Here is a 57,671-nt window from a genome sequence, read left to right on the forward strand (position 1 = left end):
CCACCCCCCAGGTCATGCTTTCGACAGGGGGACACAGTCATGCCGGGCCCGGAGGCCAGCGGTCCCGTTGCGGAACCGCGAAGAAGATAACGGGGACGGCTCCGGGCTCCGGGACGGGAACCGGCACCGGTACCGGCACCGGCACCGGCACCGGTACCAGGCTCCGGGGGCTGTCCCGGCGCGGAGGGCGCGTTCCCGGCCGCGGGTGCGTGGGGGCTGGTCGCGCAGTTCCCCGCGCCCCTGCCCCTGTCACCTGGACCGGCGCCAGGAGTCCAGCCCCTCCGGATATCAGCGGGCTCGGACGTCAGCCGTCCGCCGTTTGATGACCGGCGGCAGGGCACAGCCGGAAATCAGTCCCTCCGACGCCTGAGGAGCAGGTGCAGGGCACAGTGCAGATCCAGCCCCCGGCGTTTGGAGCGGGGTCTGGGCACAGCCCGGAACCAGCCCCTCCGGCGTTCGAGGAACGGGGGCAGGGCACAGCCCGGAACCAGCCCCTCCGGCGTTCGAGGAACGGGGGCAGGGCACAGCCCGGATCCAGCCCCTCCGGCGTTTGAGGAGCGGGGTCTGGGGCAGAGCCCCAGGAAGGCCGGTTCAAGAGGGGGCCACCCCCTCACCAAGCCCCCGTGCAACGGCCCCACCGCAAAAGGCGCCCCCGCCAGAGAAAAGCAAGCGCTTAGAAAAGTGCGTCCGGTGTCACACACCAAGACCGGTGACCTCGACGGTACGTACGGGTAACTTCCCAACCAGCCCTGCACACTTCCCGTACGCCAATGGAGCCGTGATGCCCGAAGCCGTGATCGTCTCAGCCACCCGCTCCCCGATCGGCCGCGCCTTCAAGGGCTCCCTGAAGGACGTGCGCCCCGACGACCTGACCGCCACGATCATCGAGGCGGCCCTCGCCAAGGTCCCCGAGCTCGACCCGAAGCTCATCGACGACCTGATGCTCGGCTGTGGCCTCCCCGGCGGCGAGCAGGGCCACAACCTCGGCCGCATCGTGGCCGTGCAGATGGGAATGGACCACCTCCCGGGCTGCACCATCACCCGTTACTGCTCCTCTTCCCTGCAGACCTCCCGCATGGCCCTGCACGCCATCAAGGCGGGCGAGGGCGACGTCTTCATCTCGGCGGGCGTCGAGATGGTGTCGCGTTCGATCAAGGGCACCTCCGACGGCATGCCCGACACCCACAACCCCCTCTTCGCCGACGCCGAGGCCCGCACGCTCGAGGTCGCGCAGTCGGAGGGTTCGACGTGGCACGACCCGCGCGAGGACGGCCTGATCCCGGACGCGTACATCGCGATGGGCCAGACCGCCGAGAACCTGGCCCGCCTCAAGGGCGTCACCCGCCAGGACATGGACGAGTTCGGCGTGCGCTCGCAGAACCTCGCCGAGGAAGCCGTCAAGAACGGCTTCTGGGAGCGCGAGATCACCCCGATCACGACCCCGGACGGAACGGTCGTCAGCAAGGACGACGGCCCGCGCGCGGGTGTGACGCTGGAGGGCGTCCAGGGCCTCAAGCCGGTCTTCCGCCCCGACGGCATGGTCACCGCGGCCAACTGCTGCCCGCTGAACGACGGCGCCGCGGCCCTCGTGATCATGTCCGACACGAAGGCCCGCGAGCTCGGCCTGACCCCGCTCGCCCGCATCGTCTCGACCGGCGTCACCGGCCTCTCCCCCGAGATCATGGGCCTCGGCCCGGTGGAGGCCAGCAAGCAGGCGCTGCGCCGCGCCGGTCTCACCGTCGACGACATCGACCTGTTCGAGATCAACGAGGCCTTCGCCGCCCAGGTGATCCCGAGCTACCGCGACCTGAACATCCCGCTGGACAAGCTGAACGTGAACGGCGGCGCCATCGCCGTCGGCCACCCCTTCGGCATGACCGGCGCCCGCATCACCGGCACGCTGATCAACAGCCTCCAGTTCCACGACAAGCAGTTCGGCCTGGAGACCATGTGCGTCGGTGGCGGCCAGGGCATGGCGATGGTCATCGAGCGTCTCAGCTGACAACGACCACCCGTTTCCGTGACGGGAGTTGAACCCAGCGTGAACGAATCGGCCCAGAAGCCCGTATCCACCGGGCCTCTGGGCCGATTTGTGATCCAATCCCACCCAAGATGTGACCTATGTCCCTACGAATGGGCATTACCGCAGGTCAGAGGCGTTGCGCGGCTAAACCCGAGGCCCAAAGTCCTGTCCTATTCGTGACGTTACGCACTGACAGTTTGATGGTTCGCCCTTCAAGCTGATGTAGGAAGTCGGGGGCCGACTTTGAACCGGGAGTACGTCAGTGAGCGCCATGCCGATTGCTTTGCTGCTCACCACCGCCGCCACCGCGGCCGTGGGCGTCGCCGTTCTGCACACTCTGCAGAGCCTGCGTCGGCAGGTCGCAGCCCTGCACGATGAACTCGCCGAGAGCCGCGCCGGTGCCGCGCGAGGTCTCGTACCCGCCGCGCGCGCAGCCGCCGACGCGGACGAGATACGGATGGCCGTGGCCGAGGCGCTCGCCGACGAGCGGGAGCGGGAGCTCGCCGAGGCGCGGGCCTTCTGGGCCGCTCAGGAAGCGCGTGACGCGTCCGACGCGCCCTCGCTGCTCGGCCTGCCCGACAGCGAACTGTTCCTGCCGCGCCACTCGGACTTCGTCGGCCTCGAGCACCTGGAGCCGGTGACCGAGACGGGCACGGACCTCGAGGAGTTCCTCCAGACCGGCACCGCCGGCGACTCCCCCGAACTCGCCGCGGCCCGCCGCCGCCACCCCTCGCACCCCGACTTCGTCCCCGTCCAGTCACCCGTGGTCAACGACCACGAACGCACGGTGGCCTGCCTGGAGGAGCTCGCCGAGTCCCGTACGGAGCTGGCGGACGTCCGCCCCGGCCCGCTCGGCACCCTCGACGTCTACGTCTTCGCCGACGGTACGACCCTGTGCATGACCCCGGGCCACCGCGAGACCGCGCAGCAGCTCGCCTCGGCCCTGGAGGCCGGCGAGACCCCGGTCCTGCTCGGCGGCTCCGGTGTCTCGGGCGCGTACGCCCTGACCTTCGCCTTCGGCGAGGAGAACGTCTACATCCTGGCGGACCGCGTCATAGCGTCACTGTGACCCGCACGGCCCCGCTGTGAACCCGCCCCCCGAAGCGGGGGCCGGCACAGCGGGAGAGCCGGGCAACCGCGCCGGAGTCGGTCGGCGGATCAGACCCCGGCGCGTTTCTGTGCCTCCGCCACGAGCGTGACCGCTACCGCCAGTTCCTCCTCGTTCTTCAGTACGAGGGCCAAGTCGTGCGCGGCGACCGTGATTTGGTCGGCGGCGGCGAACATCCCGGCGTCGGGCATCTCCCTGGGCTCCCCCGACGGGTCCTCGACCCGCTGGGTGCGCAGCGCGAACTCCCTGGCCAGCCCTAGTGCCTCAGCGGCGGCGCCTCGTTGCAGGCGGCTCTGCGGCGCGGCCCGCAACCGGTCGGCGAAGTGGTCCACGGCACGGGTCAACGGCGTCGTATCCAGCACGCCGCGAGACTACGCGCAGCTGCGGGACTGTTGCCAACAACCCGACCCTCAGGCACGGTGGCGTGAAGGACCGGCTTACATCCCCTTTGCGTTCGGAGGCGCCGATGTCCCAAGTCTTCTCCGAGGAGACCCACCGCAACCTGCTCGCCCGCATCCCCCATTGCACCGGTCGTGAGATCTCCGACTGGCTTCGCACCGTCGACGAAGGACCCGCTCTCTTCCGCTTCGAGGAGAAGGTCAGCTGGCTCCGCGCCGAGCACGACCTCGCGTACGGCCACGCCAAGGCGATCATTCACGAGTACGACCTGAGGAGGGCCGCGCGCAAACTGCTGTGAGCGCGCACCACCGACACGACAGGGCACCCGACGACGAGGGGCCCGCGAACCGGTGGTTCGCGGGCCCCTCAGGTCACCTGACGGCCTGTCCGGCCGTCGGTTCCGCTAGTCGTCGCCGCTGAAGATGGCGACCAGCCGCAGCATCTCCAGGTAGATCCACACGAGGGTCATGGTCAGGCCGAACGCGGCCAGCCAAGCCTCCTCCTTCGGCGCACCGTAGGTGATGCCGTCCTCGATCTGCTTGAAGTCGAGGGTGAGGAAGAACGCGCCGATCAGGATCGCCAGGATGCCGACGATCGCGCCGAGCGGGCCGCTGCTGCGCAGTCCGCCGTCCGGGGCGACACCGAAGGCGACCAGCAGCAGGTTGACCGCCATGACGACGACGAAGGCGATGGCGATGGTCATGCCGATGCGCGCGTACCGCGCGGTCACCCGGATCCAGCCCGCCTTGTAGACGAGCAGGGTGGCGCCGGTGACCGCCATGGTGCCGAGCACGGCCTGGAAGGGCGCGCCGTGCCACACCGAGTTGTACATCTCGCTGACGACCCCGAGGAAGACGCCTTCGAAAGCGGCGTACCCGATGATCAGCGCGGGCGAGGGGGTGCGCTTGAAGGACTGCACCATCGCGAGCACGAAGGCGACCAGCGCGGAGCCGATGGCCAGGCCGTAGCTCGTGCTGGAGACCGGCAGCAGCGCCCAGGCGAGGACGGCGCCCACCACGACGGTGCCGAGCGTCATGGCCGAACGCATGACGACGTCGTCCATCGTCATCCGGCCGGTGGTGACCGGGGCCTGCGGCGGAGCGCCGGGCTGAAGGCCCTGCTGCGCGTAAGGGTTCTGCGCGTACGGGTTCTGCGCGTAGGGGTTGCCGCCCTGCTGGGCGTACGGGTTCCCCTGCGTGCCGACAGCGGGTCCCCCGGCCTGCGGCGCCGCGTTGAAGCCCGCGTAACCGTTGTCGCGGCTGAACCCCCGTCGCGAGAAGACCGGGTTACTGCTCCTCATTTCGCTCCTCCATGGCCACCCTCGTGACCTTGGCTCAAGAGTAATAGGTAGGCAAAGGACTGACCCTAGTGCTTGGGGAGGATCTTTCCCTCGTTGTGCCACGGTACGCGTGCGCCCCCCGCCACGCCCGCACTGGTACGAAGCCGTGACACCGGCCTCGTGGCGCACCGGTGCCCTCTCAAGCGACCTTGATCCCGTCTTGTTCCCGCGGCCCCGCCCCTGCCTTCTCCCGTTCACCGAGAGGGAACCCCGTGTAACCCTCCGCGAGGTCCGCAGCGGCGGCGCGTGAGCTCGTGATCCGCTCCAGGCGGGCCAGCTGGACGCGGTCCTCGAAGGGGCTCGCGGCGGGATCGCGGTGCAGCAGGGACGTCATGTCGTACGAGAAGCGCTCGGCCTGCCAGACCCGGCGCAGACAGGTCTCGGAGTAGGCGTCGAGCCGGTCGGCCGAACCGGTGTCCCTGAGGTGGATCAGGGCGCGGACGAAGGTGACGACGTCGCCGACGGCGAGATTGAGGCCCTTGGCTCCGGTGGGCGGCACGATGTGGGCCGCGTCGCCGGCCAGGAAGAGCCGGCCGTGCCGCATCGGCTCGTGGACGTAACTCCTCATGGGGGTGACGGACTTGGAGGTGATGGGGCCCCGCCGCAACCGCCAGTCGTCGGCGGTCTCCAGACGCCGTTCCAGCTCGTCCCAGATCTCCCTCTCGCTCCACGCCTCGGCGTCCGTCCCCTCGGGCACCTGGAGGTAGAGGCGGGACACCGTGGGTGAACGCATGCTGAGCAGGGCGAAGCCGCGGTCGTGGCGGGCGTAGACGAGCTCGTCGTGCGAAGGCGGGACGTCGGCGAGGATGCCGAGCCAGCCGAAGGGGTACGAGCGTTCGAAGGTGCGGGAGAGCGCGGCGGGCACGGCCTTGCGGGCGACACCCCAGAAGCCGTCACACCCGACGACGTAGTCGCACTCCAGTACGCCCTCGCGCCCCTCGTGCCTGAACCGCACGCGAGCCCGGTCGCCCTCGGCTCCCTCGACGGCCAGCGCCTCCGCCTCGAAGATCAGCGGCCCGCCCTCCTCGAGCTGCAGCGCGATGAGGTCCTTGCACACCTCCGTCTGCGCGTACACCATCACGGACCGCCCGCCGGTGAGCGCCGGGAAGTCGATCCGGTGCCGCTCCCCCCGGTACCGCAGCTCGATCCCGTCGTGCCGCAGCCCCTCCCGGTCCATCCGCTCCCCGGCCCCGGCGGCCCTCAGCACGTCCACGGTCCCCTGCTCCAGAATCCCGGCCCGCTGCCGCCGCTCCACATAGGCCCGGTCCCGGCTCTCCAGGACGACGGACTCGATCCCGGCCCGGTGCAGCAGCCGAGCCAGCAGCAGCCCGGCCGGCCCGGCCCCGACGATCCCCACAGTGGTACGCATAGAACCGCCCCCTCAATGTTCGCCCAGTGAAATTTCCTTCACCTTTCCATTGCCGCGAGTCTCCGCCGCCACAGGACCACTGTCAACGGCCGGGACATCCATCCATGGAGGGATCGGCGACCTGCGTCAACGCCAGAAAGTGCAGCCGGCGGGCCACGCTCGGAGTGTTCCGACTGTGGCCCGCGTCCCGCGTCGCAGGTGCGAGAAGTGCCCGGAACCGGACTTGAACCGGTACGCCCGCGAGGGGCAGCGAGGTTTAAGCTCGCCGTGTCTGCATTCCACCATCCGGGCAGACCGTGGGCTCCGCATCGAGGTTCCGAGCCTATCGGGGCGCATCACCCGAACAGCGGGCACGCGAACCGATGTTGTCTTATTTTATTGACGTCTGAGGGTGCATCAGCACGCGGTAAAGGCCGTCAGCACTTGCCAACAGCCTTTCGGACGCGCCGGGCCCGTGTACGCGGATTGACGGAATTTCACCGTCCGAACACGATCGGAACGAGCCTCGGACGAGATCCCGGACGGACTCCCCGAAGAGCGACCGCGCGACGCGCACTCCCCGAGGCCTCGCGACACCCTTGCTGACGGACTCCCAGGGGTCTTCGCCGCGTCCCGACCCGGACGGCTCTCAGGGGAGCTCCGTCATCCCCAGGTATGACGCAACCGCTCCCGGTCCGACCCCAGGCTGCCTCCGGAACCGGAACAGCGGGTGACTACATGGCGCGGATCGGCACGGACGATGGAACACGTCCCCATCAACGTCGTCGTCCCGACAGGAGCACCCTCCCGTGACCACCACTCCCCTCGCCGGCACAAGCACCGCGGTCGCAGCCCGCGCCACGGAACTGTCGAAGGTCTACGGGCAGGGCGAGACCCAGGTGATCGCCCTCGACCGGGTCAGCGTCGACTTCCGGCAGGCCGAGTTCACCGCGATCATGGGCCCCTCGGGGTCCGGCAAGTCCACGCTGATGCACTGCGTGGCGGGACTGGACACCTTCTCCTCCGGCTCGGTGCGCATCGGCGACACCGAGCTCGGCTCCCTGAAGGACAAGCAGCTCACCAAGTTGCGCCGGGACAAGATCGGCTTCATCTTCCAGGCGTTCAACCTGCTGCCGACCCTGACGGCGCTGGAGAACATCACACTTCCGATGGACATCGCGGGCCGCAAACCCGACCAGGAGTGGCTGGACAAGGTCATCAAGATGATCGGCCTGGCCGACCGGTTGAGCCACCGCCCCTCCCAGCTCTCCGGCGGCCAGCAGCAGCGCGTCGCGGTCGCCCGCGCCCTCGCCTCCCGCCCCGACATCATCTTCGGCGACGAACCGACCGGAAACCTCGACTCGCGCTCCGGCGCCGAGGTCCTCGGCTTCCTGCGCAACTCCGTACGGGAGCTGGGCCAGACCGTGGTGATGGTGACTCACGACCCGGTGGCCGCCGCCTACGCGGACCGAGTCGTCTTCCTCGCCGACGGACGGATCGTCGACGAGCTGTACGAGCCGACCGCCGACTCCGTCCTGGACCTCATGCGGACGCTTCCCGGGGGAAACCCCCAGACCTCCGCATCCGACGGCAGGGACCGCACGAGCTGACGCCCCACCGGCCCGCTCACCCCGGCATCCCTAACATCCCGGCACTCCGGCACTCCGGCACTCCGGCACTCCGGCGCCCGCACTCCGAGCCCTGAGCCCTGAGCGCCGAGCGCCGAGCGCCGCACTTCTTCCGCGCTTCCTCCGCGCCCCTCCCACGCGCTCCCCGTGCCCGCCCGCGGCCTACCGCGCCCCGCGCGCGCCGGCCCGCGGTTTCCCGCGCCCTCCCGCGACTCCTGGACTGAGAAGACCCATGTTCCGTACCGCCCTGCGCAACGTATCCGCGCACAAGGCCAGGCTCCTGATGACCGTGCTCGCCGTCCTGCTCGGCGTCGCGTTCGTGTCGGGGACCCTGGTCTTCACCAACACCATCTCGGACGCCTACCAGAAGAGCTCCGCCAAGGGCTTCGACCAGGTCGACGTGGCCATCCACCCGGAGCGCGCGGCGGACACGGGCGACACCGTCGGCCGGACGCAGAAGCTGACGCAGCCGCTGCTCGACAAGGCGGCCGGAGCGCCGGGAGCCGCCTCCGCGATCGGTGTCGTCAACGGCTTCACCGCCCTCGCCGACAAGGACGGCAAGCTGATCGGTGGCGGCTTCCAGTCGCAGGGCGGCAACTACTGGAGCGGGAAGGACGGTGGGAAGGACCCCCGCTACCCGCTCACGGCCGGGCACGCGCCCCACGGCACGGGCGAGGTCGCGATCGACGCGGAGACCGCGAAGCGGGCCGGCTACCAGGTCGGCGACACCGTACGTCTTTCGGTCGACGGCCCCGTCCTCAAGCCCGTGGTCACCGGCATCTTCACCACCGACGACGGCAATGTGGCCGCGGGCGGCAGCCTCACCCTGTTCGACACGGCGACCGCGCAGCGGCTGTTCCACTCGGTCGGCTCCTACGACGAGATCGACGTGAAGGCCGCGCCGGGCACCAGCCAGGCCGCGCTGCGCGACGCGCTCGACGAGGTCGTACCGAAGGACGTCGCCTCCACCACGACCGGCCGGAAGCTCGCCGCCGACCAGGCCGAGCAGATCGCCTCGGCGATGAGCGGCATGAAGACGGGCCTGCTGGTCTTCGCCGGGATCGCGCTGTTCGTCGGCACGTTCATCATCGCCAACACCTTCACCATGCTGGTCGCCCAGCGCACCAAGGAACTGGCCCTCCTGCGCGCCGTCGGCGCCTCCCGTCGCCAGGTCACCCGGTCGGTGCTGATCGAGGCGTTCGTGGTCGGCACGGTCGCCGCCGTCGGCGGGCTCGCCGCGGGCACCGGCATCGGCGCCGCAATGCGCTCCCTGATGGGCACGCTGGGCGCCACGGTGCCGGACGGCCCGCTGGTCGTCTCGCCCGGCACGGTCGCCACGGCGCTGCTCGTCGGCGTCCTCATCACGATGCTGGCCGCGTGGCTGCCGGGCCGCCGCGCCGCGAAGATCCCGCCGGTCGCCGCCATGAGCAGTGTCCACGCGAAGGCGACGACGAAGTCCCTGGTCCTGCGGAACACGATCGGCGCCCTGTTCGCGGGCGCGGGTGTCGCCGTCGTCCTCTACGCGACGACCATGGACGGCTCGGACGGCCAGGCCCCGATGGGCCTCGGCGCCGTGCTGCTCATCATCGGCGTCTTCGTCCTCACGCCGCTGCTGTCCCGTCCGATGATCGCCGCGGCGGCTCCCGTCCTGCGTGTCTTCGGGATCTCCGGCAAGCTGGCCCGGCAGAACTCGGTGCGCAACCCGCGCCGTACGGCCGCCACCGCCTCCGCGCTGATGATCGGCCTCACCCTGATCACCGGCATGACGGTGATGGCCGGCAGCCTGCAGAGGTCGATCGACAAGATGGCCAGCTCTGCGATCAAGGCGGACTACGTCGTGTCGATGGCGAACGGCAACTCCCTCTCCCCGGACGTCGAGAAGAGGCTCGCCTCGGTCGACGGGGTCACCGACACCAGCTCGCTGAGCAACGCCCCCGCCCGCATCGACCGCCGGACCGAGTTCCTGACCGGCGTCAACGGCGCGGCCATCGGCAAGCTCACCGACCTCGCCGTCGTCGACGGCGCGTTCCGGATCGGGGGCGCAGGCGTGGCGGTCGACTCGGACACCGCCAAGTCCCATGGCTGGAAGGCCGGTTCCGACTTCGAGGTCTCCTACGAGGACGGCAAGAAGGGGAACCTGACCGTCGCCGGGGTCTACGAGGCCAACGAAATGGTCCGCGGCATCATCCTCGACAACGCCACCCTCTCCCCGCACCGGCGCGACGCCTCCGGCATGCAGATCATGCAGGTCATGCTGAAGACGTCGAACGGCGCGTCCGCAGCGACCAAGGACAGGCTGGAGAAGGCCCTCGACGACAACCCGGCCATCAAGGTCCAGGACAAGCAGGACATCTCCGACAGCATCGCGAAGGCGTTCACGTTGGTGCTCAACATGCTCTACGGCCTGCTGGCGATGGCGGTCGTCGTCGCTGTCCTCGGTGTCATCAACACCCTCGCCATGTCGGTCTTCGAGCGCTCGCAGGAGATCGGGATGCTCCGCGCGATCGGCCTGGACCGCAAGGCCGTCAAGCGGATGGTCCGTCTGGAGTCCCTGGTCATCTCGCTCTTCGGCGGCGTCCTCGGCATCGGTCTCGGCGTGTTCTTCGGTTGGGCGGCCGGCCGGTTGCTGGGCAGCAAGATGCCGACGTACGAACTGGTCCTGCCCTGGGGCCGGATGGCGGTCTTCCTCCTCCTCGCGGCGGCCGTCGGCGTCCTGGCGGCGCTGTGGCCGGCCCGCCGGGCGGCCCGACTGAACATGCTGACGGCGATCAAGTCGGAGTAACGGGGCGAGCGACGGGGCGGCGGGACCGGAAGCGGCCGGCCGCGCGACGCACAGGGAGGGGGTCCCGTTCCGGAGGGAACGGGACCCCCTTGCGCATTCGGTCTCTGTAAGGCCTCAGTTCCAGGTTCTCGCCCGCAGCGGCATCCCGGACGAGCCCGTCCGGTCCGGGGTCTTGATCGCCAGGACCTGGTTGACGCCGATCTGGTTGCGTTCGAAGGCGACCGCGCTGGCCGCCATGTACAGGCGCCAGACACGGGCCCGGCCGACACCGGACAGCCGGACGGCACGGGACCACCCGGCCTCCAGATTGGCGACCCAGCGGCGCAAGGTGAGCGCGTAGTGCTCGCGCAGGGCCTCGACGTCACGCACCTCGAACCCGGCCCGTTCGAGCTGGGTCACGGTCGTCCCGACGGGCGCGAGTTCGCCGTCGGGGAACACATAGGCGTCGATGAACGGGTCGACGGCGTACGACGACTCGTCGCGCTGCGGCCGCCGCGCGATCTGGTGGTTGAGCAGCCGCCCGCCGGGCTTGAGGAGGCTGTTCAGCACCTCCGCGTACTCCAGGTAGCGCTCGGCGCCGACGTGTTCGGCCATGCCGATGGAGGAGATCGCGTCGTAGGGCCCGTCGGTGACGTCCCGGTAGTCCTGAACCCTGATCTCCACCCGGTCGGTCAGGCCCTCTTCCGCGACCCGTTTACGGGCGTACGCGGCCTGTTCCTGCGACAGCGTCACCCCGACCACGGTCGTACCGTGCTCGCGGGCGGCGTGGATGGCCATCGAGCCCCAGCCGCAGCCGACGTCGAGGAGCCGCCGACCGGGCTTCAGGGCCAGCTTCCGGGCGACGAGTTCGAGCTTGTCGCGCTGGGCCTCCTCCAGAGTGCCGCCCTCCTCCCAGTAGGCGCACGAGTAGACCATGGAGGGGCCGAGGACGATCTCGTAGAAGTCGTTGCCGACGTCGTAGTGGTGGCTGATGGCGCTGCGGTCGCTGCGCCTGGTGTGCAGGTGGCGGCGCCGACGCACCTCCTCGGCGGGCGGGGCGGGCGGCAGTGGCAGCCTGGCCATCCTCACCAGCCCGCGGGCCGCGGCGCGCACCTCGGGGTCACGCAGCGCCGCCCCGAACCCGCGCGCGTCCTCGGGGCGCTCCCACACGAGCCCGGAGATCAGGTCCAGGGCGGTGTACAGGTCCCCCTCGACGCCGAGGTCACCCGAGACCCAGGCGCGGGCGAGTCCCAACTCGCCCGGCTTCCAAAGCAGTCGGCGCAGGGCCCGCCGGTTGCGGACGACGAGCACCGGAGCTGCGGGCGGACCCGCTTCCGAACCGTCCCAGGCGCGCACGCGCAACGGGAGCGGGGCTCCCAGCAACTGTTCGACAAGGCCTTTGAGACGCGGCGCGGCGTCCTGCATGGCGTACACCTCCGAGACAGCACTCCCGAACGCTCCGACACCACGTAAACATCTACCCCGTCAGCGGGCAGTCCCGCTTCCACGACACAGATTCGCAAAAATGTGTGTACGCGCCACACTTTGAACGCCGCACCCACCTCGGCGGGCACGGCGCGCCGCCCGGGCCGGGGAAACGCCGAAGGGGCCGCCCGCACCACGGATGGCGGGCGGCCCCTTCGGGGCGTTCGGTGACCGGAGGTCAGGAGGCCTTGGCCTTCGCCTCGGTCTTGGCGGCGGGCGCCGGGGCGGCCGCGGCCGGAGCCGGCTTGGCGGCCTCGTAGAACTCCTCGCGGGGAGTCTCCATGGCGCCGAGGGAGACGACCTCGCGCTTGAGGAACATCGCGAGCGTCCAGTCCGCGAAGACGCGGATCTTGCGGTTCCAGGTCGGCATGGCCAGACCGTGGTAGCCGCGGTGCATGTACCAGGCGAGACGGCCCTTGAGCTTGATCTTCGTCTTGCCCAGGACGATCATCGCGACGCCCTTGTGGAGACCGAGACCGGCCACGGCGCCCTTGTTGGCGTGCGCGTACTCCTTCTGCGGGAAGCCCCGCATACCGGAGATCACGTTGTCACCGAGGATCTTGGCCTGACGCAGCGCGTGCTGCGCGTTCGGCGGGCACCAGGCGTTCTCGACACCGGCCTTGCGGGCGGCGACGTCCGGCACCTGGGCGTTGTCGCCCGCGGCCCAGATGTAGTCCGTGCCCTGCACCTGGAGGGTGGTCTGGGTGTCCACGTGGCCACGCGGGCCGAGCGGCAGGCCGAAGCGGGAGAGAACGGGGTTCGGCTTGACGCCGGCCGTCCAGACGATCGTGTTGGAGTCGACCTCGAGGCCGTTCTTCAGCACCACGTGACCGTCGACGCAGGAGTCCATGGAGGTGGAGAGGTAGATCTCCACACCGCGGCTCTCCAGGTGCTCCTTGCCGTACTGGCCGAGCTTGGGGCCGACCTCGGGGAGGATCTTGTCCGCGGCGTCGACGAGGACGAAGCGCATGTCCTCGCGGGACACGCTGCTGTAGTACTTGGCCGCGTCGCGGGCCATGTCCTCGACTTCACCGATGGTCTCGGCGCCGGCGAAGCCGCCACCCACGAAGACGAAGGTCAGCGCCTTGCGGCGGACGTCCTCGTCCGTGGTGGAGTCGGCCTTGTCGAGCTGCTCGAGAACGTGGTTGCGCAGGCCGATGGCCTCCTCGATGCCCTTCATGCCGATGCCCTGTTCGGCGAGGCCGGGGATCGGGAAGGTGCGGGAGACCGCGCCCATCGCGATGACGAGGTAGTCGAAAGGCAGCTCGTACGCCTCGCCCACGAGGGGGGCGACCGTGGCGACCTTGCGGTCCTGGTCGATGGTGGTGACCCGGCCGGTGAGGACCTCCGCCTTGGGAAGTACACGTCGCAGCGGGACGACGACGTGCCGCGGGGAGATGCTGCCGGCGGCGGCTTCGGGGAGGAAGGGCTGGTAGGTCATGTACGACCGGGGATCGACGACCGTGACGGTCGCCTCTCCGTAGCGCATCTGCTTGAGGATGCGCCGAGCTGCGTACAGGCCTACGTACCCACCGCCTACTACGAGGATCCTGGGACGCTCCGTGGTGCTCATGCCATCGAGTATCCACCCGCTTCAGGGGGGTCGCTCGTGCGCCCCTTCACAAGCTTGGGCAGGGCCTCTGCTACACTCCGCGGCCCGCGTGATCAAGGTCATGGCGGGCGGGGGAAACCACCGTACGGTTCGTACCGTTGTCAACACCGCGTGAGCTGCGGTCCAAGCCATTCGGCCCAGCGGACCACGCCTCTGTTTCACCACCCGGAAACACGGTCGCAACGCTCCATCGAGCATGCCGCCCGACCGCCTGAGCCCTACGGAAGGGCCCAAGTTGCCGCTTCCTCGTCCAGCAGGACCTTTTTCCTTGTGAAGAACTTCACGAAGTTTCTCGACGGGGCCCCGCCGGAGGGGTTCCGCGACCCCCTGGAGCACGCTCATACGTTATCCGACCCGCTCAGCCGAGGCTACTGATCGGTAGCGAACGAGACCTGAACCACGTGCGCGCGACACCGCCGGACACCCCGTCCGGAGCACCCCACGGCCTCCTGTGAATCCCGGAAGGACGACGGCCCCGGTTCCCTCGGGAAGAGGTACCGGGGCCGCCTCACGTCCGCTCTCGGCGCGTCACCGCGCGTCAGCCGCCCTGCCCGCCCGCTTCGGCGTCCTCCGCCACCTTGAAGGCGATGCCGTCGAGGATGTCGTGCTCGCTGACCACGACCTCCTCCGCTCCGGTCCGCTCCATGATCGAGAGCAGCACGAGGGCGCCCGCGCCGATCACGTCCACCCGTCCCGGGTGCATCGAGCCGATCGCCGCGCGTTCGGCGTGCGTGGAGCGCAGCAGCCACTCGGTGATCTCGCGGACGCGGGTGAGGGAGACCCGCGAGTGGTGGATCCTCTCGGAGTCGTACTCGGCGAGGTCCAGCGCGATCGCCGCGATCGTGGTGACCGAGCCGGCCAGCCCCACCAGCGTGCGCGCCTCGCGCAGCGGGACCGTCTCCTCGGCGAGGTCGAGGGCGGCCTCGATGTCGGCGCGCATGGCCGCGACCTGGTCGGCGGTGGGCGGATCGGTCACGGCGCCGTCGTGCACGAGGTGACGTTCCGTCATCCGTACGCAGCCGATGTCCACGGAGCGTGCCGCGCGCACGTGGTCGGCGCCGACGACGAACTCGGTCGAACCGCCGCCGATGTCCACGACCAGGTAGGGCGTGGCGAGGTCTTCGCGCCCGGCCAGCTCCTTGGTCGCACCGGTGAAGGAGAACTCCGCCTCCTGGTCCCCGGTGACGACCTCCGGCTCGACGCCGAGGATGTCCAGCACGCCGCTCACGAACTCGTCCCGGTTCTCGGCGTCCCGGGAGGCGGAGGTGGCGACGAAGCGGAGCCGCTCGGCGCCGTGCTCCTTGATGGCCGCCGCGTACTCGCGGCAGGCGGCGAAGGTCCGCTCCAGCGCCTCGGGGGCGAGCCGGCCGGTGCGGTCGACGCCCTGGCCCAGCCGGACGATGGTCATCCGCCGGTCCAGGTCGACGAGTTCGCCCGTCGCCGGATCGGCGTCGGCCACCAGGAGCCGGATGGAGTTCGTACCGCAGTCGACGGCGGCGACGCGGGTCATCGCTCGTCCTCGCCGGACGCGGCGGACTCGCCCGAATCGACGGGCTTGAAGGCGAAGTGGCCGGCGTCGGCGCCCTCTCCGGTCGTCTCCACCTGCCACCCCTCACCGGTGGGCGGTCCGGGGAGCGTCACGCAGGCACCCTTGCGCCACCACTCGGGCAGCATCGCGATGGCCTCGTCGCCGAGCGGGTTGACGCCCGGCCCCGCGGCCAGCGAGTGGGCGACCAGGACGTGCAGGCACTTCACCCGGTCAGGCATGCCGCCCGCGCTCGGGAAGCCCGCCAGGACCTCGATGGCGTCCCGTCGCGCGATGTAGTCCTCGTGGGCGGCGCGGTAGGCCGCGGCCAGCTCGGGATCGGTGGCCAGCCGGTCGGTCATCTCCTTCATGACCCCGTTGGCCTCCAGCGTCCCGATCGCGGACGCGGCCCGCGGGCACGTCAGGTAGTACGTGGTCGGGAACGGCGTCCCGTCGGGGAGGCGGGGCGCCGTCTCCACCACGTCCGGCTGACCGCAGGGGCAGCGGTGCACGATCGCGCGCAGCCCGCGCGGCGGCCGGCCGAGCTGCTGCTTGAAGGCCTCGACGTCGCCGTCGGTGGGCTCGGTGCGCGGGGTGGTGGGGGGTGGCGTTTCCATGCCGTGAGTCACGTGTCTTTCTGGTCAGTTCATGGGTCGTCACTGGTCGGCGGCGTCGGACTTGTCCACGCCGTCCCAGACATTGGTGTACCAGGGGCGGTCGGCGGTGCCCCGTTCGGCGCGGGCCTGCTTCGCCGCGTCCGGGTCGATCACCACATAGCCGGTCTCACCCGGCATCACGTAGTGCAGCCGCTCCCGGATCTGCTGCTTCGCGTACGCGTCGTCCTGCCAGCGCGCCTTGAGGTCGCGCAGCTGCTCGACCCGTTGCCGGGCCTGCTCCCGCTGCCGCTCCAGGTCGGCGACCTGGGCGCGCTGGGAGACGTACTGCCGCATCGGGTACGCGAGGGCGACGATCAGGGAGCACAGGACCAGGGCGAGCAGTGCGGCCCGGCCGGTCAGCCGGGAGCGGCGGGCCTGCCGTTTGGTCTGGGAGCGGTAGACCCGGGCCGCCGTCTGCTCGCCGAGCAGCTTCAGCCTGGTCGAGGTGGAGAACCGGTCCCGGTCCTTCACGGCCATGAGTCCCGCCTCCCCAGTTCTGGCCCGCCGGTGGGCCCGCCGGTGGGGGGCCCGTCACGCACGTACGTCCCCGCACACGGTACGGGACCGGGTGCGGGGACGTACGGACGACGCTTCCTGAGCCTTGCGGGGTCAGTCCTTGAAGCGGGGGAACGCCGAGCGGCCGGCGTACACCGCGGCGTCGTCGAGGATCTCCTCGATGCGCAGCAGCTGGTTGTACTTGGCGACGCGCTCGGAGCGGGCCGGGGCGCCGGTCTTGATCTGGCCGCAGTTGGTGGCGACGGCCAGGTCGGCGATGGTGACGTCCTCGGTCTCGCCGGAGCGGTGGGACATCATGCACTTGTAGCCGCTGCGCTGGGCGAGCTCGACGGCGTCCAGGGTCTCGGTCAGCGAACCGATCTGGTTCACCTTGACGAGCAGCGCGTTGGCGGTGCCCTCCTCGATGCCGCGGGCCAGGCGCTCCGGGTTGGTGACGAACAGGTCGTCGCCGACGATCTGGACCTTGTCGCCGAGGCGGTCGGTGAGGACCTTCCAGCCGGCCCAGTCGTCCTCGAAGAGCGGGTCCTCGATGGAGACGAGCGGGTAGGCCGCCACGAGCTCCTCGTAGTACTCGGTCATCTCGGCGGCCGAGCGGGACTTGCCCTCGAACTCGTACTTGCCGTCCTTGTAGAACTCGGACGCGGCGACGTCGAGCGCGAGCGCGACCTGCTCGCCGGGGACGTAACCGGCCTGCTTGATGGCCTCGAGGATGAGGTCGAGCGCGGCGCGGTTGGAGTCCAGGTTCGGGGCGAAGCCGCCCTCGTCGCCGAGGCCGGTGGACAGGCCCTTGGACTTCAGGACGGACTTGAGGGTGTGGTAGACCTCGGTGCCCCAGCGCAGGGCCTCGGAGAAGGACTCCGCGCCGATCGGGGCGATCATGAACTCCTGGATGTCCACGTTCGAGTCGGCGTGCGACCCGCCGTTCAGGATGTTCATCATCGGAACGGGCAGCAGGTGCGCGTTCGGGCCGCCCAGGTAGCGGAAGAGCGGCAGGTCGGACGCCTCGGAAGCGGCGTGCGCCACGGCGAGCGAGACGCCGAGGATGGCGTTGGCGCCGAGCGAGCCCTTGTTGTCGGTGGCGTCCAGGTCGAACATCGCCTGGTCGATCAGGCGCTGCTCGGTGGCGTCGTAGCCGACGAGCTCCGGGCCGATCTGCTCGATGACGGCGAGGACGGCCTTCTCGACACCCTTGCCCTGGTAGCGGTTGGGGTCACCGTCGCGAAGCTCGATGGCCTCGAACGCTCCGGTGGAGGCGCCGGACGGAACGGCGGCACGACCCGTGCTGCCGTCGTCGAGGCCGACCTCGACCTCGACCGTGGGGTTGCCTCGGGAGTCCAGGATTTCCCGGGCTACGACGACGTCGATGGACGGCACGAGCATCTCCTTCTGGGATGTGACGCGGGTATGCGGGGCTTGGCAGCCCCGCGGGATGAGCCTATCCGGCCCGAGGGGATCGGCCAGCCGATCGACCACCCCTTGAGCAGAAGTGAGAGTACATATTGTTCCTGAACGGAACAAAAAAAGAAAAGAAAAACCCCGCTCCGGTGCATGCGGGGGAACAAGCACCGGAGCGGGGAGCCCGTGGGGACGGGGGCCCTCACCAGGCCTTCGGCACGAAGGCCCGGCCTGCGAGGGAGCTGCTGTTCAGCCGGGGCGATGCTGCGCACGGCCTGGACCACGGTCGCCCTCCGCCGAAGGCGACCCCGTCGGGCCGGCGCGCGTCCGCGCTCAGCGGAGGTGCAGCTGCTGGCCCGGGTAGATGAAGTCGGCGTCGGCGACGATGTCCTTGTTCAGCTTGAACAGCTTCTGCCAGCCGCCCTTGACGTGCTTCTTCTCAGCGATCGAGCTGAGGGTGTCACCCTTGACGACCTTGTACTCGCCGTCACCCTTCTTGACCTTCTTGCCGGTCGGCGTGGTGACGGTCTTCTGGGCGGCCGGGCGCTCCGCGGAACGGGAGGCGGGCTGCTCCGTCGTACGGGTGGTGGTGGCGCCCTGCGAGCCGCTCGACGAGGAGGAGGAGGAGGAGGAGGAGCCGGAGGAGGCCGACGGGGCCGAGGCGCCACCGCTGTACGCGGCGCTCGACAGGCCGGTGCCGCAGGTCGGCCAGGCGCCCTTGCCCTGCGCGGCGAGGACCTTCTCGCCGATGGCGATCTGCTGCGACTTCGAGGCCTGGTCGGCGGTCGAGGCGTAGGCGGTGCCGCCGTACGCGGCCCAGGTGGAGGCGGAGAACTGCAGACCGCCGTAGTAGCCGTTGCCGGTGTTGATCGACCAGTTGCCGCCGGCCTCGCACTGGGCGACGGTGTCCCACTCGGAGGCGGTGGCGGCGGAGGCGTTGCCGGCGGCCATCAGCGGGGCGGCGATGGCGACACCGGTGACACCGGCGAGCGTGGCGACGCGGGTGGCCTTGTTCGGGCGGCGGTGCTTGCCCTTGCTGGAAAACAGCATGGAGTGATCCCCTCACCGACGCCTGCGAGGTGAGCTGTCGGGTTCGGGCCGGTTGAGTTGCCCGGCCGCGCGCCTTCGGTCCTGTCTCCAGGAGGTCCGGCACGCGACTTAACCCCAAGCCGTTCCCGGGTGTCTCTCAACTCCCGGTCCCGGCACTTACCTTGGGTCCCCCGCTCCTGCCTACGGCGCATGACGCGACGACTGTTCCCGTACGGCCGCTGGCAGGATTCGGCGTTGTGACCGTCGGGGCCCGCTGTGGCGAGCGATGACGACCGTAAGCAGTCGATCGGCGGAATTTCAAAGACGATCAGGGCTTCTGAGACTCATGTCTCACTTGCACCAAACCGGACATTCCACAGCGAATCGTGACGTGAACTCCCGCTAGTTCTGCACCGTTTCGGCGACGACGGCAATGCTCCGACCAGGGACGACGAGGCCGGGACCACTGTCGGCCGCCGGGCTGTCCGCGGCGGCCAGGTCGCCCCATCCGTGTTCGAGGCCGAGCACGTCGGAAACGTTCCAGAGATTCGTGCTGCCGTCCGCGGCGTACGAGTTGTCGACGTCGGCGCCCGGGGCGCTCGGGACGCTCGACGCGTGCCGCCCCGTGGTGCCGTCGGCAAGGCCGCCGGTCGCGCTCTCCGCGGCGTCTCCACCGCGATGCCGCCCCGTTCCGGCGCTCGCGGCGTCGGAGGCGTTCGAAGAGGCGCTCTTCTGCCCCGACTTGCCCGACTCGTCACTCTTGTCGCTCGCTTGAGCCGAGGCGCTGGGGCTCGGCGAGGCGTCGGGCTTCGCGGTGCCGTCGGTCGCACCCGCGGAGTCACCCGAGTCGACCGAACCGATCAGGCCCGACAAAGGGGATGAGCTGGGTGAAGTGGACAAACCGGATGAGTTGTATGAACCGGCGTCAGCCCCGGAGCCCGACGAGCCGTCGGCCACACCCGTGTCGACCTGGACCCCGGCCGAGCCCTCGCTGAGCCCGGAGAGCGGTCCACAGGTCGGCCAGGCCGCGATCCCCCGGTCGTCGAGCAACTTCTCCGCGACGGCTATCTGCTGCGAGCGGCTGGCCTGGTCGGCCCTCGGGGCGTAGTCGAGACCCCCGTACGCCTCCCAGTCGTCCTGGCCCAGCTGGAGCCCGCCGTAGTACCCGTTGCCCTGGTCGGCGCTCCACGCGCCGCCGCTCTCGCACTGCGCCACGCGGTCCCAGGTGGTTCCGTCGGCCGCGCTCGCACTCGCCGCGGCGAGCAACGGGATGGCGATGGCCGATCCGGTCACCCCTGCGGCGACGATGAATGCCGGGGCTTGATGAGGGCGACGGTGACGGCCGTTCCCGGAGAGCATGCGGAAGCCTTTCACGTGACAACGGGGGAGCAGCGCGGCTTCCCGTGAAGTAAGAAGCACAGGTGCCGCGTTGATGGGTGAAGGTAGCCGCACTCCGTCGCTGGTTACAAGTCGATGCAGTACAGATCACGTGAAGATCACAGCTTTGATGGATCGTCATGTTCCGGTAGCCGGAAGGGCGCCCTTTCCGGTATTCGGAAGAACTCCGTCGACAGGGGTTCCGAAGGGTCGCCGATGAACCGATCAAGGACTATTTGACCGGGGTGAACTCCACAGGAAGCGTGCGCAATCCGCGCATAATGAGCCCCCCACGCCACCGCAAATCGGCTGATTCTCCGGCGAGTCGGAGGTCGGGAAGGCGGTTGAGGAGCGTGCCGAGCGCGGTCTGCCCCTCCAGGCGGGCGAGCGGCGCTCCCAGGCAGTAGTGGATGCCGTGGCCGTAGCCCAAGTGCTGAAGGTCACGTCGTGCGAGATCGAGCGTGTCCGGCTGCTCGAACCGGTCGGGGTCGCGGTCGGCGGCGGCGAGGACCACGAGCACGGGGTCGCCGGCCGCGATGTCCTGCCCGCCGATCCGCACGGCCTCGGTCGCGAACCGCCAGGTGGCCAGCTCCACGGGTCCGTCGTAGCGCAGGAGTTCCTCGACGCCCGTTTCCAGCAGCCCGCTCTCCCCGGCCGCCAGGGAGGCCTGCAGGCGATCCCGCTGCCCGGGGTGGGTGAGGAGGGCGTGCATCCCGTTCCCGATGAGATTGACCGTGGTCTCGAACCCGGCGAAGAGCAGGATGAAGGCCATGGCGGCGGCCTCGTTCTCGGTGAGGTGCTCGCCGTGGTCGGAGGCGCGGATGAGCCCGGAGATGAGGTCCTCGCCCGGTGCGGGCTCCGCGGTCAGCGCCTCGCGCTTGCGGTGGATGAGCTCGGCGAGATAGCCGCGCATCTTCTTGACGGACCGGGCGACCCCGCCCCGCGGCCCGCCGCCGTGCCGGATCATCATCCCCGCCCAGTCCCGGAAGTCGTCCTGGTCCTCGCGCGGGACGCCGAGCAGGTCGCAGATCGCGTAGATGGGGAGCGGGAAGGCGAACTCGTGAATGAGGTCCGCCGAACCCCTGGCCGCGAAGCCGTCGATGAGCTGGTCCGTCAACTCCTGCACCCGCGGAGCGAATTCGGCGACGCGCCGGGGAGTGAAGGCCTTGCTGACGAGCCGCCGCAGCCGGGTGTGGTCCGGCGGGTCGATGTTCAGCAGATGCGTCATCAGCTCCGCCTTGCGCTCCCCGGGGATCCCGGTCCTGCCCTTCGCGTGCGCGGGCTCGTCGTGGTGCGCGGGATTCTTGGACAGCCGCTGGTCGGCGAGCGTCTGCTTGGCGTCGGCGTACCGCGTGACGAGCCAGGCCTCCACACCGCTGGGCAGTCGCGTGCGGTGCACGGGAGCGTGCTCCCTGAGCCAGGCGTACGCCGGGTAGGGATCGGTGGCGAACTCCCAGGTGAAGAGTTCCGGGGCGGCGCTGGGGGAGGCTTCGTGCTCGGTCACTCCTCGACCGTATCCGCAGGAGGCGGGGACCCCCCGGCCGACCGGCGACCGGGGCACACCACGGGCGGCACCCGGGGCGCACGACGACGACGGGAGGCCACCCCCACCCACTTCGCCCCAGGCTGTCCGGACATGGCCGACTGTTTGACTCGGCCTCTCGGCACCTCCCTACATTCACGCAGTGGACCCCGAAATACTCAGATCCAGCTTCGCGGTCGTGGAAAGACGGGCCGAGTTCGCGGTCAAGTACTTCTACTCGCATCTCTTCCGGCACAACCCGGAGCTCCGCGCGCTGTTTCCGGCGGACCTCCCGCAGGACATGGAGCGGCAGCGGGACCGGCTCTTCGCGGCCCTCACGTTCGTCATGGACGGACTGGACGACCCGGACCTGCCGAGGTATCTACGGGATCTCGGGCGCGACCACCGCAAGTACCTGACCCAGCCGGAGTACTACGCGGCCGTGGGGGCGAGCCTGATCGCCGCGTTCGCGGTCGTCGCGGGCTCGGCCTGGAGCGCCGAGGCCGAGAAGGCCTGGTCCGAGGCGTACGGGTCGATCGCCCAGCTCATGCTCCAGGGCGCGGGAGAGGCCCAGCACCAGGGCGAGCCTCCCTGGTGGGACGCCGAGGTCGTCTCCCGCACCCGGCACGGCGACGACCTCACCGTCCTCACCCTGCGGCCACGGCAACGGCTCACCTACTCCCCCGGCCAGTACGTCAGCGTCAGCGTGCCCCACCTGCCGTGCGTCTGGCGGCCCTACTCCCTCGCCAACGCGCCCCGCGCCGACCGCACCGTCGACCTGCACATCAGCCGCGTCGAGAACGGCACGCTCTCCACGGCCCTCGTCCGGCGGACCCACGTGGGCGACGTACTGCGGCTGGGCGCACCCGGCGGCGGCCTCACCCTGCGGACGCCGGCCGACCGGCCCCTCACCCTCATCGCGGCAGGCACCGGCTGGGCGCCGGTGAAGGCCCTGCTGGAACAGCTCGAACCCGCCCACGAGGCCCGCCTGTTCCTCGTCGCCCGGGACATCGCGTACCTCTACGACCGGCCCGCCGTCGAACGCCTGCGGGCCAGGCTCCCCAAGCTCACCGTCACCTTCATCACCCCGGCGCCCGGCCGTCCCAAGGCCCAGGCGACCGAACGGCTGCTCACCGCGCTGGGCAACCGGGCCGGCTGGACCCGGCACGACGTCTACGTAGCCGGTCCGCCCGATCTCGTCGAGGCGGTCGGCGAGACCCTTCCCTCCCTCGGCGCACCGGCCGACCGCGTCTTCCACGACCTGCTGCCGCCGACCGGAGAGAGCCGCCCCCGCCCGGTGGGCGCGGCACAGTGGCTGCTCGACCGCCCCCCACCGGCCTGGCACAACCCGGCAGGCCGCGCCCCGGGGACGTGACTCAGGCCCCGCCGGGCTCCCCCTCCCCCTCCGCCGCGCGGATCGCGTCCCGGTACGTCCGGGCCGCCGCACGCAGCGCCGCCTCCGGGTCCACTCCCTCGGCCTCGGCGCGGACGGCCATCGCCAGCAGTTCGTACCCCACGCCCTCCCCCTCGGGCAACGGGACCTCAAGTCCCGCCGTACGCACCCGGGACGACAACTTGGCCGACAGGGCGAGACCCGGCTGGCCGAGCGGGACGCCCTCGGTGACGGATGTGCGCCGCTTCTCCTCCGCCTTGGTGCGCCGCCAGTGCTCGACGACCTCGTCGGGCGTCGTGGCCGTCTCGTCGCCGAAGACATGGGGGTGCCGGTGGATCAGCTTGGCGACGATGCCGCCGGCCACGTCGTCGATCGAGAACGGGGCCTCCTCGTGGTCCTCGGCGATCCGGGAGTGGAACACGACCTGGAGCAGGACGTCACCGAGCTCTTCGCGCAGCTCGTCCCGGTCGCCTTCCTCGATGGCCTCGACGAGCTCGTACGCCTCCTCGATGCCGTACTTCGCCAGGCCCCTGTGTGTCTGCTGGGACGACCAGGGGCACTCGGCGCGGATGCGGTCCATCACCTGGACCAGGTCGAGCAGACGGGCGCCCGGCAGGTCGTAGGAGGCGGGCAGCAGCTCCAGATCCGGCATCCGTATGCGGCCGGAGCCCGCCATCCGGGCCAGACCGTCGGTGAGGCGGGGCTCCCCCTCCCCGCCGGCGACGACGACCAGCGAGCGTCCGCCGGCACAAGCGTCGACCAGTTCCCGCGCGGTGGGGGACTCCTCGTCGACTCTGATGCCGGCCTCGCGCAGATACGGCACCTGCGGGTGCGCGGGGTCCGCGCACAGCACCCGGTCGGCGCCCTGCAACACCTGCCAGGCCGGCCAGGACAACAGACCCGGAGCGACACGGTGGCTGGTGGTGAGCAGGACGATACGGCCGGGGTCGGCAGCGGTCGCGCCGTCGATGGTCGCGCCGACGGCGGTCACATCGGCTGCGGTCGCGTCGGCGGCGGTCCGCTCACTGCCCGGAGGGGCCCCCGTCGGTTCACTGGTTGCGTTCACCCCTCGAACGTAACCCACGTCACCGACACCCCCGAGGTTGTCCACAGGGTCCGGGATACGCCGTCGGTCCGCCTGTGCGGCCGGGCGGCGAGCGGCAGGCCGACGACCGTACGACTCTATCGGCGAACCGTCCCGCCGGACCCCTTGTCCACAGCCCCGTCCCCGGCCGGCACACGAGCCGCCCAACCGGCTGCCGTCCATCGAGCCTGCCTGCCGGCCGGCCGGCAGACAGGCAGGCGACGGTTACGCGGGCTGTTGCTGGGTGCCGGCCGACGAGACGTCCCGGAGCCACGGCGTCTTCGCGTCGACGCGGCTGCTCTTCTGGACGTCCCAGGCGCCGTAGCGCGGGTTGAGGTCGACGTGGAGCTGCTTGGAGGCGGTGGACATCGCCTTCCAGAAGGTGGCCTTGCCGTCGGTGGTGTTCATGTCCACACCGAGTGCGGCGGCGAGCTTGCGGGCCTCGATCTCGGTGCGCAGGCTGTCGTCGAGGCGCTTGGGTGCCACACCGTAGTTCGCGAGCCAGGCCGTCTCCAGGGCCTTGGAGCCGCCCGCCTGCTGTTCGAGGGCCGACCGCATCTGCTGGGAGTCCTTGCGGGTGACGGTCACACCGGCGTTCTTGGCCGCCCGGTCCAGAACCCGGTCCAGGACCATGCCGTGCAGGGTGTCGCGGGTGAGGGTGCCGCTGCTGGCGATGACCTGCGCGTACTGGGCGTCGTCCTTGCTGGCGGCCCGCTGCGCCGAGCGCACCTCGTTCACCCGGCCCTCCAGCTGCGCGACGGTGATCCGACGGCCGTCGACGACAGCCGCGGCGCCCGGATGGGCGTCGCTGCCGCAGCCGGTGAGCAGAGGGGCCGCGGCGACGAGCGCGGCGGAGAGGACGAGCGCGGTGCGACGGCGGCGGTGCAAGGAAGCCTCCCGAGGAGATTGTGCGACGGTGCACAAAGTCTTGCGGTGATCGATGTTAGGCAGTGGCCCGCCTCTCGGCCAGCCATTCGACCAACGATTCACCACGACTTCGGGCACCGTCGCGCGAACCCCGCCTCGCGGAACGGCCGCGGTCCGCCCGTAAGGGTGACCGCATCGGGCCGATCACCGGCGCCGACCCTGTGACCACCCTGGCCGATCGCCACCATCGCTGTCCGGTCGCCGTCCGGTCGCGCGATGGTCCCCGATGGTCCCGTTCGTCAGCCGGTGATGGCGACCGGCGCGTCCCACGCGTCGCGGTCCACGGTGAGCGTGACGCCGCCGATGGTCTCCTTGCTGTTGACCATGTACTGGTGGGCGCGGCTGTGGTCGGTGAACTGGGTGGCGCCCCACGGCCAGTCGGTGGTCGTGGTGTTCGTCTTGTCCCACAGCGCGTACCAGAGGTTGCCCGGCAGATCCGTCTTGTCGGTCGCGGTCGCGACGGCCTTGGCGCTGGAGCTGGTGAAGCCGTAGTAACCGGAGCGGAACGTCTTGGCGCGCAGGGCCTTGTCGAAGGCGCGCACATACGTGAGCACGGCGTCGTTGCAGGCCTTGTTCGTGATGTCGTACGACTCCATGTCGAGGTAGACCGGGCTGCCGGCCTTCATGCCGAGGGCGGTGGCCTTGGCGACCGCGTCCGCGCCGTCGGTCGCGCCCATGGACGCCGCGGTCGAGGCCGTGAGCTTCTCGGGGCTGCTCCCGGTCTGACAGGACGGCTGGGCGCCGACGTACAGCGGGATGAGCTTCCAGCCCAGCGCGCCGACCGACTTCACCCAGCCCGCGTTGAGGTTGGGCTGGTTGCATCCGCGGTTCTTGCCGCCGACGTACACGGCGGCCGCTCCGTAGAAACCGGTGTGCCAGGCCTTCATCGCGGTCAGCGGGGGCGCGGTGCAGGTGTCGAAGGCGCGGCCCGTGAAGGTCTTCTGGGCGGGCCAGGTCGTGGCCGCCATGGAGGTCTGCGCGGCGATACCGGCGCCGGCGACGACGGCGACCCCGGCCACGCCCCACGTGATGTACCGGCGCTTCCTCGACTGGCGATGGTCGGACATGTGAACCCACCCCTGGTTGTGCCGGTGGTACCGGCGGGTTGTGCGGTGACAGCGCACGCGCGGCGCACAAAGGGGCGCGCACGGCATGAAACAGAGCGCAACTTAACCGGATGCGCATGCCCGTTCGGGAAAGAACGCCCCAGGAAAGTCACAAGATCCTCTCAGGGCGCGGCAAAATCTAGCCACGCACCTGCCCCAGCCATTGCAATGTCCCCCCGATCTCGGCCGCGAGCGGGTGTCCGGGACCGTGCAGCCGCTCCACGTCGTGCAGCAGCCGGGCCAGCGTGTCGCGGGCGGCGGTGCCGTCGCCGAGCGCCAGCAGCAGGTGCCCGACGCGGCGGCGGACGTCGAAGGCGAGTTCCGGGTCGTCGGCCGCGTACTGGTTCTCGTAGTACGGCAGCAGCGCGCGGTACTCGGCGAGCGCCGCCGCCGGGTCGCCCAACTGCTCCAGGCACTGGGCTGATTCGTAGCGATAACGCAGGACCTGGGGGTCGGCCCGGCCGGCCTCGGCGGCGCGTTCGTCGGCGAGGCGGCGCAGTTCGGGCAGCGCGCGCCGGTACTGGCCGTCGTCCATGAGTGTGGCCGCGTACTGCTTGCGCAGGGTGCGTACGACCGGGGAGTGCTCGCCGTGCTGCTGTGCGGCGGTGGGCAGGATCGCGCCGAGGACGTCGACGGCCTGGGTGATGCGGCCCTCGCCCAGAAGGCGCTTCACCTCGTCGACGGCACCGGCGACATCGGGTTTGTCGGCGTCCCGCACGACGGGGGCCGGCCGGTGTGCGGGCGTACGCGCACGGTCCGGCCAAGGGGCGTGCGGGCGCAGGAAGGGGCGCGTGGGGTCGAGTGGGGCCCCGGTGGGGGTTCCGCGCGCGGGCAGGAGCAACGCCAACTGCTCGTACACCTCCTGCGCGGAGGCGGGCCGGTGCTGCGGGTCCTTCGCGAGCAGGCGCAGAACCAGGTTCTCCAGCGCCTCCGGAACCTCGGGGCGCAGCCGGCGTACGGGCAGTGGCGGCTCGTACAGGTGGCGGTGCAGCACCCCGAGCGCCGTCGAGCCCGTGAACGGCACGTCGCCGCTGAGGAGTTCGTGTATCAGCACACCGAGCGCGTACAGGTCGGTGTACGGGCCGACCGCGCCGCCCATCGCCTGCTCGGGCGCCATGTAGGCGGGCGAGCCGATGGGGGAGCCGGTGCGTGTGAGGCGGGTGGTGTCGGTGTCCATCACGGAGGCGACCCCGAGGTCGAGGACGGTCACCGTGCCGTCCTGCTTCACCATCACGTTGCGCGGCTTGAGGTCACGGTGGACGATCGGCACGGCGTGCACGGCGCTCAACACCGCGCACAGTTGCGCGGCGACCGCGACCGCCCACTGCCACGGGTAGGGGTCGTGCTCGGCGAGGTGATCGGAGAGGTCGGCGCCGTCGACGTACTGCATGACGAGGAACAGTTCCTCGCCCTCGCTGCCCGCGTCGTGCACGGTGACCAGGCCGGGGTGGTCGACCTGGGCGGTCACCCGGCACTCGCGCGCGAAGCGGCGGCGCAGTTCGTCGGCCTCCTGGCCGACGACCCTGTCGGGGCGCAGCAGCTTCACCGCGACGCGCCGGTCGAGCCGTTGGTCGTAGGCCGTCCAGACCTGGCCCATGCCGCCCTGCCCGATGAGCGTGGCCAGTTCGTACCGGCCGGCGACGACGCGTCCGGCCGCCGCGGTCACCGTCCGCCCTCGTGTTCGCCGTCCCACCGGTCGTCATGCTTGCGCAGATAGTCGCTGAGTTCGTCGAGCTCGGCGCGCACCTGGTCGATACGGGCGGGCGGGACTCGCCGCGGCGGGGGCTGCGGCATCGGCGCGTTCGGCAGGTACGGCTGCGGTACGGAGAGCTGCGGCTGCGGCTGCGGCCCGGGAGGCTGCGGCTGCGACATGAGGACAGCCGGGTACGGCGGGGCGGGCTGCGCGGGCTGCGGAAAGCCGTACGGCCCGTGGGCGGTCTGCACGTGGAACGGCGCGTAGCGCGTGGACCGCCGCCACGCACGGTGGAAGCGGATGTCGCTGACCAGGTAGTACGCGACGCTGCCGGCGCTGAGGACCACTGATCCGGTCAGCGCGACATCGCCCCAGTGGTCGCTCTCCGGCAGCGTACCGACGATCCCGAGCAGGCCGATGGACACGGGCAGCGTCACCCAGGCCGCCATCCAGTCGAACCACCGCCCGCGCCGGAGTGCCACCTGGAACAGCGGAAGACAGGCGAACAGACCGCACGACAGGAGCCCTGCGACGGAGAACAGAACACGCAACGCGATGACGGTCACCGCGCCGCGGATGGGTGGCGTCCCGCCATGGCCGTACATGACTGCTCCCGGACCTGAATTCGATAGGAGTTCGAGCGTATAGGCCGACACGGACGACCGGTCCCGGGTTGTACGGAACCGTTGTCATGCTGCTCACCTCGTACGACGCCGCAGGTGGCGTCGGGGGCGGGCAGCCTGGTCCTGGGGGAGCCGGGGCGCGCGGCCCGGGGCGCGTGCGGAGCCCGCGGGGCCTCAGCCCGGGGGCACCGTCCCGTCCGTCAGCCCGTCGTACATGCCGCGTACGAGCTGGTCCCCCAGCCGGCCCGCGTGCCTGAGCGCCCGCTCGAACTCGTCGAGCGCGCGGAACCGGGCGCCGTAGCGCCGCTGTTCGTCCAGCGGGAGCCGGGGCAGCTGCAGCCGGCGCACGTCGAGCCGGGTGGCGGTGGACGCGTAACTGCTGGCCTGGCGGTTGTTGGCGGTGCCCCGCAGGAACCCGGCGAGGAACCAAGGGTCGAGCGCCGCGGGATCGGGGTGCAGGAGCACGAGGTTGCGCCCCAGGACGGCGCCCACCGTCGCGCCGTCGACCACGCGGACCACCGAGCCGCCGCCGAGCACCGGCACGACCACGTCGCCCGCCTCCGTCAGCACGGCTTCCTCGTCGGTCTCCGGCAGCGTCCCCGAGGGGCCGGTGCCGGCGAGCACGTCGTGGTCGGTGAGGACGGGCACACGCGCGTGACCGCCGTTTCCGCCCGTGCGCATCACCAGGGCGCTCCCGCGGGCGAGTTCGCCGACGGTGGTGAGCGGCCAGCGGGCGGGCCGCTCCGTCAGGGCGGGGGACGGGGTGAGACCGGTGGTCAGGCGCAGGGTCTCTTCGAGGCACTCGCGCACGGCCGCGAGCTGCTCGGCGCCGTCGGCCGCCGCCGGGGGCGGGAGATGGCGGGCCGGGGCGAGGTCGACGTCGTCGTCGAGGAGTTCGATGACGGGAACGGAACGTGCCAGACCGGGCCGCTCCTGGAGGGTGCCGTCCCGGTCGTGGGCCCGCCAGGCGTCGAGCACGACGTCTCTGACGGCCTGCCAGTCGGGACCGCCACGCCCCTCGCCGGCGAACTGTCCGGCGTCGGCGAGCAGCACCTCGGGCCGGCCGGGCGCCTTCTCGGGCCGGCGCAGCACCCACAGGTGCAGGGGGATGTTGTACGGGGGTGCCGCGCCGACCGGCAGGGCGACGACGGCCCGCAGCGCGCCGCGGCGCAGGAGGTCGGCGCGGATACGGCGCCCGGAACGGCGGGAGGCGGTGGCGGGGGGCATGAGCAGGACGGCGGTGCCGCCGTCCCGCAGCCGGGCCAGCGCGTGCTGCACCCAGGCCAGCTCGGACTCGGCACGGGCCGGGAAGCCGTACTCCCAACGGGGGTCGTAGGCCAGTTCGTCGTGACCCCAGTTGCGTTCGTTGAACGGGGGGTGGCACAGGACCGCGTCGGCGCGCAGCCGCGGAAACGCGTCGGCGCGCAGGCTGTCGCCGACGGCCGCGCGCACGGTGGCCCGCCCGTGCAGGGCGAGCCGGAGAGCGGTGAGCGCGGCGAGTTCGGGGGCGCTGTCCTGGGCGTGGAGCTCCTGGCCGGGCCGGGCGTCGAGAGCGCGCAACAGGGCGCCGGTGCCACAGGCCGGGTCGAGGACGGTGCGGGCGGGACCGGCAAGGTCGGCCATGAGGCGGGCGAGCTCGATGGGGGTGGTGGTGAACTGGCGCGGGTTGGCGTCGAGGTACCGCCCGAGCAGGAACTCGAAGGTCTGGCGGGCGCCCAGCTCGGCGGCGAGCTCGGCCGCGCCGCGCAGGAGAGGGACGGAAGGGAGCAGCTGGGGGCCGGTGGGGAGGGGCACCACGAGGGCGGCGGGGGTGGGGGTGGCAGGGACGGCTGGCGCTACAGGGACGGTTGAGGTGTGCGGGGCTGTCGATCCTTCTGAGCCGACTTCTGGAGTGTTCACAGGTGCCGGTCGATTCACAGCCGACGGCTGCTCCGCACCAACCCCGGCGTGAACACCACGTCCACCTTGCACCCGGCCGAACCGCGGGACGGCCACCTGCTCCAGCGCGGCCGGCAACAGCGCGGCAAGGCGCTCGTCCGAACCGGCGCTCACCTCCAGCCAGACCGTCGGCCGGTCATGGATGAGCAGCAGCACGCAGCCGACGTGGGTGAGTGCGGCGGCCGGGCCCTCGGGATGGCCGGCGAGTTGCTGCCACACGCGTTCCCGCAAAGGCACTTCGGCGAGTTTGCCCTGATGACGCAGCCAGGCCTCGACCTCGGCGAGCGCGAACGACGGGCTGGTCTCCGTGCCGCCGACGGGCTTGGGGAAATCGGCGTGGCGACGGCGCCAGTTGCTCACGGCCGCGCGGCCGACGCCGGCCAGCCGTGCGATTCCGGCGGCGGTCACCTCGGTCGCGTTGTCCTGCACTCGCTCCGCTCCCCTCGTCCCGACTCGTCCCTCTGTGGTGTCGAGCATACCGACGTAGGCAAGATCCACCCGTTCACACTGTGCACGCAAGAGATTCGATAAATCGTGTTGACTCGATTCACACGCTCTGGTCTTATTGACTCAGCGAACGAGCGGCCGCCATGGAGGCGTCCGCCGGGGGGAGGGAACCGTCGTGGGCATGAAGGGCAGAGCCGCGCTGAGTGCCACCGTGGGCCTCGTCGTCATCGGTGTCGTCTCTGCGAACGCCGGCGGCCACGGCCGCGGACTCGGCCGCACGGGCGGCGCCGACAAGGGCTCGGCGTCCACGACTCCACATCCCGGCACCGGGCGGCACACCGGTTCGGCCGAGGCGGCCGAGAAGGAAGCGACCGCGTTCGCGGGGGACGGCGACTTCCGGGTCGGCCAGGACATCGAGCCGGGCACCTATCGCACCACCGGCAACCCCGACGGCTCCTGCCACTGGGAACGCGCCAAGGACGCCGGCCACGGTCTGGAATCGCCCATCGCGAACGGCGACATCACCGGCACGGCCGTCGTCACGATCAGCGCCCAGGACACCTACTTCCATACGTCCGGCTGCGAGGACTGGAAGAAGACTCGCTGACCGGCCGCCGTACACCCCCGCCCGCCACACCATCCCGCCCGCCGTACGCGCCACGCCACACAGCACCGCAACCCACCGCACCGCACCGCACCGCACCGCACCGCTTCGACTCTGCCCGGCCTGTGCGCGTTCAGAGTCGCGCAACCGAAAGCCCTGCCCGACGGGCCTCGGCCCGTTCCGACCTCACCTCCGAAGGACAGATCCCGATGCGTCATCCCTCCCGCGCGGCCAAGGCGCTGCTCGTCGCCGCCGTCCTGCCGCTCGCCCTGACGGCCTGCGCCTCCGCGACCGGCACCTCGTCCTCGTCCGCCACGGCGACGAAGCCCAAGGACCCCAACGCCGGTCTGCTCACGGGCGCGCAGCTCAAGAAGGCGCTGGCACCCGCGTCCTTCTTCGCCACCGGTTTCGCGGTCGACCCCAAGGGCGCCCGGGACACCGGCACCACGTACATCGCGCCGAGCTCCTCACCCGCGGCGAAGCCCGACTGCGCCCTCCTCGGCGGCACCAGCTGGATAGCGATCACCGGCGACTCGGGCGTCTCCTTCGCCCAGAACGACTACGTCAGCAAGAACACCTCCGAGGACATCGCGCAGGAGGTCGACACCTACCGCGGCACGACCGCGGCGACCGTGCTGGCCGACCTGAAGAAGGTCGTCGCCGACTGCGCGACCTACACCGACTCGGACACCCACACCAAGGTGAAGGTCGCGGGCTCCGACACCTCCGGTCTCGGCGACGCCGCGTACACGATCACCCTGACCGACAGCGCCTGGCAGAACGGCACGACACTCATCGCCGCGCGCTCCGGAACGGACGTCGTCACGGTGCTGTCCACGGACGGACACGACAACGGCGCGGCCACGGCGAAGAAGCTGGCCGCGCAGATCGTGACGTCCCTGAAGGGCGAACACGCGCACGCATGACCCCTCGGATGGGAGCATGACGCCCCCGAGAGGTTTCTCGGGGGCCCGAGAAACCTCTCGGGGGCTCGGTATTCGGGGGGTTGTGATGGAAAAGCGCGTGGAAGCCGGCTGGTTCCAGCGGCTGGCGTGGTCGGTTCTGGCGGTCCTGTCGTTCGGCATGCTGGTGTGGCTGCCGTTCCTGTACGTGGCGATCCGCCGGGGACGGGGTGCCAACTGGGGCCTTTTCGCGTCGTTCGTGCTGTACGAGGCGGTGACGCTGTGGTGGGCGACCATCGAGTCGGACAAGGCGGCGACCGCCTTCGGCCTCACCGTCCTCGCCACTTTGGTGACGGCCGTGTGGCTGCTGATGGGCCCGCTGTTCGACAAGCCCACGCCGAGAAGCGCCATGGTCGGCATGGGCCCGAATCCGGCACCCTGGCCGGCCCAGACGCCCGGCAACCCCTACATGCGCTGAGGTCCCGGAAGCCCGCGCCCCGCCGGCCGACATCCGGAAGCCCGCGCCCCGCTCGATACCGGGAAGCCCGCATCCGCGCCGGCACCCGGAACCGTACGGACAGGCCCGCGGCCATCCCCGTCCACGGACGGGTGCCCAGCGCCCAAGTCGACGGACAGGTGCCCGGCGCCCGCGTTCACGCGAAGGCGCCCGGCGCCGCGTACCCACCTCCACCTCAACCTCGACCTCCGCATCCCCGCAGAGGCGCGCGGCGGTTCATCCCCGCCGGGTGCCACGCAGGACACGGATGGCCGGCCATGCCAGGAGCCCGCCGACACACCAGAGGAAGACGGTGAGCGCGGCCCATCCTCCGATGCCGGTCTCCGGATCGGAGAAGCCGAAGACGGTGTACATCAGGGCCAGGAGGGACCAGAGCCCGGCGAGGGTCCCGAAGATGACGAGGATCGCTGTCTGCCCTCCGGTACGGCGCGTGACGGTCGCCCCCCGCTGAGCGGCGGAGCCGGAGTCCCGGCCCTCATCCTCCTGGGCGGCACGTTCGGGCCGTCGCTGCCGGGGCGGCAGGTGCACCACCGCGCCCGGAGGCACCGCCGCGTCGATCGTCGCCATGGTGTGCGCGTCGACCCCGTACGCCCCCGGCTCCACCTCCACGCACAGCCCGTCGGTGCCTATGAGCCGGCGCCCGCCGTCGGGGAAGCTCAGCAGGGCGGCGCACTCGCGGTAGAGCACGGTCGCCGCCTCGCCACCCGCCGTCAGGCTGACCCCCTCACCTCCGACGACCAGGGCCGTCTTGCCCTTGCCTCCGGCCGCGAACCGCTTGCCCGTCACGGCGTACGACGAGCTGGTGGGGGCCGCCGTGTACCCGGCCCAGTCGGCGCTGTGCCCCGAGGGCACCTGGAGCAGCGCCGTCCCCGCGGCCTCCAGCGCGACCGCGTGCACCTCCTGCGGTGTCGTCGCCCACAGCTCGGCCCGCAGTTCGTCGAGCGCGCGCGGCGGCCGGTGGGCGAGCAGGTCCTCGGCCGCTCCGGGCAGCCGTCGTACGGCCGCGTCGGACGCGGTCAGCATGGCGTCGCCGCGTCCGCGTACGGCCTCCAGGTCGCCCTGCGCGATCCGGCCGGCCTGGAGCCCCGCGAGGACGTCGATGAAGCCGCCGAGGACCGCGTCCTGCTTGGCGGGCAGGGCGTCCGCGAAGGCGGTGACGGTCGCGAAACCGTCCCGGCGGGAGGTGTGGTCGCTTGCCGCCGTGTACGAGTAGCCCCCCTCCTGGCGCAGCGAGCGGGAGAGTTCGCGTTCCAGGACGCCCGCGTACATCCGGGCAGCGGTGGTGTCGGTGACGACGGCGTCGAGCAGGACTCCGCCCTTGCCGTCGGAGAAGTAGGCGGGAGCGGCCGGAAGGGCGGAGGTGACCTGGGGCATGGGACGGCGCTGACCACCGGCCAGCCTGAGCGAGAGTCCGGCGGGCAGCCGTTCCCCCGCGACCCACAGCACGGCGTTCTCCCGCGTGAACCAGGTCCCCGCCCACCGTCGTACGTCGTCCGGCCGAAGCTGCCGTACGCCCCACTCGGGATAGCTGGTCAGCCCGTACCCCTGGGCCCCGTACCGCCACAGCGGAAGCTGCCCCGGTTCGCGCCGCGCCTCCTCGGTGCGCAGGATCTCCTTCTCGGTCTCCAGCCGCTCCATGGGCAGATCGAGGAGGGAGGCGCACACGCCGTGGAGATAGGCGACGACCTCGTGCTCGGCGCCCTCCACGTGGAAGTGGGTGAACGCGGCCTTGGTCGCCCCGTTGAAGTGGTAGTCGGCCAAGCCCTGGCGGTGCAGGGCCAGATGCTCGACCAGGTGCGTGATCCCGGCGCCGGCGAGCGTCTCGTCGGCGACACCGACGCGGAAGACGAGTCCGGCCCGCATGGGCCCGGTGGCGTACGCGAACAGGGTCGGTATGCCGTCGACCTCGGTGTGATGGATGGCCTGGCTCATCGTCCGCCTCTACCTCTGCTTCTGCCTCTGCTCTGCTTCGCCGGCTCTGCCCACGTCCGACCGGGCCTGGGACCGTCCCCGCCCGTCGTGCACGGCGTCCGCTCAGCCACTTCCGGTTCCTCCGGTTCGTCCGGTTCCTCCGGTTCGTCCGGCTCTTCCGAGGGCGGCTGAACGGTGTCGTACAAATTCCTTCGCGGGCTCGCCGAGATAGCTCCACGGGTACTCGGAGGCCAGATTGCCCAGCGCCCGGAAGTGCGCGGCGGCGCGGGCCGTGTCCCCGATCATCGAGAAGAGCGCGGCGAAGTCGCCCTGGATGACGACCCAGCCGTACGCCGGCCGGTAGGACGGGTGCAGGACGGACCGTTCGGCGGCCTCGACGAGTTCGGCGTGGACATGGGCCTGCCGCAGGTACTCGGTACGCGCGTTCCCGTCGGAGGACAGGTCGAGCCAGTGCTCCACATGAGCCTCGGCCACCAGCCCCCCGTTCAAGGCCCCTTCGGGCGCGCCGAGCAGACACTCGCGGGCGAACCCGTGCGCCGCCTCCCAGCTCCCGCCCCACTTCGGGCACAACTGCTGGAGCAGCCGGGCCTGTCCGGTGAAGTGGTTCGGGTGGTGAACGGCCAGCCGGTCATACCTGCGCCGCGCCTCGTTCTGCCCGAGTTGCAGCCCCCTGGCCGTGTTCAGGCGCGCGGCCCAGGCCGCGTCGCGGGTCGGGTCGAGAGCGGTCGCCCGGATCAGCAACTGTTCGGCCTGCCGAAGGTGTTCGTGCATCTGCCGGAACTGCTCACGGCTGACGTCCTTGGCACGCGCGGCGGTCCGGACCTCCCAGCCGATCTGGGTCTCGCGGGTCCCGAGCGCCGTCAGGGCGAGTACGTCATGGGGTGTCGCGGCGACCACCTCCCGCAGGAAGTGCTCGACACCGGGCACTTCGGCGACCACCCGGACGAGGAACGCCCGGTCGGTGCCCTGCGGCAGCCCGTCGATGTATTGCCGGATCGCCGTCCAGTCCCGCGCGGCGGTCGCCTGCCGTAGCCATCCGACTTCGGGAAAGGCGGAGGCGAGCTCGAAGTCCGGAGGTGGGAGGGACGCGTCGATCGACATGGAGCGGATGGTAAGTGGCGGAATGGAAGCGGTTTCCGCCGAGGTAAGGAGAGTCTGCGGGATCAAAAGGCCCAATCAGCGCATACGGGCGCGGTCTTGACTCCTCGATGAACGATCTTGACTCGGCCATGGCTCGAACTTGAGTTCACCTTGTGCGAAGCAATCCCCCACCTTTCGTTTGGCTTGAAACAATCCCGGGGCGGATGAGGGGAGACGGGCGAGGGGCTCCGGGCGAGAGACCGATGGCGGCCGCAGCGCAGCCGTCGTCACCGCACCCGGCCTCCCCACAGTCCTCCCCCATCCCTTCCCCGTCACCAGGAGCCCTTCCGATGGCCATGAACGCCCGCCGCACCAGACAACTGCTGGAAGCCTCGGCCCCCTTGCTGCTCCAGGACGAGCAGGTCGAACTCACCAGTCTGGCCAGCGTCGGGACGGTCTCGGTGCGCAAGCAGGCCCTCACCGCGGTCATCGTCGGGGTGCTCACTCTGGGCATGGTGATGGCGACGGTCAGGCCGCGCGCGGTCTACGTCGTCCTGACGAACCAGCGGATCCTGTTCTTCGACGGCAACCGGGGCGGCAAGCCGGGCAAGCTGCTGATGAACATCGCGCGCCCGTACGTCACCGCGACCGCGGCCAGGAAGGCCTTCCTCGGCCTCAAGACGGTCACCCACCTGACCATCGAGGGCCAGGAGGGCTCCCTCAAGGTCGACTTCCCGGTCCAGACCCGCGCCGACGGCCATGTGTTCGCGGGGGCCCTGCCGGTCACGCGCTGACGCGCTCCGGGGCCGCCACCCGAGGTGGCCCCGCCTCGCACCACAACACCTCGCCGTTCCGGCCGAACAGATCGTCAACGAGCGGGTGCCGGTCCCAGGCGTGCGCGTAATGGCATACGAGGAAGAGTCCGCGTCCGCCGCCCGCCTCGGCCGGCACGGGACTCGGCGTGCCGTGCCGCTTGTCGAACGGGGACGGAATGCGCGGGTCGGCGCCCCAGACGCCGACCCGTGGACGGCTGCCCCGTGGACGGCCACTCCCCGGAGCGCGGAGCCGCAGCGTCGCGGGCCCGGCGGAGTGCCGGTAGGCATTCGCGACAAGTTCCGAGGCCGGCGACTCCGCCGTGACGGCGATGTGAGCCATTCCGTGGCCGTTCAGCACGGCCCTGAGCGTGACCCGGGCGACACGCGGCGCGAACGGATCGTGCGGCAACTGGAGGACGTACACCCTCCGGCAACTGGAGGGTGCACGCCCCCGACGGGGACGCGTCGGACTTCTCCGGGGATACGGTGACCGCCCTGCGGCCGCCTGACTCCCGACAGGCCGGAGTGGCTTGGTTCCCACCTCGGCCTCGCCACTGCGGCGCGAGCCCAGGTGTTCAGGTGGCCCGACCTGAATCGTCGGTCAGAGCAGCCGCGGTCAGGCCGAGGTGCTGAACCAGGACCGCGGCTGCGGCGTCGGCGTCGCGGGCCAGCGCCACCTCCTCCAGCCTGCGGTGTTCCTCGAGGCCGTCCCGGTCGGGGGTGCGGTGCGCCGACCAGCGGCGGGCCAGCTCGCTCGCGGTCCACAACCGGTCGAAGGTCTCCAGCAGCGCGCGGTTGCCGCACCCCTCCAGCAACGTGCGATGGAAGACCCTGTGAGCCTCGGCCCAGGCGCCGGTGTAGTACTCGCCCTCCTCCGGCACGTACGCCGGAGTGCGGACCAGGCGGTGGTGGGCGGCACGCACGCGGGCCTCCCAGTCGACGTCGCCGCGCTCGATGGACATGCGCAGTATGACCGGTTCGACGGTCCGGCGGGCTTCCGCGATCTCCTGCCAGCGATGGTCGGAGAAGGACGGGACGGCGAACCCGCGGTTGGGCAGCCGGTCGGCGAGCCCCTCGCCGACCAGCCGCACGAGCGCCTCACGCGTGACGGCCAGGCTCACGCCCTGCTCCCTGGCGAGATCCTGCGGTTTGAGGGCGTCACCAGGGGCGTAGTCCCCGCGCATGATCGCGCGCCGCAGGTGTCCGTAGACCTGCTCGGAAAGCATCTGTTTCCCGGCGGAAGCCGAGTCGTGAGGCGTGCCAGTCATGGCGTCAGCATAGACGATCCCCAAGAAAATCGATTATTAGTGTTACTGTCGATTCATTGGGAGGAGCGCCATCGGCGACGGTGCCGTTCCGTCGCCTCTGGGGCCCCACGCCTCGCCGCCGCCCCCAGCCCTGATCGAGGAGCAACACCGTGAACGTCAACAACCCCTTAGCGCGCCTCCCCGAGGCAGCGTCCTTCACCGTCACCAGCACCACCGTCACCGACGGCGCCGCGTGGCCGCCCAGGCAGCGCGCCTCCGGCCTGCCCGGCGGGAAGGACATGTCCCCGCAGCTGTCCTGGAGCGGTGCCCCGGACGGCACCAAGAGCTATGCCGTCACCGTCTACGACCCCGACGCCCCCACCGGGTCCGGGTTCTGGCACTGGGCGGTCGCCGACATCCCCGCCACCTGCACCGAACTGCCCGAGGGCGCCGGCGACGACACCGGCTCACACCTGCCCGAAGGCGCCTACCAGTTGCCCAACGACGCCCGCGCAGCGCGCTACCTCGGCGCCGCCCCGCCGGCCGGACACGGCCCGCACCGCTACTTCGCCGTGGTGCACGCCCTCGACGTCACGTCCATAGGCGTCCCGGCCGACGCCACCCCGGCCGTCCTCGGCTTCACCATGGCCCGTCACGTCCTCGGACGCGCGGTACTGGTCGCCACCGCCGAAACGTCCGCCTGACAGTGCCGCCCGACTTCCCGGAGGGACAACCGTGACGCACCTCGACGACCTTCCCGGCTCCGCCCGCCCCGGCGACGGTCCGGTGGACCTGAACGCCGTCCGCGCCGTCAGCCGCGCCGTCAGCGCCGCCCACCTGTTCATCCACCTCGCCCCCGAGAGCGCCCAGGAGGCGGCCGAGCTCGGCGTGAGTGACCGCGGGCGGGCGTATCTGGCCTTCCGGTCGGCCGCGATGGGCGCGGTCCCGTGGCAGGTCACGCTCGCGGCCTTCTACAACTTCAGCCCGCGGGCGGTGCGGGCCATGGCGGGCGTGTGGGACGCCGCGCCGCCCGGGCGTTGGCAGGCCGCCCGCTTCTCGGCCGCCGGACGGGCGATGCGGCGCGTCGACGTGCGCCTGACGGACGACCAGCTCGCCGAGGCACGCTCGCTGATCGACCCGGTCGTCGCCGGTGCCGACTACGCCGGCAAGGTGCTGGCCGCCGCGAACGCCTCGGTCGGGCTTCCACCCGATCCTCTCGTCGCGCTGTGGCAGCAGATCACGGTGGTGCGGGAGTGGCGCGGTGACGCCCATCTCGTCGTACTCGCCGGCAACGGCCTCGGGCCATGCGACTGCCTCGTCCTGCACACCGCGACGGGCCTCCTCCCGACAGCTCTCGCGCGAGCGACCCGGAAGTGGGACGACGAGGAGTGGAACGCGGCGACGGCACGTCTCACCGCCCGCGGCTGGCTCGACACCGAGGGCGCGATCACCGATACCGGCCGCGCGGCGCGGGAGCGGATCGAGGTGGAAACGGACGAGCACTGCGCCGCACTGTGGACGCCGATCGGCGACGCGGGTGCCCGCCGCTTCGCCTCGCTCATCGCGCCGATCGCCGGCGCGTTCACCGCGGCAGAGACGTTCCGGGCCGTGCGGGGACGGCAGGATCCCGCATAGACGGCCCTATGCGCGATCAAGACCGACGACCGGCCGCCGGACCCCGCTCAGGCCCCGACCGGTTCTCAGAACCCGAACCACGCACCACACCCCCCAACCACAATCCTCCACCCCAACAAAGAGGCGAACTCCCGTACGGCGACGGCTACTTCGCCGGGGCCTCTTCCCGCCAGGACCACCCGGACGACGAACTCCGCACGCTGTCACGACTGTCGCTCAACCTTTCGACACCCTGCCCTGTCTCGAAGGTCATTGTTGTCGCGTTGTTCACGGCGCGTATTTCTTGGTCTTGGGAGGGGTTCCATGAGGGTGAGCCAGGTGCCACGGGGAGTGTGGGCCACGGCCGGGGTGCTGGCGGTGGCCGCCGCGACGGTGGGTGTGCCGTCCGAACGTGCTGTTGCCGTCGGAGCGGGGCTGGAGGTGGCCTCGGGTTCCGGCGCCTACACCCTGAAGGCCGAGCCCTACATACCGTCGGACTCGAACACGTCGGATTCCGTGACGCTGACCAACACGGGCACGACGAAGATCACGTCGTACACGCTCACCGTCGACTACAGCTCGCTCGACGGGGTCGTGGACGTCACCGCCCCCTTCTCCGGGTGCGAGAAGAAGACCGCGGGCGTCCTGGTCTGTCAGGGCAAGGACGCTCCCTCCCCTGGCAAGACGACCCGGCTCGAGAACTTCCGGGTGCGGAGCCTGAAGGGTGCGCGGGGCGGGACCACCAGCGAGATCCGGGTCAGCGGACAGGCCGACGGAGCCGCGATCACCGAACGGGTGTGGAAGGTCGACATCCTGGACAAGGGGTCCCGGCGGCGTGCCGACCTGGACGGGCAGCAGGCCCCTCGAAGATCCCTCGGTCGAGACGACGGTCACGATTCCCCCGGGCACGACCGCGGTGAAAGTCCCGGAGCGGTGCTGGGTGCGGGGGCGACGGTCGCCGTCTCCCGCGGTTTCCGGATCAAGAAGACGGTAAAAAAACCACGCACCACATCCCCCTCACCCCGCAACCTTTCACCTCGGCAAGGAGTCGAACTCCCGTCCGGTGATGATCACTTCACCGGAGTCTCCTTCTGTCCCGTCTGGGGTATGTCATGAGTTCTGTCTTCGTCGCACGCGTCTTGCGTCGCGGGGTATGCGCGGGAGCCGTGGGGGCGTTAGCCGTCGCCGGTCTCGGGAGTGGGGTCGCTTTCGCCGACGAGGCGCAGAGCGATCAACTGTGGATCCACGCGCCGTACGATCACGCGGTCACCGTCGCTCCGGACAGCGGTGCGGCGCAGTACCGATCGCTGGCGATCGGCCTGTACCACGACAACGGCAACTTCACCGTGACCGAGGGGCGGCTGACCGTCGACGTCTCCGGGCTCGCCGGGGTCGCCGAGGTGGCCTGGCCCGACAACTGCACGCCGGACGACGCCGGGACCGTCGCCGTGTGCGACACCGGCAACGTGTCGACCCGCTACAGCGCGCAGGTACGGCTGAACGTACGGGCCGCCGCCGGTGCCGCCGTGGGAGCGAAGGGCGCGATCGAGTACTCCGCCGAGGCCACCGGCGGACCGGACGGCACACTCGTGGCCCCGCAGCGCTCCGCGGAGACCACCGTCACCGTCGGCTCCGGCCCGGACCTCAGCGTCAGCGCCCCCCACGACGTCAGCGGCGTCACGCCCGGCACCAGCCTCACCGTGCCGTTCTCCGTCACCAACACAGGCAACGAGACCGCTCACGGCTTCAGCGTGAAGATGTGGGCGACGTACGGCCTCGACGTCGTCACCCGCTACCCGCAGTGCACCTACACCGGGCCGAACGACAGCGGCGCGTACGCGACCATGACGTATGTGACCTGCTCCTTCGACACCGACGTCACGCCCGGTGCCACCGTGGAGCTGCCGGAGCCGTTGCGGCTGGCCGTGACAGGCCACGCGCTGTACGAGCGGTTCGACCGCGAGGTCGAGCCCGCCGGCGACGCCACCGACCTCGACACCTCGGACAACGGCGGTTCCTCGCGCATAGTCGCCGACAACACCGCCGACTTCTCCGTGCAGGGCACCGAGGTGAGCGGCGCGGCCGGTGACACCGTCACGGCCGCCTTCCGCTTCGTCAACCACGGCCCGGCCTGGGTCGGCGACGTCGTCTCCGGTGACCCGGTCGCCGTGATCGACTTCTATCTCCCGGAGGGCACCACGGCCACGTCCGTACCCGACACCTGCCGCACCGCCCGGACGTCGGGGGACGACCCGGCCATCGGCCACTACGCCTGCACCCTGCCGATGGTGGCCAAGCCCGACCTCGACGTCCTCTTCCCGTTCCGGTTGCGCATCGACCGGGTCGTGCCCGACGCGGCGGGTCGCGTCGTCGCCCGGCCCTACTACGGCGCGGCCCTCGCCTTCGACCCGGACACCACGAACAACTCGGCCAACGTGATCGTCAACCCGTCCGCCTGACAGCGGTAAGGGCCTGACAGCGGAAAGGGGGCGAGCTCGCGGCTCGCCCCCTTTCCGTTTCCGCGCCACGGCGGGCGCCGGCGTGGGCGGGCCATGGCCCAGCCCCTTCGCGGGACGCGACCCGCGTCAATTCGCGTGGAACCTCTTCGGCGCCTCGGTCGGATTGCCGCCCGCGGGCAGTTTCTGGCCGGGGCAGCCGCCCAGGACCTTCTTCATGGCCGCCTTCTCGGCGCTGGTGACCCAGAGTCCGTACTTCTTCTTCACCGCCACCTGTGCGGCGACATACGTGCAGCGGTACGCCTTGTTGGGCGGGAGCCAGGTCGCGGTGTCGCCGTCGCCCTTGCTGCGGTTGGCGCTCGCTCCGACGGCACGGAGGTTGAGCGGATCGTTGGCCAGCGCTATCCGCTTGCTCGCGTCCCAGTACTTGGCGCCCGTCTGCCAGGCGTCCGAGAGCGCGACGAGGTGGTCGATGTCGACCAGGCTGCGCCCGCGGACGAAGGTGACGTCCTTGCCGCCGTACGGATCGGGTTCGAGGACTCCGCGGGACACCCTGCACTTGCCGTCGCTGAGCTTCACTTCCTTCAGGTCCCGCTTGAGGATGTCGTCACGGGTGTCGCACGCGTTCGCGTCGGTGTCGGCCCAGGCCGTGCCGAACCGCTCCCTGGTGTACCCGGTCTTGGGCGCGCGCCCCTTGACGGCCAGCGAGTCCACGGCGGCGTAGGCGGCGCCACCGCTGCCGGCGGTCGTCTCCTGCGGTCCCGTGGAACCCAAGGCGTCCTTCTTGCAGCCGCTCACTCCGGCGCCGATGACGAACACCACCACTGCGGCAGCCGCCGCCCCACCCCTCAGACGCAGCACAGCGCCCCTCCCCTTCGCCTCCCCGGGTCCGCCCAGATCGGACGTGATTCCCGTCTGCCCAAGGTAACGGCCGCCATTCCTCGGCCATACCAGACATCAATGGGCAATGGGCGCACGCCGGGCGTATCGTCGGTGCTGAGTCACCTCCGGAAGGAGCTCTGGATGGGCATCTTCGACAGGTTCAAGAGCAACCGCGCGGCACAGGAAAAGGCAGGACAGATGTCCGATGCCGCCGAGAAGCAGGCCAACAAGAAAACCGGCGACAAGTACACGGACAAGGTCGACGACGCGCAGCAGAAGGCCGAAGGCGCAATGGGGATGGACCGTAACCGCGACCGGCCGGGACAGTCCTAGCCGGAGCGAAACGAGAACCACCTCCCCTTCCAGCCCCATCGCGGCATCCCCGCCGGGTGGGGCAGGGCCGTTCGGGGGCATCCCCTCCCCCCTCCTTCCCGCACCGGCCCCGCGCGCGCTGTGCCACCCAGGCAGGGGCGTGCCGTCGCACCGCCCCCGCACCGTCGCCCAGGCATACGCGTGCCGTCGCGCCGCCCCCACGCCGTGACGCCCTCCGGCCGGTCGCCGTCGCCGCGGTCAGACCTTTCGGTCAGACCTTCCCGATCCCGAGCGTCGTCTCCGACGGCAGCAGCCCCGAGCTCAGCACCGCGACCCAGAACTCCCCGAGCAGGTCCGCGAGGCGGGTGACGCCGTCCGGGCCGAGCGAGCGCCAGGGGTCGACGGCGAGGCGGTCGGTGTGGTGCTCGACCTGACGGCGCACCTCACGGCCGGCGTCCGTGGCGATGCCGTCCTTGTCCACAAGACCCCGTGCGGCCAGACGGCCTCTGGCCGCGGCCCACTCCTCGGAGCTCCAGCCCCGGCTCTCGAACCGCTCCACGGAGGCCGCCCCTATCGCCGCGAAGGAGACCAGCGACTCGACCGGGTCGAGGCCGGCGACGAGCAGGGCGGCGAGGTGGCCGTCGCCGCGATGCTCGCGCAGGATCGTCGCCGCATGCCACAGCTGGAGATGCGGGGTCTCGGGCCAGGGCAACTCGGCGTTCGCCGCAGCGAGTTGACGCCCTGCGGTGTTCGCCGCCTCGGCGGCCCGGCGGGCCAGCGCGGCGGCCTCGACGAGTTCGGGCGCGGTGACGCGGTCGCCGAGTATCGCGCGGTACGCCCGGTCGACGGACCGCTCCCGCGCCGCGAGCACCCGCTCCGGACTCGCGTTCCGCCAGGCCGACTTGATGTGCTCGTCCACCATGCGCGGACTGAAACCGTAGAAGGCGGAGGCCACCCGCCGACTGCCGACGGCCCCCAACGGCGCCGCGCGGTAGGGGAAGTAGCTGGGCCAGCGTTCCTGGGTCCCGTATCCGAGTGCCGCTGCCTCCTCGAAGGCCTCCGGCGCGTAGTACAGCACGGCGTGCAGGGGCTCAAGCAGATGCCAGAGCTGGCGCACCCGGCCGAGATCGACGAACGCCCCTGCTGTCGGCATCGCCTCCCCGGGCACCCCTGCGTCCGCGAACCTTGCCTCGCCGCCGGCTCCACTCGTCCCGCCCAGGTTCCCGGACATGACCCACCCCTCGTCACGTATCGACACGCTCCACAACTTGACATTGCCAAGATTGCCCGAGTCGGACGAACTTGTCAACGACTAGATTCGGCGTAGGCTTCTTTCATGAATCCCGCGAAGACCAGCGGCTCCGCGCGCCCCTACCACCACGGCGACCTGCGCCGCGCCATCCTCGGCGCCGCTCTCGACGTCATCACCGTCGAGGGGCCCTCAGCGGTGAGCCTGCGCGATCTGGCCCGCCGCGCGGGCGTCTCGCACGCCGCCCCGGCCCACCACTTCAAGGACCGCGTCGGCCTGCTCACGGCCATCGCGGCGGAGGGCTTCGGGCTCCTGGCGACCGCGCTCGACGACGCCGCCGACCTGCGCGACGCGGGTGTGCGCTACGTACGTTTCGCGCGGGAGTATCCCGCCCACTTCCAGGTCATGTTCGCCCCGGAACTGCTCCGCGAGAACGACCTGGAGCTCACGACGGCCCGGACGCTGGCGGGCGTACGACTGCGCGCCGCCGTCTCCGCGCTCCCCTCGGAGGGACGCGGCCCCGACACCCGCCTCGCCGGTATCGCGGCCTGGTCCCTCGCCCACGGCTTCGCCACACTCCTGATCAGCCACAACCTGGACGGCCAGGTGGGCGAGGAGGACCCCGAAGAAATCTTCCACGCCCTGACGGAAATGCTGTTCCGCCCCCAGCGGCCTTGACCGGGTCCGGCTTTGACCAGGTCCGGCCTTGATCAGGTCCTCGGTACGGGAGGAACCGTCAAGACCCCAGGATCGAAGCCAGGAACTCCCCGGTCCAGCCGAGCAACTCCCGTCCCACCAAAGGCCTTCCGCCGACCTTCGCCGTCTTCGGGCGGGGGACGAGGACCTGGTGGGCGGTCGGCTTGATGACGGTTCCCGGATACAGGCGCATCAGGCGCAGTTCCTGGGACTCCCTCAACTCCACGGGCGCGAAGCGGATGTTGTTGCCCTGGAGGACGATCTCGCCGACCCCGCAGGCGCGCGCGAGCATCCGCAGTCCCGCCACCAGGAGCAGGTTCTCGACCGGCTCCGGGAGCTTGCCGTAGCGGTCGACGAGTTCCTCGCGTACGGCCTTGACGTCCTCCTCTGTGTTGGCGGAGGCGATGGACCGGTACGCCTGGAGGCGCAGCCGCTCGCCCGGCGCGTACTCGTGCGGGACGTGCGCGTCGACCGGCAGCTCGATCTTGACCTCCAGCGGCGGCTCCTCCTCCACACCGCCCTCCAGCGAGGCGCGGTAGTCCGCGACCGCCTCGCCCACCATGCGGACGTACAGGTCGAAGCCGACTCCGGCGATGTGGCCCGACTGCTCGCCGCCGAGCAGGTTGCCCGCGCCGCGGATCTCCAGGTCCTTCATCGCCACGTACATGCCCGCGCCCATCTCGGTGTGCTGGGCGATCGTCGCGAGCCGCTCGTGGGCCGTCTCCGTGAGGGGCTTCTCCGGCGGGTACAGGAAGTAGGCGTAGCCGCGCTCCCGGCCGCGGCCGACCCGGCCGCGCAGCTGGTGGAGCTGCGACAGGCCGAAGTTGTCGCCGCGCTCCACGATCAGCGTGTTGGCGTTCGAGATGTCGATGCCCGATTCGACGATCGTCGTGGAGACCAGTACGTCGAACTTCTTCTCCCAGAAGTCCACGACCACCTGCTCCAGCGCCCCCTCCGACATCTGGCCGTGAGCCGTGGCGATCCGCGCCTCCGGGACGATCTCCCTGAGGCGGGCGGCCGCCCGGTCGATGGACTCGACCCGGTTGTGGATGTAGAAGACCTGGCCCTCGCGCAGCAGTTCACGGCGGATCGCCGCGCCGATCTGCTTCTCCTCGTACGGGCCGACGAAGGTCAGCACCGGGTGCCGCTCCTCGGGCGGGGTGGTGATCGTGGACATCTCGCGGATGCCCGTCACCGCCATTTCGAGCGTACGGGGAATGGGGGTCGCGGACATCGTGAGGACGTCGACGTTGGCGCGGAGCTTCTTGAGCTGTTCCTTGTGCTCGACGCCGAAGCGCTGTTCCTCGTCGACGATGACCAGGCCCAGGTCCTTGAACTTGGTCTCGGAGGAGAACAGGCGGTGGGTGCCGATGACGAGGTCCACCGAGCCCTCGCGCAGCCCCTCCAGGACCGCCTTGGCCTCGGTGTCCGTCTGGAAGCGGGACAGGGCGCGGACGTTCACCGGGAACTGCGAGTAGCGCTCGGAGAACGTGCCGAAGTGCTGCTGCACCAGCAGGGTCGTGGGGACGAGGACCGCCACCTGCTTGCCGTCCTGCACCGCCTTGAACGCGGCGCGGACCGCGATCTCCGTCTTGCCGTAGCCGACGTCGCCGCAGATCAGGCGGTCCATCGGGACCGTCTTCTCCATGTCCTCCTTGACCTCGGCGATCGTCGTGAGCTGGTCGGGGGTCTCCGCGTACGGGAACGCGTCCTCCAGTTCGCGCTGCCAGGGCGTGTCGGCGCCGAAGGCGTGGCCCGGGGCCGCCATCCGTGCCGAGTACAGCTTGATCAGGTCCGCGGCGATCTCCTTGACCGCCTTCTTGGCGCGCGCCTTGGTCTTGGTCCAGTCGGCGCCGCCCAGGCGGTGCATGGTCGGGGCCTCGCCGCCGACGTACTTGGTGATCTGTTCCAGCTGGTCGGTGGGGATGTAGAGGCGGTCGCCCGGCTGGCCGCGCTTGGCGGGGGCGTACTCGACGACCAGGTACTCGCGGGTCGCGGTCTGGACGGTGCGCTGGACCATCTCGATGTAGCGGCCGACACCGTGCTGTTCGTGGACGATGTAGTCGCCGGTCTCCAGGGTCAGCGGGTCGATCGTCTTGCGGCGGCGGGCCGGCATCCGGGCGCCGTCCTTGCCGGCCGCCTTCTGGCCGGAGAGGTCGGTCTCCGTCAGGACGGCGAGGCGCAGCGCCGGGTCGACGAAGCCGTAGTCGATGGAGCCGCAGGCCACGTGTACGACGGAGGGGCCGATCCCGGTGAGGTCGATGTCCAGGCGGGCTGCGATGCCCTCGCCGCCCAGCACCTCGACGGTGCGTGCCGCCGGGCCGTGCGCCTCCGTGACGTAGACCGTGTGCCAGCCCTCGGCCAGCCAGCCCTTGGTGTCGGCGAGCGCGCGGGCGGTGTCGCCGCGGTAGGTCTCGGGGGCGTGCATGCCCAGCTTGAGGGTGTCCCCCACCCCTCCGGCGAAGGCGTCCGTGAGTTCCCCGTCGGCGGCGAACGGCGACACCGACCACCACATCATGTCCAGGTCGCGGGCCCGGTCCCGTACGTCCGCGATGGACCACAGGGAGGCCGCGCCGACGTCGATGGGCGCCTCGCCGCCCCCGGCCGTCGCCGCCCAGGACGCCTGGAGGAACTCCTGCGAGGTCGCGACCAGGTCCGAGGCCCGGGTCCGTACCCGCTCCGGATCGCACACGATCGTCATCGCGCCCTCGGGCAGGACGTCGAGCAGCAGTTCCATGTCGTCGACGAGGACCGGGGCGAGCGATTCCATGCCTTCCACGGCGATGCCCTCGGCGATCTTGCCGAGGAGTTCGCCCAGCTCCGGGTGGGCCTCGGCGAGGGCTGCGGCCCTCGCCCGCACGTCTTCGGTGAGCAGCAGTTCGCGGCAGGGCGGGGCCCACAGGCCGTGTTCGGCGACCTCCAGGGAGCGCTGGTCCGCGATCTTGAAGTAGCGGATCTCCTCGATGTCGTCGCCCCAGAACTCCACCCGCAGCGGGTGCTCCTCGGTGGGCGGGAAGACGTCCAGGATGCCGCCGCGGACGGCGAACTCGCCGCGCTTCTCGACGAGTTCGACGCGGGAGTAGGCGGCTGCCGCGAGCGCCGCGACGGTGTCGCCCAGGTCGGCCGTGCTTCCGGTGCGCAGGACGACCGGCTCCAGGTCGCCCAGGCCCTTGACCTGCGGCTGGAGGACCGAGCGGATGGGAGCGACGACGACGGACACCGGGCCGGTCTCGGGGTCGTCGGGGCGCGGGTGGGCGAGGCGCCGCAGGACGGCGAGACGCCGGCCGACGGTGTCCGACCTGGGCGAGAGCCGTTCGTGCGGCAGCGTCTCCCACGACGGGTACTCCGCCACGCCGTCCGGCGGGAGCAGGGTGCGCAGGGCCGCGGCCAGGTCCTCGGCCTCGCGGCCCGTGGCCGTCACCGCCAGCACCGTACGGCCGGTCTCGCGGGCGAGCGCGGCGACGGCGAACGGGCGCGCCGCCGGTGGGCCGACCAGGTCGACGTGCATCCGGTGGCCGTCGGCGGCCGCCCGAATCGCTTCCGCGAGGGCGGCGTCCTTGACTACGGCGTCGAGCAGACCGTGCAGGCTCATGGAGGGGCACTTCCGTCCGAGGGCCCGGGGCACGTACGCGCCGTACCGGGGGCCGGGTGGGCAACACGAAGGGCCCGACGCGTGTGACGGGCCGGGGGTGTCAAGCCTACGACGCTGCGCTCCCACCCGCCGGGCCTGTGGACAACGCCCGACACAGACCGTGTCAGGGAGCCCCGGCCATGGTGCTCCCGCCCGGTTCACCCCGGCCTCGGAAGCTGACGGCCACACCGCACCCCGGCTCTATCACCAGGAGTAGCGCGGAACCGAACGCGGCGGCGATCCTCTCCAGTAAAGACATCGTCGGCATACATTTCCCGTGCTCCAGCCGGGATATCGCCGACTGTGTCATCCCGGAGAGTTCGGCGAGGCGCTCCTGCGTCATTCCGGCCTCGCCCCGCCGGCTCCGGACGGCCTTTCCCAGGGACTCCTCCATTGATTCACGTCGCCCCTCTCCCGCACCCGGCATTGTCCTGTTTACTCCCATTGGCGACGATCCACCACAACTCCCGTCCACCAGAACCCGGCGGTACATGTTTCCGGCCTTTCGCGCACGGAGAGTAATGGCCTCACGGGTGCCCGAGCCCCCGCTTGAGCGAAATCTGAGCCTTCCCTCCCCCCATATCCCACACATCACATATAGCGGGACTGGCATGAGGTCGACCATCACCGAACAACCCCTGGTCAGAGCCATGGAATACTGAATTCCGATTCACTCGGGCCAAGTCCCGCCCGTATCCGATTGCGAACGCGGCCGCGAACATGCCAACCTTGCGCCACCTCGCGAAGAGAAGGGAAAAAGTTGAACACCGTGCGCAATTCGATCCACGCGGCCGCCCTTTCGGGAATCATCCTCATATCGGGAGCAGTACCGGCTCTCGCCGATTCCTCCGCTTCGGCCTCGCCGGTTTCCGTGCAGGCCACCGCTTCCGTGACCAAGTCCCAGAAGCTCACGAAATTGTCGACCCTCACGCAGACGTCCGCGACCTCCCAGAACGCCTGGTTCAAGGCACTCGGACAGCACAGGACGCACAATCAGGCGATCGCGAAGTACAATTTCGACTGGTCGACCAACTACTGCTCGTCGTCCCCGAACACCATCCCCGGCGGATACGACTTCAAGTTGCCGTGTTACCGACATGACTTCGGATACCGTAATTACAAGAAGCTCGTCGGTAACGCCAAATTCAAGAGGAGCTACAAGCTCCGGATCGACCAGGGGCTCCACGCCGACTTGAACCGGGAGTGCGCAAGGAAGTTCTGGGACGACCCGTACACCCCGGCCATGCGCAGAACGCTGAAGAACAAGTGCTATTCGACGGCCACGGATTACTACATCGCCGTCCGCGCCTCGGGCTGACCACCGCCCGACCCCGTTCGGCCGGGCCTCTCCCCCGCCCGGCCCGTCCGGCGCCGACCGGACGTACCACCGAGGGGTGTGGGCCACCGCCCACACCCCTCGGTCCGGACCGCGCCGGAGCCTCTCGGACCTGTCCGTCCGGTCCTAATCCGTGGCGATCGCGTTCAGTACGTTCATCCGGCCCGCCCGGAACGCCGGGATCAGGGCGGCGAACAGGCCCACGAAGGCCGAGCCGACGAAGACCCCGATGATGGTCGGCCAGGGGATCTCCAGGACCTTCAGGCCCTCCAGGGCGAGGAGCTGCTGGGCGGTCGCGCCCCAGCCCATGCCCAGACCGAGGCCGAGCAGCGCGCCGAAGAGGGCGATGACCACCGACTCCATCCGGATCATGCGGCGCAGCTGGCGGCGCGAGAGACCGATGGCCCGCATCAGACCGATCTCCCTGGTGCGCTCGACCACCGACAGGGCGAGGGTGTTCACCACACCCAGGACCGCGACGATGATCGCGAGGGCGAGCAGGCCGTAGATCAGGTTCAGGAGCTGGCCGATCTGGTCCTTCATGGCCTGCTTGTAGTCGGTCTGGTCGCGGACCTGGTACTGCGGGTAGTCGTGCAGGGAGGACTTCAGGGCCTTGTACGCGCTGTCCTGCTGTCCGTCCTTGGCCGAGGCGAAGACCATCGCGTCCAGGGGCATCTTGTCGGCCGGCACGTACTTGGCGAGCGTGGCGATGGAGATGTACTTCGAGCCCTTGTCGATGACGGCGTCGCTGCTGGTGATGGCGCGGACCGTCAGGTTCGCGGTGGCGCCGTCCTTGAAGGCGACCTTGATCTTCGACCCGAGGTGGATGCCGTGGTCCTTGGCGAACTTGTCGTGCACGGACATCGAGTCGGGCAGGTAGGCGTCCTTCAGGTCGCCGGCGACGGTCTTGGTCCGCAGGTCGGTGGCGTACGACGGGTCGGCCGCCGTGATGTCGGTGTTCTTGAGCGTCTTGCCGTCGGGGGTGGTGTAGTCGCCCTCGGTGACCCGGTACTCGGTGACCCGGGACAGCCCCGGCGTCTTCTTCACCGCCTGCGCGGCCTGCGGGGTGATCGGCTGGCCGCCGTCGTTCTGGATGATGAAGTCGGTGCCGACGGTTTTGTCGAGCTCGTCGGTCGCGGAGGCGACCATGGAGGAGCCGACCACCGACAGGCAGGCGACCAGCGCGAGGCCGATCATGAGGGCGGCGCCGGTGGCGCCGGTGCGGCGCGGGTTGCGCAGGGCGTTGCGCTCGGCCAGGCGTCCCACCGGGCCGAACGCCCGCAGCAGGACCGCGCCCAGGACGCGCACCACACCGCTCGCGAGCAGCGGGCCGATGATGACGAACCCGAGCAGGCTGAGCACCACGCCGAGGCCGAGCCACATCGAGCCCTCGCTCGCCTTGGTGGCGTCGGCGGCGAGGTAGAGGCCGAAGCCGCCGGCGCCGGTGAGGAGCAGGCCGAGCACGGCCCGTACGACTCCGGCCTTCGCGTCGGCCGGGGCGCCGGCGTCGCGCAGGGCGGCCATCGGGGAGACCTTGCCGGCCCGGCGGGCCGGCAGATAGGCCGCCAGGACCGTGACGACGATGCCCAGCACCATGCCGATCACCGGGGTCGTCCAGGCCACCGTCAGGTCGTCGGTGGACAGGTTCATGCCGGTCATGCCCATGAGCTTCATCAGGCCGACGGCGATGCCGATGCCCGCGCCGACACCGAGGGCGGAGCCGAACGTGCCGAGGAGCAGTGCCTCGACCAGGACCGAGCGGTTGACCTGCTTGCGGCTGGAGCCGATGGCCCGCATCAGACCGATCTCGCGGGTGCGCTGGGCGACGAGCATCGAGAAGGTGTTGATGATCAGGAAGATGCCGACCAGGAAGGCGATCCCGGCGAAGCCGAGCATCGCGTACTTCATGACGTCCAGGAAGCTGCCCACGTCCTGGCGGTTGGCGTCGGCGGTCTCCTTGGCCGTCTGCACCTTGTAGTGGCCGCCGGTCGTGGCCGTCACGTCCTGCTTGAGCCGGGCGTCGCTGACCCCGGCGGCGGCGGTGACGTTCACGTTGGTGTAGACGCCGGTCCGGCCGACGAGCGTCTTCTGGGCGGTCGGCGTGTCCAGGTAGAAGATGGCCGCGCCGGGGTTGGTGACGGTGAAGGTGGCGATGCCGGAGATCTTCGCTGTGTGCGTGCCGACCGCGCTGATCACGCCGATCTCGTCACCGAGCTTCAGGTGGTGCTTGTCCGCGGTGTCCGCGTCGACCATCACCTGACCGGAGCCCTTCGGCGCCGAACCGGAGGTGACCTTCATCGTGCGGGCCTCGTTGGCGTTCCAACTGCCGACGATGGTGGGCGCGCCACTGGAGGGCGACAGGTTGTCCTTGGCGGCGTCGACGACGGTCACGGCGCTGGAGAAGACGGCGCCCTCGGCCGACTTCACGCCCGGCGCCGTACGCACCTGGTCGAGCACGGAGGCGGGCATGGACGGGGGCCTGCCGTTGCCGGACGTCGTCTCGCCGGTGTCCGAGGCGCTCTTCGCGCTCACGGTGACATCGGAGGAGGTGGCCGCGAAGAGTTTGTCGAACGTCGTGTTCATCGTGTCGCTGAACACCAGGGTGCCGCAGACGAAGGCCACCGACAGCAGGACCGCCACGGCGGACAGGGCCATGCGTCCCTTGTGCGCGAAGAAGTTGCGCATCGAGGTCTTGAGGACGGTCATGACGTCCGCCCGCGGGAGTCGAAGTCCTTCATGCGGTCCAGGACCTGATCGGCCGTCGGCTGGTGCATCTCGTCGACGATCCTGCCGTCCGCGAGGTACAGCACGCGGTCCGCGTACGAGGCCGCCACCGGGTCGTGCGTGACCATCACGATCGTCTGGCCGAGGTCGTCCACCGAGCGCCGCAGGAAGCCCAGCACCTCGGCGCCGGCCCGGGAGTCGAGGTTTCCGGTCGGCTCGTCGCCGAAGATGATCTCGGGACGGGCCGCCAGTGCCCGGGCCACCGCGACGCGCTGCTGCTGGCCGCCGGAGAGCTGGTTGGGGCGGTGCTTGAGCCGGTCCGCGAGACCGACGGTCTCCACGACCTGGTCCAGCCACGCCCGGTCGGGCTTGCGGCCCGCGATGTCCATCGGGAGCGTGATGTTCTCCAGGGCGTTCAGCGTCGGCAGCAGGTTGAAGGCCTGGAAGATGAAGCCGATCCGGTCCCGGCGCAGTTGCGTCAGCTTCTTGTCCTTGAGCCCGGTGATCTCGGTCTCGTCGAGGAAGATCTGGCCGGAGGTGACGGTGTCGAGCCCGGCGAGGCAGTGCATCAGCGTGGACTTGCCGGAGCCCGACGGGCCCATGATCGCGGTGAACCGGCCCCGCGCGATGTCCACGTCGACCTGGTCGAGGGCGACGACGCGGGTCTCGCCGGACCCGTACGCCTTGACGACCTGACGCGCCCGCGCGGCGACGGCCGTACGCCCTCCAGTGCCCTCGTGCCTGGGAATGCTTACAGCCGATGTCACGGTATGTCTCCTAAGTCGGCCGACAGGGGGACCTGCCGGGCTGCGAAAGTCTGCGAGCGGGTGCGACGGGCCTCGACGGTCCGCACCGCGTTGACGCGGTGCGCTGGCCACGTCCGTAAGTCTGGTGCCGGGAGGGGGTCGGCCGCGCTGGTGCACGACCCCGTCTTCTGCTGGGGAAAACCCCACCCCCGCAGGTGCGGTCCGTACGACCGGAACGCGCCCCCGACGGCGTAAAGCCAGGTTAAGGACGACCCCGGCCCCGTCTCGTCCTCCGGCGGGACGAACCCTCCCCGACCCCTAATGCGGAGATCCCCCTAGGGGTCCTCCACCCTTCGGTGGACAACTCCTCGGGGTCGGTCCACCCCCGGGCCCACACAGCCCTCCGCCCTCCCCCGGCGTGAGGCTCAAGTGGGAAGCTGCTCCCACCGGATAGATGCAGGGGGAAGGAATCCCGTGGGCGAGGGGCACACCGAGATACCGGCCGTACGGGAGCAGCCTCCCCGCACGACCCGCGCCGGGACCCGGCGGCGCGGCGCCGTCGTCGCCGCGCTCATGCTGGCGATGGCTCTCGCCGCGCTCGACTCCACCATCGTGTCCACCGCCGTCCCGCAGATCGTCGGCGACCTCGGCGGATTCTCCGTCTTCTCCTGGCTGTTCTCGGGCTACCTGCTCGCCGTCACGGTCACGCTCCCCGTCTACGGCAAGCTCTCCGACACCTTCGGCCGCAAGCCGGTCCTCGTGGCGGGTGCCGCCGTGTTCCTCCTCGGCTCACTGCTGTGCGCCACCGCCTGGAACATGGCCGCGCTCATCGCCTTCCGCGTCGTGCAGGGCCTGGGCGGCGGCGCCCTCCAGGGCACCGTGCAGACACTCGCCGCCGATCTGTACCCGCTCAGGGAACGCCCGAAGATCCAGGCCAAGCTGTCCACCGTGTGGGCGACCTCGGCCATCGCGGGTCCCGCCCTGGGCGGAGTCCTCGCGGCGTACGCCGACTGGCGGTGGATCTTCCTCGTCAATCTGCCGGTCGGCGCCCTCGCCCTGTGGCTGATCGTCCGTCATCTGCACGAACCGCAGCGGGCCCGCCCGGCCCGGCGGCCCCGGATCGACTGGGCGGGCGCACTCGCGGTGTTCGCCTGTGGCGGCGTCCTGCTGACCGCCCTGGTGCAGGGCGGTGTCGCCTGGGACTGGCTCTCGGGGCCCTCGGCCGCCCTGTTCGGAACGGGACTCGTCCTCGTCGCGGTCGTCGTGGCCGTCGAACGGAGGGCGGCCGAACCGATCATTCCGGGCTGGGTGTGGCGCCGCCGGACGATCGCCGCGGTCAACCTCGCGCTCGGGGCGCTGGGCCTGCTCATGGTCGCGCCGACGGTGTTCCTGCCCACCTACGCGCAGGCGGTCCTCGGCCTCGCCCCGGTCGCCGCCGGGTTCGTGCTCTCCGTATGGACGTTGAGCTGGCCGGTGTCCGCGGCGCTCAGCCAGCACGTCTACCGCCGCATCGGCTTCCGCAACACCGCGATGCTCGGCATCGGCACGGCGAGCCTGCTCCTGCTGGCCTTTCCCTTCCTGCCCTATCCGGGCGAGCCGTGGCAGCCCGCCCTGCTGATGCTGCTCCTGGGCGGCGCGCTCGGGCTCTTCCAGCTCCCCCTGATCATCGGCGTCCAGTCCACCGTCGGATGGGCCGAGCGCGGTACGACCACCGCCTCCGTCCTCTTCTGCCGGCAGACCGGACAGACCCTGGGCGCCGCCCTGTTCGGCGCTGTCGCCAACGGCGTGCTGGCCGCACGGCTCGGCGGCGCCGGGGATCTCGACGCGGTGACCCGCGCGCTGGACTCGGGCGCGCCGGCCGGGCGGCTGCGCCAGGCGGTCGCCGACGCGGTCCACGCCGTCTACCTGGGCGCCGCCGGTGCCGCCGCCCTAGCCTTCCTGGTCCTGCTGTTCGTCGCACCGCGCCGCTTCCCGGTGCTCCGGGACTCCACAGACCCCACGGACCCCACAGACCCCACGGACGCCACGGACGCCACGGACTGACCGCGGCACGACGGCTCGTCCCCCCTGCCCGTTCGCCCAGGTGGCACCCCCGGTCCGAAGGACCTCCTGGACTTCGTCGACGACGACGTCGGACCGATCGACGGAGTCCGGCAGGTGCGGTCCTCCCGTGCTTCGGGATCCGCACCCACCGGTATCTCCGGGACGTCTGCCGAGCTCCGCCGGAACCGGGCGACCGCTTTCCGGGCGGTGTTCGGAGCAGCGGGTTCAGATACGGCGCACAGTGTGCAGCTTCGTCGCGTACGTGCCCGTGCCGTCGAGCAGCGACGCCCCGCCCAGGTCGGACATGGTGGGCCCGTCGACCGTCTTGCGGCTGGAGAGGAAACGCCGCTTGCCGGCCGCGTCCTGGCCCAGGTAGATACCGACATGGTCGACGGTCACGGTGCCGGAACCCGTGTCGTCGTCGCTCGAGTCCGCGTTGAACAGCACCAGATCGCCGGGCTGGAGCAAGGCCGCGACGGGCGGGGCGGTGCCGTCGGTGCGGTCGACGAGGACCCCGGGCGCATGGTCGGCGATGTCCCGCGACTTGCGCGGAATCCGGTTCCCGGACGTGTCCTCCCCCGCGGCCAGTGGCACCCCCATGTGATAGCCGTAGACCATCCGTGTGTAACCCGAGCAGTCGAGGTTGCCGACCTGCTTGCTGCTCGGCCCGGTGCGGGTCCCGTCGGGGAAGGTCCAGCCCACGTTCATGTACTCGTGGAAGTCGGCGCCCTCGTAGCGGTAGCCCTGCGGGTCGAGATAGCCGTAACCGGCCTCGCCCAGCACCTGCTTGCCCTGGGCGGGCCCGGCTCCGGCCGTCACGGCCGGAGCGTCCGCGAGGAACATGGCGGCATACGCCAGGACGTCGGGGACCGTGGAGCCGGCCCAGCCGCGGATCGTCTGTTCCAGCTGGGGCGTCCAGGTCCCGTCGAACGGCTCGGGCAGTACCCGCACCCAGTCTCCGTGCGTGACGGTGGGCGGGGTCTGCCAGTTCGCGGCGTCCACCTCGTAGCGGCTGACGGACAGGGCGACCGGCAGGTTCGTACAGCCCTTGTTGGCCAGGGCGCGCAGGCCCACACGGCCCTTGGCGAAGGTGGAGTCGGTGATGTCGACGGCCCACGCGGACGGCTCGGCCGACGCCGACCGCCATGCCTTGGCCTGGATCCGGGTGCCCTCCCGGCGCACCCGGATCGTCCAGTCGGTTCCCGCGGGCACACTCGTGCCGAGGGTGAGGGTGGCGGCCAGCTGCGTCACCGTGTCGTCGACCTCCTTCTCGACGCGCAGCTCGACCGCGCCCGACGTGAGGAACGACAACCGGGCCCGGTAGTTGCTGTGCGTGCTCTGGTAGCCGAACGTCAGCCCGAACGAACACGCCTGACCGGTGGGTATCTTGTCGAACCGTGCCGTGCAGCGGGCATCGACGTCCGTGATCTCGTCGTCTCGCAGGCTGGCGTGCCGGCTGTAGTTCTCGGTGGTGAGACCGACGACGCCGTAGCCCGGCACGACGGAGTAGTCGGTGTCCACCGGCCCGAGCGTCGACCAGCTGCCGCCGCCGGGAGACGTACCCCAGTAGGCCCGGTCCGCCGGGTCGAGCGAAGGGTCGGGCAGGGTGCGCTGGAAGTCGTCCACGAAGGGCCGCTTGTTCTCCGCGAACCTGCGCTGCGGCCCCGGCACCACGACAGTCCGCGCACCGTGGGTCAGTAACGCGACGCGCCGGCCGCCGGAGGTGACCTCGGTGCGCACCGGGGTTCCCGCCAGCACGGTCGCGGTGAGCGGGGCGCCGAGCGTCACCGAGCTGAAGTAGGAGGCGTCCAACGGCGGCAGAGTCACCGAGGAACGGGCCGAGGAGAGGCCGGCCGGACCCGCGAACGGATCCACGGGAACGGCCGCTCCGGCGGCACGGGCCGGTGCCGCCGCCGCTCCGGCGAGCGGCACGGAGGCGGCGGAGGCCGCG

Annotated in this window: 47 protein-coding genes, 1 tRNA gene and 1 riboswitch (1 of these 49 running past the window's edge); of the genes, 18 read left to right on the forward strand and 30 right to left on the reverse strand. The window is 70.7% G+C overall.

What is annotated here, in order from left to right; genetic code table 11:
• The first annotated feature begins 781 nt into the window (after positions 1–781).
• Both ACFYW8_RS31950 and ACFYW8_RS31955 read left to right on the forward strand, forming a co-directional pair.
• A complete protein-coding gene (locus ACFYW8_RS31950; protein ID WP_365876433.1) occupies positions 782–2,002 on the forward strand; it encodes an acetyl-CoA C-acetyltransferase in 1,221 nt (406 codons plus the stop codon).
• A 283-nt stretch (positions 2,003–2,285) separates the two neighbouring features.
• The gene (locus tag ACFYW8_RS31955; RefSeq protein WP_389085144.1) at positions 2,286–3,092 is read left to right on the forward strand and encodes a hypothetical protein; all 807 of its coding nucleotides are present in this window, start codon (positions 2,286–2,288) and stop codon (positions 3,090–3,092) included.
• Positions 3,093–3,181: 89 nt separating this feature from the next.
• On the opposite strand, the gene ACFYW8_RS31960 is transcribed toward ACFYW8_RS31955, so the two are convergent.
• Positions 3,182–3,493, reverse strand: a complete 312-nt coding sequence (locus tag ACFYW8_RS31960) for a hypothetical protein (RefSeq protein ID WP_365876437.1) — start codon at positions 3,491–3,493, stop codon at positions 3,182–3,184.
• A 104-nt stretch (positions 3,494–3,597) separates the two neighbouring features.
• Between ACFYW8_RS31960 and ACFYW8_RS31965 the strand changes: the two genes are divergently transcribed.
• The gene (locus ACFYW8_RS31965) at positions 3,598–3,828 is read left to right on the forward strand and encodes a DUF4287 domain-containing protein (RefSeq protein ID WP_103550712.1); all 231 of its coding nucleotides are present in this window, start codon (positions 3,598–3,600) and stop codon (positions 3,826–3,828) included.
• Positions 3,829–3,933: 105 nt separating this feature from the next.
• On the opposite strand, the gene ACFYW8_RS31970 is transcribed toward ACFYW8_RS31965, so the two are convergent.
• From ACFYW8_RS31970 to ACFYW8_RS31980, 3 genes are all read right to left on the reverse strand, one after another.
• A complete protein-coding gene (locus tag ACFYW8_RS31970) occupies positions 3,934–4,830 on the reverse strand; it encodes a Bax inhibitor-1/YccA family protein (protein WP_389085155.1) in 897 nt (298 codons plus the stop codon).
• Positions 4,831–5,008: 178 nt separating this feature from the next.
• On the reverse strand, positions 5,009–6,238 hold the full coding sequence (locus ACFYW8_RS31975; protein WP_389085159.1) for a 4-hydroxybenzoate 3-monooxygenase: 1,230 nt from the start codon (positions 6,236–6,238) through the stop codon (positions 5,009–5,011).
• A gap of 208 nt (positions 6,239–6,446) precedes the next feature.
• Positions 6,447–6,529 (reverse strand) — tRNA-Leu (locus ACFYW8_RS31980).
• Between the two features lie 497 nt (positions 6,530–7,026).
• Between ACFYW8_RS31980 and ACFYW8_RS31985 the strand changes: the two genes are divergently transcribed.
• A complete protein-coding gene (locus ACFYW8_RS31985; protein WP_365876443.1) occupies positions 7,027–7,827 on the forward strand; it encodes an ABC transporter ATP-binding protein in 801 nt (266 codons plus the stop codon).
• Positions 7,828–8,077: 250 nt separating this feature from the next.
• Positions 8,078–10,627, forward strand: a complete 2,550-nt coding sequence (locus ACFYW8_RS31990) for an ABC transporter permease (RefSeq protein WP_389085167.1) — start codon at positions 8,078–8,080, stop codon at positions 10,625–10,627.
• 114 nt (positions 10,628–10,741) lie between these two features.
• On the opposite strand, the gene ACFYW8_RS31995 is transcribed toward ACFYW8_RS31990, so the two are convergent.
• From ACFYW8_RS31995 to ACFYW8_RS32035, 9 genes are all read right to left on the reverse strand, one after another.
• Entirely contained in the window at positions 10,742–12,031 is a 1,290-nt protein-coding gene (locus ACFYW8_RS31995) for a class I SAM-dependent methyltransferase (RefSeq protein ID WP_389085172.1), read from the reverse strand.
• A gap of 238 nt (positions 12,032–12,269) precedes the next feature.
• Positions 12,270–13,664, reverse strand: a complete 1,395-nt coding sequence (locus tag ACFYW8_RS32000; RefSeq protein ID WP_365876449.1) for an NAD(P)/FAD-dependent oxidoreductase — start codon at positions 13,662–13,664, stop codon at positions 12,270–12,272.
• 577 nt (positions 13,665–14,241) lie between these two features.
• Positions 14,242–15,213, reverse strand: coding sequence for an exopolyphosphatase (locus tag ACFYW8_RS32005; RefSeq protein WP_389085180.1), 972 nt, complete (start codon positions 15,211–15,213; stop codon positions 14,242–14,244).
• Positions 15,210–15,845 (reverse strand): DUF501 domain-containing protein, encoded by a 636-nt coding sequence (locus ACFYW8_RS32010; RefSeq protein ID WP_389085185.1) that lies wholly within the window; start codon positions 15,843–15,845, stop codon positions 15,210–15,212. Before ACFYW8_RS32010 ends, ACFYW8_RS32005 begins: the two co-directional genes overlap by 4 nt.
• Positions 15,846–15,884: 39 nt before the next feature.
• Positions 15,885–16,361, reverse strand: a complete 477-nt coding sequence (locus tag ACFYW8_RS32015) for a septum formation initiator family protein (protein WP_389085190.1) — start codon at positions 16,359–16,361, stop codon at positions 15,885–15,887.
• A 132-nt stretch (positions 16,362–16,493) separates the two neighbouring features.
• The gene (gene eno, locus ACFYW8_RS32020; protein WP_261703999.1) at positions 16,494–17,780 is read right to left on the reverse strand and encodes a phosphopyruvate hydratase; all 1,287 of its coding nucleotides are present in this window, start codon (positions 17,778–17,780) and stop codon (positions 16,494–16,496) included.
• Between the two features lie 348 nt (positions 17,781–18,128).
• Positions 18,129–18,845: a transglycosylase family protein gene (locus ACFYW8_RS32025; RefSeq protein WP_389085197.1), complete on the reverse strand. Its 717-nt coding sequence runs from the start codon at positions 18,843–18,845 to the stop codon at positions 18,129–18,131.
• 4 nt (positions 18,846–18,849) lie between these two features.
• Positions 18,850–19,043: riboswitch (cyclic di-AMP (ydaO/yuaA leader) on the reverse strand.
• Between the two features lie 183 nt (positions 19,044–19,226).
• On the reverse strand, positions 19,227–20,117 hold the full coding sequence (locus tag ACFYW8_RS32030; RefSeq protein WP_389085202.1) for a transglycosylase family protein: 891 nt from the start codon (positions 20,115–20,117) through the stop codon (positions 19,227–19,229).
• Positions 20,118–20,433: 316 nt separating this feature from the next.
• Positions 20,434–21,705, reverse strand: a complete 1,272-nt coding sequence (locus ACFYW8_RS32035; protein ID WP_365876463.1) for a cytochrome P450 — start codon at positions 21,703–21,705, stop codon at positions 20,434–20,436.
• Between the two features lie 181 nt (positions 21,706–21,886).
• On the opposite strand from ACFYW8_RS32035, the gene ACFYW8_RS32040 reads away from it, so the two are divergent.
• A complete protein-coding gene (locus ACFYW8_RS32040; protein ID WP_389085210.1) occupies positions 21,887–23,098 on the forward strand; it encodes a globin domain-containing protein in 1,212 nt (403 codons plus the stop codon).
• A gap of 1 nt (position 23,099) precedes the next feature.
• Here the strand turns inward: ACFYW8_RS32040 and ACFYW8_RS32045 are convergent, their stop codons facing one another.
• From ACFYW8_RS32045 to ACFYW8_RS32070, 6 genes are all read right to left on the reverse strand, one after another.
• Positions 23,100–24,107, reverse strand: coding sequence for a nucleoside triphosphate pyrophosphohydrolase (locus ACFYW8_RS32045; protein WP_389085674.1), 1,008 nt, complete (start codon positions 24,105–24,107; stop codon positions 23,100–23,102).
• A gap of 318 nt (positions 24,108–24,425) precedes the next feature.
• Positions 24,426–25,088: a SurA N-terminal domain-containing protein gene (locus tag ACFYW8_RS32050; protein ID WP_389085215.1), complete on the reverse strand. Its 663-nt coding sequence runs from the start codon at positions 25,086–25,088 to the stop codon at positions 24,426–24,428.
• A gap of 278 nt (positions 25,089–25,366) precedes the next feature.
• Positions 25,367–26,194, reverse strand: coding sequence for a glycoside hydrolase domain-containing protein (locus ACFYW8_RS32055; RefSeq protein ID WP_389085220.1), 828 nt, complete (start codon positions 26,192–26,194; stop codon positions 25,367–25,369).
• 178 nt (positions 26,195–26,372) lie between these two features.
• On the reverse strand, positions 26,373–27,857 hold the full coding sequence (locus ACFYW8_RS32060; RefSeq protein WP_389085678.1) for a protein kinase: 1,485 nt from the start codon (positions 27,855–27,857) through the stop codon (positions 26,373–26,375).
• Between the two features lie 38 nt (positions 27,858–27,895).
• A complete protein-coding gene (locus tag ACFYW8_RS32065; protein ID WP_389085225.1) occupies positions 27,896–28,531 on the reverse strand; it encodes a hypothetical protein in 636 nt (211 codons plus the stop codon).
• 192 nt (positions 28,532–28,723) lie between these two features.
• Complete coding sequence (locus tag ACFYW8_RS32070; RefSeq protein ID WP_389085230.1) at positions 28,724–30,916, reverse strand: N-6 DNA methylase; 2,193 nt, start codon at positions 30,914–30,916, stop codon at positions 28,724–28,726.
• A gap of 199 nt (positions 30,917–31,115) precedes the next feature.
• On the opposite strand from ACFYW8_RS32070, the gene ACFYW8_RS32075 reads away from it, so the two are divergent.
• From ACFYW8_RS32075 to ACFYW8_RS32085, 3 genes are all read left to right on the forward strand, one after another.
• Entirely contained in the window at positions 31,116–31,541 is a 426-nt protein-coding gene (locus ACFYW8_RS32075; protein ID WP_389085233.1) for a hypothetical protein, read from the forward strand.
• 206 nt (positions 31,542–31,747) lie between these two features.
• Entirely contained in the window at positions 31,748–32,464 is a 717-nt protein-coding gene (locus ACFYW8_RS32080) for a hypothetical protein (protein ID WP_389085236.1), read from the forward strand.
• 85 nt (positions 32,465–32,549) lie between these two features.
• The gene (locus ACFYW8_RS32085; protein ID WP_389085239.1) at positions 32,550–32,918 is read left to right on the forward strand and encodes a hypothetical protein; all 369 of its coding nucleotides are present in this window, start codon (positions 32,550–32,552) and stop codon (positions 32,916–32,918) included.
• Between the two features lie 255 nt (positions 32,919–33,173).
• On the opposite strand, the gene ACFYW8_RS32090 is transcribed toward ACFYW8_RS32085, so the two are convergent.
• Positions 33,174–34,889 carry an insulinase family protein gene (locus ACFYW8_RS32090; RefSeq protein ID WP_389085244.1) on the reverse strand — a complete coding sequence of 572 codons (1,716 nt, stop codon included), beginning with the start codon at positions 34,887–34,889 and terminating at the stop codon, positions 33,174–33,176.
• Between the two features lie 102 nt (positions 34,890–34,991).
• On the reverse strand, positions 34,992–35,990 hold the full coding sequence (locus ACFYW8_RS32095; RefSeq protein ID WP_389085250.1) for a hypothetical protein: 999 nt from the start codon (positions 35,988–35,990) through the stop codon (positions 34,992–34,994).
• Between the two features lie 329 nt (positions 35,991–36,319).
• On the opposite strand from ACFYW8_RS32095, the gene ACFYW8_RS32100 reads away from it, so the two are divergent.
• Entirely contained in the window at positions 36,320–36,763 is a 444-nt protein-coding gene (locus ACFYW8_RS32100; protein ID WP_389085255.1) for a hypothetical protein, read from the forward strand.
• Here the strand turns inward: ACFYW8_RS32100 and ACFYW8_RS32105 are convergent.
• Complete coding sequence (locus ACFYW8_RS32105) at positions 36,753–37,142, reverse strand: ATP-binding protein (protein ID WP_389085260.1); 390 nt, start codon at positions 37,140–37,142, stop codon at positions 36,753–36,755. The genes ACFYW8_RS32100 and ACFYW8_RS32105 overlap by 11 nt on opposite strands.
• 217 nt (positions 37,143–37,359) lie before the next feature.
• Complete coding sequence (locus ACFYW8_RS32110; protein ID WP_389085265.1) at positions 37,360–38,052, reverse strand: GntR family transcriptional regulator; 693 nt, start codon at positions 38,050–38,052, stop codon at positions 37,360–37,362.
• Positions 38,053–38,201: 149 nt separating this feature from the next.
• Here ACFYW8_RS32110 and ACFYW8_RS32115 point away from each other — a divergent pair, with 149 nt between their 5' ends.
• The 4 genes from ACFYW8_RS32115 to ACFYW8_RS32130 all read left to right on the forward strand — a co-directional run bounded on the left by ACFYW8_RS32115 (position 38,202) and on the right by ACFYW8_RS32130 (position 42,104).
• Entirely contained in the window at positions 38,202–38,735 is a 534-nt protein-coding gene (locus tag ACFYW8_RS32115) for a YbhB/YbcL family Raf kinase inhibitor-like protein (RefSeq protein WP_365876487.1), read from the forward strand.
• A 31-nt stretch (positions 38,736–38,766) separates the two neighbouring features.
• Positions 38,767–39,666 (forward strand): hypothetical protein, encoded by a 900-nt coding sequence (locus ACFYW8_RS32120; protein WP_389085272.1) that lies wholly within the window; start codon positions 38,767–38,769, stop codon positions 39,664–39,666.
• A gap of 303 nt (positions 39,667–39,969) precedes the next feature.
• Complete coding sequence (locus tag ACFYW8_RS32125) at positions 39,970–40,761, forward strand: hypothetical protein (RefSeq protein WP_389085277.1); 792 nt, start codon at positions 39,970–39,972, stop codon at positions 40,759–40,761.
• The gene (locus tag ACFYW8_RS32130) at positions 40,758–42,104 is read left to right on the forward strand and encodes a hypothetical protein (RefSeq protein ID WP_389085282.1); all 1,347 of its coding nucleotides are present in this window, start codon (positions 40,758–40,760) and stop codon (positions 42,102–42,104) included. Before ACFYW8_RS32125 ends, ACFYW8_RS32130 begins: the two co-directional genes overlap by 4 nt.
• A 126-nt stretch (positions 42,105–42,230) precedes the next feature.
• On the opposite strand, the gene ACFYW8_RS32135 is transcribed toward ACFYW8_RS32130, so the two are convergent.
• Positions 42,231–42,962, reverse strand: coding sequence for an HNH endonuclease family protein (locus tag ACFYW8_RS32135; protein ID WP_389085286.1), 732 nt, complete (start codon positions 42,960–42,962; stop codon positions 42,231–42,233).
• A 162-nt stretch (positions 42,963–43,124) separates the two neighbouring features.
• On the opposite strand from ACFYW8_RS32135, the gene ACFYW8_RS32140 reads away from it, so the two are divergent.
• On the forward strand, positions 43,125–43,316 hold the full coding sequence (locus ACFYW8_RS32140) for an antitoxin (protein WP_389085291.1): 192 nt from the start codon (positions 43,125–43,127) through the stop codon (positions 43,314–43,316).
• Positions 43,317–43,566: 250 nt separating this feature from the next.
• Here ACFYW8_RS32140 and ACFYW8_RS32145 read toward each other — a convergent pair whose 3' ends face one another.
• Complete coding sequence (locus tag ACFYW8_RS32145; RefSeq protein ID WP_389085683.1) at positions 43,567–44,448, reverse strand: hypothetical protein; 882 nt, start codon at positions 44,446–44,448, stop codon at positions 43,567–43,569.
• Between the two features lie 183 nt (positions 44,449–44,631).
• Here ACFYW8_RS32145 and ACFYW8_RS32150 point away from each other — a divergent pair, with 183 nt between their 5' ends.
• Positions 44,632–45,222 (forward strand): TetR/AcrR family transcriptional regulator, encoded by a 591-nt coding sequence (locus ACFYW8_RS32150; protein ID WP_389085296.1) that lies wholly within the window; start codon positions 44,632–44,634, stop codon positions 45,220–45,222.
• 58 nt (positions 45,223–45,280) lie between these two features.
• Here the strand turns inward: ACFYW8_RS32150 and mfd are convergent, their stop codons facing one another.
• Both mfd and ACFYW8_RS32160 read right to left on the reverse strand, forming a co-directional pair.
• Positions 45,281–48,832 (reverse strand): transcription-repair coupling factor, encoded by a 3,552-nt coding sequence (gene mfd / locus ACFYW8_RS32155; protein ID WP_389085301.1) that lies wholly within the window; start codon positions 48,830–48,832, stop codon positions 45,281–45,283.
• A gap of 163 nt (positions 48,833–48,995) precedes the next feature.
• Positions 48,996–49,523, reverse strand: coding sequence for a helix-turn-helix transcriptional regulator (locus tag ACFYW8_RS32160; RefSeq protein ID WP_389085306.1), 528 nt, complete (start codon positions 49,521–49,523; stop codon positions 48,996–48,998).
• A gap of 117 nt (positions 49,524–49,640) precedes the next feature.
• Here ACFYW8_RS32160 and ACFYW8_RS32165 point away from each other — a divergent pair, with 117 nt between their 5' ends.
• Positions 49,641–50,189 carry a phospholipase A2 gene (locus tag ACFYW8_RS32165; RefSeq protein WP_389085687.1) on the forward strand — a complete coding sequence of 183 codons (549 nt, stop codon included), beginning with the start codon at positions 49,641–49,643 and terminating at the stop codon, positions 50,187–50,189.
• A 144-nt stretch (positions 50,190–50,333) separates the two neighbouring features.
• On the opposite strand, the gene ACFYW8_RS32170 is transcribed toward ACFYW8_RS32165, so the two are convergent.
• Positions 50,334–52,913 carry an ABC transporter permease gene (locus ACFYW8_RS32170; protein WP_389085311.1) on the reverse strand — a complete coding sequence of 860 codons (2,580 nt, stop codon included), beginning with the start codon at positions 52,911–52,913 and terminating at the stop codon, positions 50,334–50,336.
• Entirely contained in the window at positions 52,910–53,698 is a 789-nt protein-coding gene (locus ACFYW8_RS32175; protein WP_365876509.1) for an ABC transporter ATP-binding protein, read from the reverse strand. The genes ACFYW8_RS32170 and ACFYW8_RS32175 overlap by 4 nt, the downstream gene beginning before the upstream one ends.
• A gap of 474 nt (positions 53,699–54,172) precedes the next feature.
• Here ACFYW8_RS32175 and ACFYW8_RS32180 point away from each other — a divergent pair, with 474 nt between their 5' ends.
• A complete protein-coding gene (locus ACFYW8_RS32180) occupies positions 54,173–55,720 on the forward strand; it encodes an MFS transporter (RefSeq protein ID WP_389085692.1) in 1,548 nt (515 codons plus the stop codon).
• 225 nt (positions 55,721–55,945) lie between these two features.
• Here ACFYW8_RS32180 and ACFYW8_RS32185 read toward each other — a convergent pair whose 3' ends face one another.
• Positions 55,946–57,671 carry the 3' portion of an NlpC/P60 family protein gene (locus tag ACFYW8_RS32185; RefSeq protein WP_389085318.1) on the reverse strand. The gene runs 38 nt beyond the window's last position, so 1,726 of the gene's 1,764 nt are visible here — the last part of the coding sequence; its start codon lies off the right edge, out of view; its stop codon occupies positions 55,946–55,948.

The sequence above is a fragment of the Streptomyces sp. NPDC002742 genome, from assembly GCF_042888885.1.
Classification (GTDB): domain Bacteria; phylum Actinomycetota; class Actinomycetes; order Streptomycetales; family Streptomycetaceae; genus Streptomyces.

What these genes read in the sequence shown, in the direction of transcription:
- ACFYW8_RS31950 (WP_365876433.1), top strand. Translation starts at nt 782, where the DNA reads ATGCCCGAAGCCGTGATCGTCTCAGCCACCCGCTCCCCGATCGGCCGC.
- ACFYW8_RS31965 (WP_103550712.1), top strand. Translation starts at nt 3,598, where the DNA reads ATGTCCCAAGTCTTCTCCGAGGAGACCCACCGCAACCTGCTCGCCCGC.
- ACFYW8_RS31970 (WP_389085155.1), bottom strand. Translation starts at nt 4,830, where the DNA reads ATGAGGAGCAGTAACCCGGTCTTCTCGCGACGGGGGTTCAGCCGCGAC.
- ACFYW8_RS31975 (WP_389085159.1), bottom strand. Translation starts at nt 6,238, where the DNA reads ATGCGTACCACTGTGGGGATCGTCGGGGCCGGGCCGGCCGGGCTGCTG.
- ACFYW8_RS31990 (WP_389085167.1), top strand. Translation starts at nt 8,078, where the DNA reads ATGTTCCGTACCGCCCTGCGCAACGTATCCGCGCACAAGGCCAGGCTC.
- ACFYW8_RS31995 (WP_389085172.1), bottom strand. Translation starts at nt 12,031, where the DNA reads ATGCAGGACGCCGCGCCGCGTCTCAAAGGCCTTGTCGAACAGTTGCTG.
- ACFYW8_RS32000 (WP_365876449.1), bottom strand. Translation starts at nt 13,664, where the DNA reads ATGAGCACCACGGAGCGTCCCAGGATCCTCGTAGTAGGCGGTGGGTAC.
- ACFYW8_RS32005 (WP_389085180.1), bottom strand. Translation starts at nt 15,213, where the DNA reads ATGACCCGCGTCGCCGCCGTCGACTGCGGTACGAACTCCATCCGGCTC.
- ACFYW8_RS32010 (WP_389085185.1), bottom strand. Translation starts at nt 15,845, where the DNA reads ATGGAAACGCCACCCCCCACCACCCCGCGCACCGAGCCCACCGACGGC.
- ACFYW8_RS32015 (WP_389085190.1), bottom strand. Translation starts at nt 16,361, where the DNA reads ATGGCCGTGAAGGACCGGGACCGGTTCTCCACCTCGACCAGGCTGAAG.
- eno (WP_261703999.1), bottom strand. Translation starts at nt 17,780, where the DNA reads ATGCTCGTGCCGTCCATCGACGTCGTCGTAGCCCGGGAAATCCTGGAC.
- ACFYW8_RS32025 (WP_389085197.1), bottom strand. Translation starts at nt 18,845, where the DNA reads ATGCTGTTTTCCAGCAAGGGCAAGCACCGCCGCCCGAACAAGGCCACC.
- ACFYW8_RS32055 (WP_389085220.1), bottom strand. Translation starts at nt 26,194, where the DNA reads ATGTCCGACCATCGCCAGTCGAGGAAGCGCCGGTACATCACGTGGGGC.
- ACFYW8_RS32065 (WP_389085225.1), bottom strand. Translation starts at nt 28,531, where the DNA reads ATGTACGGCCATGGCGGGACGCCACCCATCCGCGGCGCGGTGACCGTC.
- ACFYW8_RS32075 (WP_389085233.1), top strand. Translation starts at nt 31,116, where the DNA reads ATGAAGGGCAGAGCCGCGCTGAGTGCCACCGTGGGCCTCGTCGTCATC.
- ACFYW8_RS32080 (WP_389085236.1), top strand. Translation starts at nt 31,748, where the DNA reads ATGCGTCATCCCTCCCGCGCGGCCAAGGCGCTGCTCGTCGCCGCCGTC.
- ACFYW8_RS32085 (WP_389085239.1), top strand. Translation starts at nt 32,550, where the DNA reads ATGGAAAAGCGCGTGGAAGCCGGCTGGTTCCAGCGGCTGGCGTGGTCG.
- ACFYW8_RS32090 (WP_389085244.1), bottom strand. Translation starts at nt 34,889, where the DNA reads ATGAGCCAGGCCATCCATCACACCGAGGTCGACGGCATACCGACCCTG.
- ACFYW8_RS32095 (WP_389085250.1), bottom strand. Translation starts at nt 35,990, where the DNA reads ATGTCGATCGACGCGTCCCTCCCACCTCCGGACTTCGAGCTCGCCTCC.
- ACFYW8_RS32100 (WP_389085255.1), top strand. Translation starts at nt 36,320, where the DNA reads ATGGCCATGAACGCCCGCCGCACCAGACAACTGCTGGAAGCCTCGGCC.
- ACFYW8_RS32110 (WP_389085265.1), bottom strand. Translation starts at nt 38,052, where the DNA reads ATGACTGGCACGCCTCACGACTCGGCTTCCGCCGGGAAACAGATGCTT.
- ACFYW8_RS32125 (WP_389085277.1), top strand. Translation starts at nt 39,970, where the DNA reads ATGAGGGTGAGCCAGGTGCCACGGGGAGTGTGGGCCACGGCCGGGGTG.
- ACFYW8_RS32130 (WP_389085282.1), top strand. Translation starts at nt 40,758, where the DNA reads ATGAGTTCTGTCTTCGTCGCACGCGTCTTGCGTCGCGGGGTATGCGCG.
- ACFYW8_RS32140 (WP_389085291.1), top strand. Translation starts at nt 43,125, where the DNA reads ATGGGCATCTTCGACAGGTTCAAGAGCAACCGCGCGGCACAGGAAAAG.
- ACFYW8_RS32145 (WP_389085683.1), bottom strand. Translation starts at nt 44,448, where the DNA reads ATGCCGACAGCAGGGGCGTTCGTCGATCTCGGCCGGGTGCGCCAGCTC.
- ACFYW8_RS32150 (WP_389085296.1), top strand. Translation starts at nt 44,632, where the DNA reads ATGAATCCCGCGAAGACCAGCGGCTCCGCGCGCCCCTACCACCACGGC.
- mfd (WP_389085301.1), bottom strand. Translation starts at nt 48,832, where the DNA reads ATGAGCCTGCACGGTCTGCTCGACGCCGTAGTCAAGGACGCCGCCCTC.
- ACFYW8_RS32160 (WP_389085306.1), bottom strand. Translation starts at nt 49,523, where the DNA reads ATGGCTCTGACCAGGGGTTGTTCGGTGATGGTCGACCTCATGCCAGTC.
- ACFYW8_RS32170 (WP_389085311.1), bottom strand. Translation starts at nt 52,913, where the DNA reads ATGACCGTCCTCAAGACCTCGATGCGCAACTTCTTCGCGCACAAGGGA.